The sequence below is a fragment of the Pseudomonas tremae genome (assembly GCF_023278125.1).
Lineage (GTDB): Bacteria > Pseudomonadota > Gammaproteobacteria > Pseudomonadales > Pseudomonadaceae > Aquipseudomonas > Aquipseudomonas tremae.
Map to the genome: position 1 here is coordinate 2265000 of NZ_CP066270.1, position 57017 is coordinate 2322016.

The window sequence follows — 57017 nt, forward strand, 5'->3', positions numbered from 1 at the left end:
ACATTCTTGGCAACGTTGCACAGATCGAAAGGTTGCTGGACAGCGGCTATTCAGGACATCTGTCGTTTGAACCGTTCGCCGAAAGCGTTCATGCGCTGGACGATATTCCCCAGGCGATCTCGGTAAGCATGGCGCATTTGTCACAAGCCGTTTCCCAGCGCCATTGATTTTCTGCCTATTCAGGCCACCTCAAACAAGAACAAGGTGCCAACATGAGTACAACCCGACTGACCATGGCCCAGGCCCTGGTGAAGTTTCTCGATAATCAGTATGTCGAAGTTGACGGCGTACAGAGCAAGTTCGTAGCGGGCATTTTTACCATCTTCGGCCACGGCAATGTGTTGGGCCTCGGCCAGGCGCTGGAGCAGGACAGCGGTGAGCTGGTGGTGCATCAAGGCCGGAACGAGCAGGGCATGTGCCACGCTGCCATCGGTTTTGCCAAACAGCATCTGCGTCGCAAAATCTACGCCTGCAGCTCTTCGGTAGGGCCGGGGGCGGCCAACATGATCACTGCGGCTGCAACGGCGTCTGCCAACCGGATTCCGCTGCTGCTGTTGCCCGGCGATGTCTACGCCAGCCGCCAGCCTGACCCGGTGCTGCAACAGATCGAGCAATTTCACGACCTGAGCATCAGCACCAACGATGCCTTCAAGGCCGTGAGCAAGTACTGGGACCGTATCAACCGCCCCGAGCAGCTGATGAGCGCCGCGCTCAACGCCATGCGCGTGCTGACCGACCCGGCCGAGACAGGTGCAGTGACCCTGGCACTGCCCCAGGACGTTCAGGCCGAAGCCTACGATTACCCGGACAGCTTTCTGCAAAAACGCGTACACCGTATTGATCGTCGTCCGCCAAGCAAGGCGATGCTCGACGATGCGCTGGCCTTGCTCGGCAGCAAGCGCAAGCCCTTGCTGATCTGCGGTGGCGGGGTGCGTTATTCAGGCGCAGCTGCAGCGTTGCAAGCCTTTGCAGAGCGCTTCGACATCCCGTTTGCGGAAACCCAGGCAGGTAAAAGCGCCATCGTCTCGGCGCACCCGTTGAACATGGGTGGGATCGGCGAAACCGGCACGGTGGCCGCCAATCAACTGGCAAAGGAAGCCGATCTGATCATCGGCGTCGGCACCCGCTACAGCGATTTCACCACCGCGTCGAAATGGTTGTTTCAGAACCCGGATGTACAGTTTCTCAACCTCAATGTCGGCGCTTTCGATGTACAGAAACTGGACGGCGTGCAGTTGTTGGCCGATGCGCAGGTGGCCTTGCAGGCACTGACCGAAAGCCTGCAGGCCAGCGGTTATCGTGCCGCGTGGGGCGATGCGCCGCGGACCGCGCGTGCGCAACTGGATGCCGAAGTGGATCGGCTGTATGCGGTGGAGTACCAGAGCGAAGGCTTCGTGCCTGAAATCAACGACCACATGGACCCGGCCGTGCTGCGCGATTTCATTGAACTGACCGGTTCGTGCCTGACCCAGAGCGGCGTGCTGGGCATTCTCAACCGCAACCTGCCGGCCGACGCGGTAATCGTTGCCGCCGCGGGCAGCCTGCCGGGCGACTTGCAACGCGCCTGGCGCAGCACCGGGGTCGATACCTATCACGTTGAATACGGCTACTCGTGCATGGGCTATGAGGTCAATGCTGCGCTCGGCGTCAAGCTCGCCGAGCCGCACCGGGAAGTCTTCGCACTGGTCGGCGATGGTTCTTACATGATGCTCCATTCGGAGCTGGCGACCTCGATTCAGGAGCGCCGAAAGATCAACGTTGTGTTGCTCGACAACATGACCTTCGGTTGCATCAACAATTTGCAGATGGAACACGGAATGAACAGTTTCGGCACCGAGTTCCGTTTCCGCAACCCGGAGACCGGCAAGCTCGATGGCGACTTCGTACCGGTGGATTTTGCCATGAGCGCGGCGGCTTATGGCTGCAAGACCTACAAGGTGAGCACTGCCGAGCAGTTGCATCAGGCGCTCGCCGATGCCCGGCTCCAGACGGTCTCGACGCTGATCGATATCAAGGTGCTGCCCAAGACCATGATTCACAAGTACCTGTCGTGGTGGCGGGTCGGTGTCGCCGAAGTATCCACCACAGGTACCACCGCTCAGGTGTACGAAAAACTCAACCGCGAGCTGGCCAAGGCGCGCCAGTACTGATCACTTTTTAGCGTTCATGGCCCGTGACCTGCTCACGGCAACATCCAATAACAAAAAGGAATACGAACATGGCATTGAAACTCGGCGTGATTGGTACAGGCGCAATCGGTCAGGATCATATCCGCCGTTGCAGCAAGACATTGGTCGGCAGTCAGGTGGTGGCCGTCACCGACATCAATCTGGAGCAGGCTGCAAAAGTTGTGCGCGACCTCGACATCAGCGCCGAAGTGTATGCCGACGGGCACGCTTTGATCGCGGCGCCCGATGTCGAGGCAGTGCTGGTTTGCTCGTGGGGGCCTAGCCATGAAGAGTACGTGCTGGCGGCCATCGCTGCAGGTAAGCCGGTGTTCTGCGAAAAGCCGCTGGCAGTGACGGCTCAAGGCTGCCGGCATATTGTCGAAGCCGAGATCGCCAGTGGCAGGCGTCTGGTGCAAGTGGGTTTCATGCGGCCTTATGATCAGGGCTATCGCGCCCTCAAGGCGGTGATCGACAGCGGCCAGATCGGCGAGCCGCTGATGCTCCATTGCGCCCACCGCAACCCGCGCGTAGGCGAGAATTACAAGACCGATATGGCCATCACCGACACCCTTATTCACGAACTCAATGTGCTGCGCTGGCTGCTCGACGATGATTATGTGTCTGCACAGGTGGTTTTTCCGCGCAAGACCGGCAAGGCCCTGGCGCACATGAAAGACCCGCAGATCGTGATGCTGGAGACCGCCAGAGGCACGCGCATCGACGTCGAGGTCTTCGTCAACTGCCAGTATGGCTACGACATCCAGTGCGAGGTGGTCGGCGAGAGCGGCATCGCCAGACTGCCCGAGCCTTCTCAGGTGCAGATGCGCAGCGAAGCCAAATTGTCCAACGCGATTCTGATGGACTGGAAAGACCGTTTCATTGCCGCCTATGACGTCGAGCTGCAGGACTTCATCGACGGCGTCAAGGCAGGAACGATCTACGGCCCTTCTGCCTGGGACGGCTATGCGGCTGCCGTAGCGGCCGATGCCTGCGTGCTGGCGCAGAACAACGGCGCAGTTGTGCCGATTGCCCTGGAAGTGCGTCCGGCGTTCTACGCCTGACAGATTTCTCAGCCACCGGAACATCTCTCGGCAAAAATAACAGGGAGGCATCATGCGGATCGCACTGGACCCATACATGTACCGCCATCTGCCCTTGGGGGCGATGGTCGATAAAACCGCGGAGCTGGGTTACGACTATATAGAACTGTCGCCGCATGAAGATTTCATGCCGTTTTACAAGTATCCCCGCGTGGATCGCGCACGCATCAGGGAGTTTCGCAAAGCCCTTAGCGATGCAGGTGTGAAACTTTCTTCGCTGTTGCCGCTGTATCACTGGGCAGCGCCCGACGAAGACTTGCGTATTGCTGCAGTGCGCAACTGGAAACGCGCCATTCAGGTTGCGGTGGAAATGGACTGTGACCTTATGAATACCGAGTTCAGCGGGCAGTCGGATCATGCGCTGGTCTGCGAGAACCAGTTCATGAAGTCGATGGACGAGCTGATGCCGCATTTCGAGCGCGAAGGCATCAAGCTCGATATTCAGGCGCATCCTTATGACTTCTGTGAGCGCAACAACGAGTCGGTGGACATCATTCGCGGGCTCGATCGTGACTGGATCAACTACCTGTATGCCGCGCCCCATACGTTTTTCTACGATGACGGCGTGGGAGATATCGCCTCCATGCTGCGCTATGCCGGCGACAGGCTCACCCACCTGATCATTGCCGACACCTATAATCACCGCGCCTCTTCCAGCCTGCGTTATATCGTCAACCCGCCCGGCGTGACGGCGACGGTGCATCAGCATCTTGATATCGGTCAGGGCGAGGTGAACTGGGAGGCGTTTTTCTCGACGTTGAGAGACATGAAGTTCGACGGCATCGCCACGGTGGCTGTATTTGCCTGGGAAGAGCGCGCCGACGAGTCGAGCCGATTCATGCTTGAGCGGGTCAAAAGCGAGTTGCTGCGCTGATACAGTTGCACCGATCACACAACCGATGGCTGCGGCCTGAGGATCATGGACCACAGGAGATATCCATGCGAGCAGGGCTGGTGGGCTACGGCAAAGGGGGGCGTTACTTTCACGCGACGCTGATTTCAAGTGTGCCCGGTGCCACGTTTGCAGGCGTCGTTACCCGTTCGCCTGAACGAAAGCAGGGCGTGGCCAAGGATCATCCCGGCGTGGCGACGTTCGACACGCTGGCCGAACTGGTGACCGCCGGGGTCGATGTGGTGGTTATTTCAACACCGCTGGCATCGCGGCGAGCGCTGATTCTGGAGGCTATAGAGCTGGGCGTGGCGGTGGTCAGCGATAAGCCTTTCGCCGCCGATGCTGCGCAGGCGCGTGAGCTGGTGGAGGCTGCCGAAAGGCGTGGAGTATTGCTCAGCGTTTATCAGAACCGGCGTTGGGATTCCGACTTCCTCACGGTGCGCAAATTGATCGACAGCGGCGCGCTGGGCGAGATCAGCCGGTTCGAGTCAAGTATCGAGCGCTATTCGCCGCGCTCCGTCGGCAAGGCCAGCGGTGGTGGCATGTTGCGCGACCTGGGCAGTCATCTGGTGGATCAGGCGCTTGTGCTGTTCGGGCCGGTCGAGCGGGTATATGGCGAATTGCGCTTCGCCAGCGCGGACGACGAGCTGGATCACACGTTTTTCGTCGTACTGACCCATGCCAACGGCGTGGTTTCGCACCTGTCCGGGAGTTGCCTGCAAAGCAGCCCGAAGCCGCGTTTTCGAGTCAGCGGATCGAAAGGCTGCTACAGCGTCGACGGCCTTGACGGTCAGGAGGAGGCGGCGTTTGCCGGTCTGACGCCGCGCTCCGAGGGCGAACGCTGGGGCGTTGAAGAGCACAGGCGTTGGGGCTGGTTCGAACACGGTGATCATCGTGAACGAGTGCCCTCGGAGCGCGGCTGCTGGCTCGAGTTCTACCAGCAATTGCAGCGTGCAATAGACGAGCAGGGTGCCAACCCGGTCGATCCTCATGACGCGATAGCATCAGCGCGGGTAATGGACGCCGCACGCCTGAGCGCAAAGGAGGGACGGATTGTGGCGCTGTAGCAACTGCGACGGTAATAGCTATGGACTCGCCTGCTGTCGCGCAATCCCGCCACTGAAATTTCCGCTCACGAAAGCCTGACGCCTGATACCCGTCAGGCTTTGTCATTTTCGGCCCGACAATAAATGAAATGGAATAAAATTCTAAAATTTGTTGAATTGGAAAATATTTTCCAATAGAGTCTTTTTCAGGTTACCGACTATCGAATCACCCGGGTCTGAAATCATTTTCAGGCCATGGGAAACACGCCAACAAAAACAAAACAAAAGATAGGTACTGTCGATGAAAACCCCTGCCTCTGGCCTCACCGCCAAGCGTTCTGCCACCCCGTCATTCTGGATTCGGACCATGGAGCACTTTCTTACGATCGTTGCCCGTGGGATGTGCGTGCAGCACAAGGACGCGCAATTGTTCTGCATTCCCGGTGCGACCGGAGTTCGCCTGCCCCGTTGACGGGTTGCACCGTTCTACGTCTTTGCCAAGCCCCGATAACAACAAGAATTTGGAGACAGACCCTTATGAATACCAAGGTTCGCTTTACCTCCCTCGCGCTGGTCCTGATGCTCGGCAGCAGTGCGGCACTGGCTGATATCAAGGTCGGGGTTGCCATGTCGCAGTTTGACGACACCTGGCTGACCTACCTGCGCGAGGACATGGGCGCCAAGGCCAAAACCATGCCCGGAGGCGTGACGCTGCAATTTGTCGATGCCCGTGCGGACGTCAATAAGCAGCTCGATCAGGTCAAGGAACTCATCAACAAGAAGGTCGATGCCCTGATCGTCAACCCGGTGGACACGGCAGCGACCGCCAGCATCACCAAGGCTGCAGTCGCTGCCGGTATTCCGCTGGTCTACGTTAACCGCCGCCCTGATCAGGTGAAACTGCCTGAAGGCGTCGCAACGGTCACCTCGGACGATACCGAGGCTGGCCGACTGCAAGCGCAGTTCATCGCCGAAAAAATGGGTGGCAAGGGTAGCGTCGTGATTCTGTTGGGTGATCTGGCCAACAATTCCACGCTGAACCGTACCAAAGGCGTTAAGGAAGTGCTGGCGAAATACCCGGATATCAAGATAGATCAGGAGCAGACCGGCACCTGGCTGCGTCAGAAGGGTATGGACCTGACCAATGACTGGCTCACTCAAGGCCGCAAGTTCAATGCGGTACTGGCCAACAACGACGAAATGGCCATTGGTGCCGCGCTGGCGCTGAAGCAGGCGGGTGTCAAGAAGGGCACTGTATTTGTCGCCGGAGTCGACGGTACGCCAGACGGGATCAGCGCCATCGAAAAAGGCGACCTGACAGCGTCCGTTTTTCAGGACGCCAAGGGCCAGGCCGATGGTGCAATCGATGCAGCGGTGAAAATGGCCAGGAAGGAAAAGGTCGAGCCCCAGGCGATTGTCATTCCTTATCGCCTGATTACGCCTGAAAACGTCGCCACCTTCAAATAACAACAGTCGGCAGGCCAGGGAGGTGCTTGAAATGCCCTCCCGCAGGCTGCCGCTTGAGGAGTTGTGATCATGTTCGGTTCTGCCACTGTCAGTCCGCCCGCGTCCGGCGACCTGTCGTCCATCGATGTGCATGGCGCCACGCCGGATACCCAGCACCCTTATCTGCTGGAAATCAGCCATATCAGCAAAGCTTTCCCCGGCGTCATTGCGCTCGATGACGTGCAATTGCGAGTGCGCCCTGGCAGCGTGCTGGCGCTGATGGGCGAGAACGGAGCCGGAAAGTCGACGCTGATGAAAATCATCGCTGGCATCTACCAGCCGGACTCGGGCGAGATCCGCTTGCGTGGCAAGCGGGTTAGCTTTGAAACGCCACTTTCGGCCCTGCAGGCCGGCATTGCCATGATCCATCAGGAGCTCAACCTGATGCCGTTCATGAGTATTGCCGAGAATATCTGGATAGGCCGCGAGCAGCTCAACAGCCTGCACATGGTCGATCACCGGGAGATGCACCGCTGCACTGCCCAATTGCTGGAGCGCCTGCGCATCAAGCTTGATCCCGAAGAGCTGGTTGGCAACTTGAGCATCGCCGAGCGGCAGATGGTGGAGATTGCCAAGGCGGTTTCCTACAACTCGGACGTGCTGATCATGGACGAGCCGACCTCGGCCATTACTGAAACCGAAGTGGCTCACCTTTTTTCGATCATTGCCGACCTGCGCTCGCAGGGTAAAGGCATCATCTATATCACTCACAAGATGAGCGAAGTGTTCAAGATCGCCGATGAGGTTGCCGTGTTTCGCGACGGGGCCTACATCGGACTGCAGCGCGCCGACAGCATGGACGGCGACAGCCTGATCTCGATGATGGTCGGTCGTGAATTGACCCAACTGTTCCCCCAGCGTGACCAGCCGGCAGGCGATGTAAGGCTTTCTGTCAAGGGCCTGGGTTTGAAAGGCATCTTCCAGGGCGTAAGTTTCGACCTGCGCGCCGGTGAAATCCTTGGCATTGCCGGCCTGATGGGGTCGGGACGAACCAATGTGGCCGAGACCTTGTTCGGTATAACCCCCGCCGACAGCGGCGAGATTCTCTTCGAGGGCAAGACCGTGCGAATTGGCGATCCGCACCAGGCCATCGAACTGGGGTTTGCCCTGCTGACAGAGGATCGCAAGTTGACTGGCCTGTTTCCGTGCCTGTCGGTGATGGAAAACATGGAGATGGCGGTGCTGGCCAACTACGCAGGCAATGGCTTCGTGCAGCAAAAGGCCTTGCGTACCCTGTGCGAAGAGATGTGCAGGAAGCTGCGGGTAAAAACCCCTTCGCTGGAGCAGTGCATCGACACGCTCTCCGGCGGCAACCAGCAGAAAGCGTTGCTGGCGCGCTGGCTGATGACCAATCCCAAAGTCTTGATTCTCGACGAGCCCACACGCGGCATCGACGTAGGAGCCAAGGCGGAAATCTATCGGCTGATCTCGCTGCTGGCCAGCGAGGGGATGGCGGTGATCATGATCTCTTCGGAGCTGCCAGAAGTGCTGGGCATGAGTGACCGGGTCATGGTTATGCATGAGGGAGAGATGATGGGGATCCTTGATCGCAATGAGGCAACCCAGGAAAAAGTCATGCACCTGGCCTCTGGGCATCGGGTTCATTGAGTTCGCGATATGGCGCTCGGTAAAAGAAGAACAAGAGGGTAACGAACATGAGCAACGCGATTCTGCAAAATAAACCAGCTCTGGCGCCTGCCAGAGGCAAACGACGTCTGCCGACGGAGCTCAGTATCTTTCTGGTATTGATCGGCATCGGGCTGGTTTTCGAGATGTTTGGCTGGATCGTCCGCGACCAGAGTTTTCTGCTCAATTCCCAGCGCCTGGTACTGATGATTCTTCAGGTGTCGATCATCGGGTTGCTGGCCATCGGCGTGACCCAAGTGATCATCACGACAGGCATCGATCTGTCTTCCGGCTCGGTGCTGGCGCTGTCGGCGATGATTGCCGCGAGCCTGGCACAAACCTCGGACTATACCCGCGCAGTCTTTCCGTCGCTGACCGACCTGCCAGTGTGGATACCGGTGGTGGTCGGGCTGGGGGTGGGGCTGTTGGCTGGCGCGATCAACGGCAGCATCATTGCGATTACCGGGATCCCGCCATTCATCGCCACGCTGGGCATGATGGTCTCCGCGCGCGGCCTGGCGCGCTTCTATACCGAAGGCCAGCCGGTGAGCATGCTCTCTGATTCCTACACGGCCATCGGGCAGGGCGCGATGCCGGTGCTTATCTTTCTGGTGGTCGCCGTGATCTTTCACATTGCCCTGCGCTACACCAAGTACGGCAAATACACCTATGCCATCGGCGGCAACATGCAGGCGGCTCGGACTTCCGGAATTAACGTCAAGCGACACCTGATCATTGTCTACAGCATCGCCGGGCTTCTGGCCGGACTGGCGGGAGTCGTTGCTTCTGCGCGTGCTGCCACAGGACAGGCGGGGATGGGGATGTCCTATGAGCTGGATGCGATCGCCGCAGCGGTCATCGGCGGCACCAGCCTCGCTGGCGGGGTGGGCAGAATCACTGGCACGGTGATTGGCGCACTGATTCTGGGAGTGATGGCCAGCGGTTTCACTTTTGTTGGCGTGGACGCCTATGTTCAGGACATTATCAAAGGCCTGATCATTGTAGCGGCGGTAGTAATCGATCAATATCGCAACAAGCGCAAGACCAAGCGCTGAGCTCCGATCCTGTATGAAAAGGCCTGTTTCAGGCCTTTTTTTGCTTTGAATATTGCCGGAACCGATGAGTCGTCCACGGGTCAGAGCCTCGTCAGGGCGCGTGCGCGGCAAGGTTTTTACCCGCATTTAAAGGGGGGTTCGTACGATTGTTGTACGAAAACCCTTCAATTGTGTTGCCGAGCCCGCTAGCCGGCCTTAGACTGCCGCCCCTCGTAAATTGAGTGCCAGGTGGCGCTTGGAGATTATTGGCTTGCACGGCAACGTCGAGCCGCTCCTCAATGCACGTTTTTTTATAGAGAAATAAATGACAAAGGAAAAGTTGCTGGCCATGCCGGCCGATGACTACATGAACGCCGAGCAGCACGCTTTCTTCGTCGAGCTGTTGCAGGGCATGAAGGTCGAGATCCACGAGCGAATCGAGCAGAGCCGTATTGCCATCGAGAGCCTGGACACGCCTGCGGATCCGGCTGACGCTGCTTCTGTCGAAGAAGAGCGCCACTGGCTGGTCAATGTAATTGACCGCGATCAGCGCATGCTGCCTCAGCTGGAAATGGCCCTCTCGCGCATTGCCGATGACACATTCGGCTGGTGCGATGACAGCGGCGAGCCTATTGGCCTCAAGCGTCTGCTGATCAGCCCGACCACCAAGTACTGCATCGAGGCGCAAGAGCGCCACGAGCAGATCGACAAGCACCAGCGCCAGGCCTGATACGCAGGCGACCGCAGCTGAGTGAAAACACCGGGAGGCAAGAAATTGCCTCCCGGTTTTGTTGTGCCCGCAATTTGTCGAAAGCCTCACGCTGTTCGCTACGACCAACAGCGCATAGCACTTAGCCGTTATCTAGCGTTTAATGGATCCCATAACGATAAATAGCGATGGGGTGACGAAGTATGGCCGAGAACTTTTCAATGGCAGCCGGACTGCCGCTGTCCGATGCACCTGATGCACAATCGGGGTTGTGGGTGCCGGCGACGCAGACCGTTGCACTGTGTCTGCTACTGACCGCCATGAGCGCTACTGGTCTGTCTCTCTATATTGTGGTTCCGATAACGCTGCTGGTGGTTTGGCTGCCCCGACTGATGCGCGGGCGGAGGCCGGTTTTGCAAGCCGAAGCAGGGGCCAGCGATATTGTGTCTCTGGCTCGCGATCTGTCTCGCACCACCAGTCACAACGCGCTGTCGGCTGCTCAGGTAGCGTTTTCCGTCGGCCAACTGGCAGGCAAGGTGCAGTCGCAGTTGAGTGCTGCCGAGCAGATCGTCAGCAGCGCCGATCAGATGATCGCGACCGAACAGCAGACTGCGCAGTTGAGCCAGCAAGCCCTGGTGGCTGCCAGCGAGGCGCGTCAGCGCAGTGAGTCGGGCAGCAGCGTTCTGAACGAGTCCATCGAGCGCATGCACCAGTTGAGCACCCGTGCCATTAACAGCCGCCAGTTGATCGAGGCCCTCAGCCAGCGCAGTGAAGAGATCCAGCGGGTGACGCTGGTCATTCAGTCGATTGCCAGCCAGACCAACCTGCTGGCGCTCAATGCCGCTATCGAAGCCGCTCGTGCTGGCGAGTACGGGCGCGGCTTTGCGGTGGTGGCTGATGAGGTTCGCGGGCTTGCGGGGCGCACGGCCAGCGCTACGGGGGAAGTCGGTCAGATGGTGGCCGATATCCAGCAGCGTACTGCGCAGGTGGTCGAGCAGATTCGTGAATTGTCGTCCGGGCTGGACGCCGGGGTCGGGCAGGTCGAGCTGGCTGGTCAGCATCTGGGCAACATTGCACGTCTGGCCGTCGAAGTGGAGAGTCAGGTCAGCGAAATCGCTCAGGGTGCCCGAAGCAATCAGGATCAATTGGCGAGCCTGTTCGATGCCGTCGAAAACATGCGCAGCGATCTGGCGGTCAGTGATGAGCAGACTCGGCAACTGGCGAAGTCCGCGGTGCAGATGGAAGGCCAGGCAGAGACCATCAGTCAGCGCCTGGCCCAGATCGGCCTGGATGACTATCACCAGCGTGTCTACGATCTGGCGCGCGAAGGTGCACGGCTCATTGGCGAAAAGTTCGAAGCTGATATCGACCAGGGACGGGTCAGTCTGGATGACTTGTTCGATCGCACCTACAAGCCGGTTCCCGATACCTCGCCCACCCGCTTCACGACGCGGTTTGATCGCTACACCGATCAGATATTGCCGGGGCTGCAGGAACCTTTGCTGCCCCGCCATGAAGGCCTGGTGTTTGCCATCGCCTGTACGCAACAGGGCTATGTGCCGACTCACAACAACGCCTTCAGCCTGCCGTTGACTGGCGACCGGGCGGTGGACAACGCGCGCAATCGCAGCAAGCGCAAGTTTGATGATCGAACCGGCATTCGTTGCGGCAGCCATCAGCAGCCCGTATTGCTGCAGACCTACACCCGAGACACCGGCGAACTGATGCATGATCTTTCGGTGCCAATCATGGTCAAGGGACGGCATTGGGGTGGCCTGCGTCTGGGCTACAAACCGCAAGGGCGTTCATGACTGTAAGGGCGTATATATGACGCGTTTCGGCCGGCTGATCAAGATGTTTATCAAAGCGTGTACAACTATAAGATACTGAACGCCAACTGTCGGTACTTATTGATCGTTTGCTGGTTTATAGCGACTGGGCGTGTAGGGGGTTTCTGAAAAGATCGTGTATGACTTGACTGTTCGGTGCCGTTGAGCAAGCTGTTTAAATCAACTTTATTTAAAGCTGGTTTAAATGCAGCCTTTTTGATGGGCTGCCTCTACGGACGGAAAAGTTATGAACCATGAATGGAATGTTCAATCCGCAACGCCAACGCCCTACGCAGTTTCCCGCCGGCTGACCGCCCGCATAGGGGTTTTCTTTGATGGCACGGGAAACAATCGCGTCAACAGTCAGATCGGGGCTGATTGCCAGGCGTTGATTGAAGTCAATAATGGGCAGCACATAAAAGAGTGTGCAGGGCGTCATGTTCATCCTGGCAGTAGTTACAGTAACGAGTTGAGCAATATAGCCAGGCTGGTCGGTTTATATCGACAACAAGCGTTGGCCGACAATGACGGCACGGGTCTGATGGTGTACTGCCCGATCTATATCAGCGGTGCTGGCACGACCTCTGGCGGGCGCGATTCGGTATGGCCCGGACAGAGTTTTGGCCGAGGGACGACCGGTGTTATATCCAAAGTCGAAAACGCATTCAGGAAACTGGAATCGGCGTTAAAGAAACTCCCTCGGGACAATCCGGATTGCGTGTTGGAAACGCTCGAACTGGATGTATTCGGCTTTAGTCGCGGCGCAGCTTCTGCCAGGCATTTTGCCAATGAAATCCTGAAGCAGGGCGCGGGTATGCTCGCCCCGATACTTGAAAGCCGCAAAGTACGTCTTGGAGAGGGGTTCGCGTGGAAGAACGACAGCGTGCGGCTCAAGGTGATCGGCCTGTTCGACACGGTCGCAGCAATCGGCAGCTTCAAGGACTTGGGTAATACCAGAGATGCGAGTAACCGGCGGGTGAACCTGTACCTGCCGCCCGGATGCGCCCAGCAGGTGTTGCATCTGGTGGCGCGTGACGAGTCCCGGCGCAATTTTGCGCTCAACAGTGTGCAGCCGGCATGGCCCAGGGAGATTATTCTGCCTGGCGCGCATTCCGACATTGGCGGTGGTTACCCACCGCAGATGGAAGAAAGCGTGATGCTGACCCGGCCTCGCATCAGCACCATAAGCCGCTGCAGTCCGCCTGAAACAGCGGCGAGCTGGCTGGAGGCGCAACTCGAGTTGGACAACCTGGACCCTGAGCGGTGGATCGATCCGTTTGACACTCAGGCATCACTGCAGGTCCAGGCACGCGAAAGCGGAGGGTGTCCGCGTGCGCATTCGATGAAAGGCATGAGGGCGATTACCGCAGCCGTCTGCATGAACCGCCAGGTGTTCGGGCATCTGGCGTGCGTGTCGCTGAGGATCATGCACATTCTGGCGTGTGACGAAGGCGTGCCGTTCGATGCAATACCGCCAGGCCCTGAATTCCAGATTCCTCCCGAGCTTGAAGGCATTGCCCTCAAGCTGATCGATTATGCAAGAGGTGGCCCTTACAGGCTGAACACGCAGGAAGAACAGATATTGCGCTGGCGCTACATACATCAGTCAGCACACTGGAGCGCGGTGGTGGGCAGACTGGGCACCTTCGGCGACGCTGTCTTCGTTCACGCTCCGCAACCGGGTGGTCGCATACTGCATCCCAACGTTGGTCAGCCCGGTTATCCGCAGTAATGCCCGACGCCCGAGTGGCTTACTCGGGCTTTTTGTGCAACCGCACATTGAGTTCGTCCACCACGATTGCCCATTCGGCGTCCTCATGCAGCTGTTCTTTGAGAAAGTCAGCCTGACGCGGTGTCCAGAAATCCGCATCGATCAGCTTCACGTCGTCAGGCAGCTGGTGGCTGATGATGAACGTTTCGATGCTCTCATCGTCCGAATCCAGCGCCAGTTGAGCAAACAGGTCGTTGATGGTCGTTGTAGTCTGTTCCATGTCATCTCCTCAACGAGGGATATCCCCGTTTTCATCAGTTCTTTATGGGAGTGACCGAGGGACACAAGAGTTCGATGCATTTGGACCGGTAGAAAAGATGGCCTTTTGTACCATGACGACAAGTGATATGTTTCAAGCATCGCTCGATGCGCACTGATCGTCAGGGCCGAAGCCCGTCCGGCGTCTTATTCGTGTTCTGGCTGCCGGTTTACCGGCAGCGACGCCTCTGTGACACTGCAGTGTACAAAAGGTATATATCCCGTGGCCGCCCTGTACCGGTAGAATCCGCCACCCGCCTGCACACGATTTGCGGCAGCGCTGCCCAGCGCTCTTGCGTGCAGCGTGCCGGAAGCTTTCCGGTCGCTCCGCGCGGTCTATGGGTTAATCACTTTCTTGACTGCTCTGATATCGGGCAGTCTCGTTTTCATGTTTGAGGGTTTGTACTTTGGCTGTAAGTAATCTGGATACCCATGCTTTATTCGTGCTCGGCGACCTCCGCGCACAGTTGGTCAAGCAGTTTCAATCCCGTTTTGTCTACATCACCGAACAATCAGCCGAAGGCATTTATATCGCTGAAATCGACACCGAAAGCGCATTGGTGGTCGACGACAAGCCGCGTCTTGAACTCAAGGTCGGCGATCACTTCCGGGCGTCTGTTCTGCCCAGCCGTGAAGGCGGCAAGCTTGAATTGAAATTTCGCGACATCAAGACGACCGTGTATGGACTGGGCGAATATGCGTTCGTCGACGTCCCTGAAGGCCACGGCATCGTGTTCAAGGAAGGTCAGGCCGTGTTCATGGTCTTTGCTGCGAAAGAGCAGTTGCAGACCGGCATGAGCAAGCTTCTGAAGGGCGCCGTCGGCAAGGCCGCCAAATGGCGCAAAGGCGAACTGAGTTTCAAGGCCAGCGAGTAACACTGGCCTGGCACTTGGGTCAGCCTCCGCTCGACTCTCCGTCGGCGAGGCCGCTGCTGACCTCCGCAGGAACATCGTCACCGGCCATGCGCTTGCGAAACAATGCCGTGCGCGCCAGCAGCAGGGTGGTTACGGGCACGGTGATCGCCAGCAGCACCGGAATCAGCCATGCGTGAATCACTGGCTCTGATTTCAGTGCAGAGAAGTAAATGATAGAGGCCAGCGCCACGCACCAGGCGCCCAGTGTCGAAGCCAGGGCCGGTGGATGCATACGCTGGAAAAAGTCTTTCAGGCGCAGCAGCCCGAGCGCCCCGGTCAAGGCAAACAGGCTGCTGGCGATCAGCAGCCCGGCGGTGAGTATTTCAGCCCAGAAGGGCACAGTGTTCGGCAGTCCGGTCATTCGATCACCTCTCCGCGCAGCAGGAATTTTGCCAGTGCAAACGAGCCGACGAAGCCGAACAGTGCAATCAGCATTGCCGCTTCGAAATACGTGTCACTGGCATAACGGATACCCAGTACCAGCATCATCAGCATGGCGATGATGTACAGGTAGTCCAGCGCCAGTACCCGATCCTGAGCTGACGGCCCCTTGATCAGGCGCAGGAGGGTGATCACCATTGCCAGGGCAAAGATCAGCAGGCTGATCAGAATCGCGTTGTCGAGCAATGCACTCATTGGAAAATCTCCATCAACGGCCGCTCATAGGTGGTCTTGAAGTGCTCGATGAACTGCGCTTCGTCCTCCAGATCGAAGACGTGCATCAGCAGTACGCTGCGATCCAGCGCCAGCTCTGACCAGACCGTGCCGGGCACAACCGTTGTAACCATCGCCAGCGCGGCGAGGCCGTGGGCGTCGTGCAGTTCCAGCGGGATGAGTACAAATGCCGAACGTGGCGGGCGGCCTTCGAGTCGCCACACACTGAGGCCGACCTGAAAGTTGGAAATGACCACGTCCCGTCCTACCCGCCATAGAAACCTCAGGATGGTGCCTGGTTTGCGGATGCGCACCGGCAAGGGTCGCAATGGCGCCATTAGGATCGGTGCCAGGAAACCCAGTACTGCGCCCAGCAAGATATGGCCAGGGCTGATCGACAGGTTCAGCACCAGCCACAGCAGCCAGAGTGCCAGCGAGAGAATCGGGGCTGGAAGCAGACGCTTCATGGTTGCGCCTCCAAACTCACTTCCCGGCTGGTCGGGCCTGGTATCGGCCGTGTGGCGAGTACCGATTGCACGTACTGTTTGGGCTCATGCAGCGCAGCAGCGGTATCCTGGGTATAGCGCAGCAATGGCTCGGCCTTGAAGGTCAGCGCGATGCACAAGCCCAGCAGAATGATGATCGGCAGGCATTCATTGCGCCTCAGCAGTGGCGAAGGGCGCTCGTGAGGCGTCCAGAAACGCTGGGTGCCCAGTCGGGAAAATGCAATCAGTGACGCCAGTCCGGAAAAGATCAGCAGGCCGATGAGCATCCAGGATTTGGTCGACAGCGCTTCATCCTGCGCGACATCCAGCCCCAGCGGATTCATGAGGGCACTCAGCAGGGTGAGCTTGCCGATGAACCCTGACAAGGGCGGCATGCCGATAATCAGCAGGGCGCAAGCGATGAAGCTCAGGCCCAGGAACGCCATTGTCATGGGGATCACCTGACCTATCACGGCTTTCTGCTCGTCATCCAGGTTGGTGCCGGGCGGTGGATGCAGTGATTCGAGAGTGCGTGGCAGCTGATCCAGGTCATCTTCCAGCGGGATCTCGTTGGCCGAACGAGAACGTTCGATCAGTTCGCCCAGCAAAAACATCGCGCTCAGCGCCAAGGTCGAGCTGACCAGATAGAACAGGGCGCCCGATGTCAGGCTTGGCTGCGCAAAACCGATGGCCGACAAAAGTATGCCTGCCGATACCAGAATGCTCAGGCTGGCGAGCCGCTCCAGGCGCTGGGCTGCAATGATCGCGATGGCTGCGGTGAAAATCGTCGCCATGCCGCCGTATATCAGCCACTCGCCACCAAAGAATGCAGATGCGCCCGCCTGGCCGGAAAACAGCAGCGTCCATAGTCGCAGCAGGGTGTAGATGCCTACTTTTGTCATGATCGCAAACATCGCCGCTACCGGCGCGCTGGCGGCAGAGTAGGCCGGGACCAGCCAGAAGTTCAGTGGCCACATGCCCGCCTTGGCGAGAAAGGCCGTGGCCAGAATGGCGGCGCCTGCGTGCAGCAGTCCCAGATCGGCTTTCGATACCTGCGGAATCTTGATCGCAAGGTCGGCGAAGTTGAGCGTACCGGTTACCCCGTAGATCAGCGCGGCACCGATCAGGAATAGCGACGAAGCCAGCAGGTTGATCGAAATGTAGTGCAGGCCGGTGGACACTCTCGCCCGACCGGAGCCGTGCAGCATCAGGCCATAGGAGGCTGCGAGCAGCACCTCGAAAAACACGAACAGATTGAACAGGTCGGCTGTCAGGAATGCGCCGTACAGGCCCATTAGCTGAATCTGGAACAGTGCATGAAAGCTGGCACCGGCCCGGTCCCAGCGTGCCAGCGCGAACAGCAGGGCGCAGACGCCGACGATGCCGGTCAGTACCAGCATCAAGGCCGACAGGTGATCGACTACCAGCACTATGCCGAAGGGAACGCCCCAGTTGCCCGGCAGGTAGACGCCGATGGAACCGCTGCTGCCGGTCTGTTGCACCCAGAAAAACAGCACCACCGAGATGCCCAGCCCGAGCATGCTGGAAAACAGATTGATGCGTCCCTTGAGCGGCCGATGCTTTTCGCCCAGCCAGAGCATCAATCCGGCCGTCAGCAGCGGCAGCAGAATCGGCGCGATGATCAGTTGATTGATCCAGCTCATGCCTTGGGCTCCCGGCCATCTACATGGTCGGTGCCGGTCAGGCCCCTGGAGGCCAGCAATACCACCAGAAACAAAGCCGTCATGGCGAAACTGATCACGATGGCCGTCAATACCAGCGCTTGCGGCAGTGGGTCAGTGTAATTGAGCAGGTCCTGCGGAATGCCGTCCTTGATGATCGGCTCTCTGCCAATGAACAGGCTGCCCATGCTGAAGATGAACAGATTGACGCCGTAGGACAGCAGACACAGCCCCATGACCACCTGAAAGGTCCGCGGGCGCAGAATCAGCCAGACACCCGAGGCGGCCAGCACGCCGATGGCGGTTGCAATGACTTCTTCCATCAGAGGACTCCTTGCGGGTTGGCAACAGGCTTGGGCAGTTGAGTCGGACGATGGCTGCGCACCGACTGGTGGGCCAGCGCGGTGAGAATCAGCAGCGTCGACCCGACCACCACGGCATATACGCCGACGTCGAAGAACAGCGCGCTGGCGATGTGGATGTCACCCAGAATCGATAAATCGACATGCGCGGTATGGGTGGTCATGAAGGGATAGCCCAGCACCATCGAACCGGCCCCGGTCAATACGGCACAGAGCAGACCGGTGCCCATCCAGCGTAACGGTCGCAGGCTCATCTGCGCCTCGACCCACTGAGTACCGGCGACCATGTATTGCAGAATGAATGCCACCGACATCACCAGACCTGCCACAAAACCGCCGCCCGGCTGATTATGACCGCGAATGAACAGGTACATCGAAATGATGAAAGCAATCGGCAACAGCAACCTTACCAGGGCTGCCGGAACCATCATGAAGCCAAGCGCGGTGTCACTGGCACCACGCGGGTTGACCAGATCAGTCACCACGTCGCGAGCCAGCAGGCGCTGCTGTGCAGGCAGCAGAATGCTTTCCTTCGGTGGACGGAAGCGTCGCAGCAGAGCGAATACGGTCAGCGCGACCGCCCCCAGCACGGTTATTTCGCCGAACGTGTCGAAGCCACGGAAGTCCACCAGCATGACGTTGACGACGTTGCTACCGCCGCCCTGGGGCAGCGCGCGGCTCAGGTAAAAGGACGAGATGGCGTTGGGCGTCTGACGGGTCAGCATGGCATAGGAAAGCGTCGCCATCCCCAGGCCGACCAGAACCGCCAGCCCGAAGTCGCGGAACCGCCTTGTGCGAGCACGCAGACGGGCGCTGAGGGGGGCGACATCTTCATTGCGGCGCGGCAGCCAGCGCAGGCCGAGCAGAATCAGCACGGTGGTCACCACTTCTACCGCCAATTGGGTCAGCGCCAGGTCAGGGGCCGAGAACCAGACGAAGGTGATGCAGGTCATCAGCCCGCAGACGCTGACCATGACCAATGCCGCCAGGCGGTGATATTTACCTTGCCATGCAGCGCCTATCGCGCAGGCAATTGCGATCAGCCATAAGGTGACAAACACCCCGGAGCCCGGAATTTTCGGTCGGTCGCCCCAGGTCAGGCCACTGAAGTACATCGGAATGAAGCCGCCCAGTACTGCGGCCAGCACCAGTAGAAACAGCTGAGGCTGCAAGCGGCGAGTGCTGACTTTGCGCTCGAAGCGCCTTGCCCAGTGCATCATCACCACCTGGCTGCGCTCGAAGAAACGCTTGCCGTTGAGTCGTCCCACCAGCGGCGGGGCAGTGATGCGCTCCTGTTTTAGTGGCTTGCGCAGCAATAGATACAGAATGATACCGCCAGCCATCGCGACCAGACTCATCACCATCGGCAGGTTCCAGCCATGCCATATCGCCAGGCTGTACTCGGGCAACGTCCCGCCGACCACCGGGCGCGCAGCCGCTGCCAGCAATGGGGCAACCGACTGCGCGGGGAAAATACCCACCACCAGACACGTCAGCACCAACAACTCGACGGGCGCGCGCATCCAGCGCGGCGGTTCATGCGGCAAGTGCGGCAGATCCTTGGCTGCCGGTCCGAAAAACACGTCGACGGTGAAACGCAACGAATAGGCCACACTGAATATCCCGGCGATGGTCGCGATCACGGGGAGCGCGATTTCTACCCAGGCGGTGGCCGAGATGAATACGGTTTCGGCGAAGAACATTTCCTTGGACAGGAACCCGTTGAGCAATGGCACGCCAGCCATCGACGCGCTGGCGACCATCGCCAGGGTCGCGGTATAGGGCAGCAGCTTCACCAGCCCGCTGAGACGGCGGATATCCCGGGTTCCGCTTTCATGATCGATGATGCCGGCGGCCATGAACAACGAGGCCTTGAAGGTGGCGTGATTGAGAATGTGAAATACCGCGGCGACTGCCGCCAGCGGGCTATTCAGGCCCAACAGCAGGGTGATCAGGCCGAGGTGGCTGATGGTCGAGTAGGCCAGCAAGCCTTTAAGGTCATTCTGAAAAATCGCGGCGTAGGCGCCCAGTATCAGTGTGCAGGCACCCGCACCGCTGACAATCCAGAACCACTGCTCGGTGCCGGACAGCGCGGGCCACATCCGCGCCATGAGAAAGACCCCTGCCTTGACCATGGTCGCCGAGTGCAGATAGGCCGAAACCGGCGTCGGCGCGGCCATGGCGTGCGGCAGCCAGAAATGGAACGGGAACTGAGCGCTTTTAGTCAGCGCGCCAATCAGGATCAGGGTCAGCAACACAGGGTAAAGGGCGTGGGCGCGGATCACCTCACCGGAGGCCAATACGCGGTCCAGGTCATAGCTGCCCGCCACATGCCCGAGAATCATCATGCCTGCCAGCAGCGCAAGGCCGCCCGCGCCTGTGACCATCAGTGCCATGTAGGCGCCGCGTCGAGCGTCGGCGCGATGGTGCCAGTAGCCGATCAGCAGGAACGAGAACAGGCTGGTCAGCTCCCAGAAAAATACGATCTGAATCAGGTTGCCGGACATCACCAGGCCGAGCATGGCGCCCATGAATGCCAGGAAAAATGCGAAGAAGCGCGGTACCGGGTCGTCGGGCGACATGTAATAGCGTGCGTAAAGCGAGACCAGTGCACCGATGCCCAGCACCAGCATCGAGAACAGCCAGGCGAAGCCGTCGATGCGTAAAACAAAGTTCATTCCCAGACTTGGCAGCCAAAAATACTCCTCGCGTATAACGCCGCCGTCGGCAATCTGCGGGAACCACAACGCCATCTGAACAGCGCCGATCAAGGCAACTGCGCCGGCCAGGAGAGATTCTGCGTTACGCGCGTTATGCGGCAAAAAGGCCGCCAGACAGCTGCCGATAAAAGGCAGAAGCAGTAGAACTATCAGGGACATAGGCTTCTAATCTGCAGGGGAATGTCAAGCATCATACGTGCCAGACATCCCGATACCAAAGAAAGGGTTTCCGAAATTTCCTACAAAAAGTGTCTGCTGATTTCACGTCTTCACCGGGCTGCTGCAACCAGTGTGCGTGGCAGCAAGCATTACGTACCAGTCATTCGGCGGCCCGTGCGCCTTTTTCGTTGAGGCCTGCCTGCTCATCGGAGACGGGGCGACGTTTCATTTCGCTGACGATCACCCCGATCACGATCAGTGCCGCCCCCAGCAGGGCAATGCCTGGCAGGCGCTCACCAGCCAGTCTTCCGACAATACCGGCCCACACCGGTTCACCTGCATAGATGACCGTTGCGCGCGTGGGCGAGACGCTCTTCTGTGCCCAGTTCATGGCGATCTGGATGGCCGCGCTCATTGCGCCCAGCCCGACCGCGCTGGCTGTCAGTAACCATGAGAACTCCGGCAGAGGTTCCTGGGTAGGCACGATCATCAGAAACGCCAGGATAGAAGCCGTTGCCAGTTGCACGACGGTGACCCTGCGCACGTCGACTTTGCCAGCATAGGCGCTGATCATGATGATTTCGGCGGCGATGGCCACGGTGCTGATCAGCGTCACAATCTCGCCGGTGCTCAGATTCAGGGAAGCACCTTGCGGTCCTGACACCAGCATCAGGCCAAGGAAGGCGAGGATGATGCCCAAAGTTGGCATCAGCCCAGGCCGTTGCCCCAGCACCAGCCATTGCAACAGCGGCACGCACGGCACGTACAGTGCCGTGATGAATGCGGACTGGCTGCTGGGGATGGTCTGCAGTCCTACAGTTTGCAGGCCATAACCGAGCATGATCGCGGTGCCGATGAAAACACCGGCCCTGAGCTCAAGAAAGGTCAATCCGCGCAGCACCTTGATTGAAAACAGCGCTACGATGAGCGCCGCAGCGGCAAAGCGAAGCCCGACGAAAAACATCGGCCCGCTGACCGTCATGGCATGCTGCACTAGCAGAAACGTGCCTCCCCAGAGCATGGTGATCAGGATCAGAACGGCCTCTGCCTTGCTGATACGGGGTATGCGACTGATAGACTTCATGTCAGCTCCGGGCTCCTGTGAATTGCGCTGTGGCGACGATGAATGCGACGTAAAGATGAGTACGCCAGGAGCGTCCTCGAAGTGGGCAGTATAATGCGCAACGGTTTGATGTGAGCACTACCATGCACAAAGAAAATTCCGGGCGCCCGCCCGTGCTGCAGCACGTGAGCCAGAATGTACGGCGTTTGCGTAACGCCGCAGACCTCAGTCAGACGGCTCTGGCCGACAAGTCGGGGGTCAGCCGCCGCATGCTGGTGGCGATCGAGGCGGGCGAGAAAAATGTCAGCCTGGCGACCCTGGACCGAGTGGCCGAGGCGCTGGAAGTGGCGTTCAGCGACCTGATTCAGGCCCCTGAAAACCGCGATCACAGCCGTATCAACGAACTCGCCTGGGCGGGTGCGATTGTCGGCAGCAAGGCGGTGCTGCTTGCCAAGGCGGTGGCACGTCGCGAGGTCGAACTATGGGAATTCTGCCTGGAACCCGGCGACGCCTACGCTTCTGAAGCCGATCCCGATGGCTGGAGCGAGCAGGTCTATGTCGTGGAAGGGCATTTGACGCTGCGTTTTTCCGAGCCTGTTGCCGAACAGCAAATCGGCCCGGGCGAGTTCTTCATGTTTCCCAGCAATCAGCCGCATCGTTACTGCAATGAAGCAGGCATGACCCTGCGCTTTGTGCGTAACGTGGTGCTCTGAGATTTTTTATTACCCCCTTTCTGCAACCTGCCGAGGCGCTGTTCGATGACTGACAACCCTGACCGGAGCGCTGACATTCTTATCATTGGTGGCGGTTTGAGCGGCACCCTGCTGGCCGCGCAGTTAGTGCGCAGGCCGGGCCGGCGGCGCATCCGGATCATCGAAACCCGCAGCGAGCTGGGCAGGGGCGAGGCTTACAGCGCTACAGAGCAAGGGCATACGCTCAATGGCAACGCGGCACGCATGAGTGTCGACCCTGACAACCCGGATGACCTGACCCAGTGGCTGACGGGTTATCTGGCCGAAGGCGGCTGGCCTGAAGCGGCAGAGCAAAAAGTACCGGTTGCCGAACTGTTCCCGCCGCGCGGTGTGTTCGGGCTCTATGCACAGCAGCGCTTGCGCGAAGCTTGTGCCGCTGGCAAAGCCGTTGGCTCGACGGTCGAGCACGTACAGGTGGAGGCGGTGGACATCCAGATCAATGAGCAAGGCGCGCGCGTTACGCTGGCCGACGGTCGTGAGCTGCTTGGCAACCAGGCTGTGCTGGCGACCGGCATGTACGCCGCATCACGTACACCGCAGCGCGAGTCGGACGGGCTGAATGCTGCAGCGCTGGACCCTTGGGATGTGAGCGTCATGCGTCAGCTCGAGCCTCATGCCAGGGTCTTGATCATCGGCTCCGGGCTGACGATGGTCGATGCGGTGGTTTCTCTGGAGAAGTCCGGGCATCGCGGGCCGATTCAGGTATTTTCCCGTCACGGCTTGTTGCCGCACGTGCGTCGTCAACCCCCGGAGTGGGCTGACTTTCTGGCGCAAAACCCGGGCATTCGCAGCCCGTTGCAACTGTTGCGCAAGGTACGCGAGCAATGTGAACTGGCCATCGAAAGCGCTATTGACTGGCAGGCCCCGCTGGACACCGTGCGCGCCAACGTCGGCAGGCTGTGGAGTCAAGCCACCGACAGGCAGCGACGTCAGTTTGTGCGCCATGTGCGACCGTGGTGGGAAAGCCACCACCATCGTTCACCACCGCTGGGTGCAGCCTTGCTGGCGCGACTGGTCAAGCAGGGGCGGCTGAGTATCGCTGCAGCTTCGTTGCAAGGTGTTGAACGCCTGGTTTCAGATGAGGTGCAGATCAGCGTACGTCGGCGTGGCTACAGTGAGACTACCCATATCGTGGGGGATGCCTTGATCAACTCCACCGGCATTCAGTACGACTGGCGCCGTGTTGACCGCCCGTTGCCCCGCCAGTTGCTGGCCCGCGGGCTGATCCAGCCCGGACCATTGGCGTTGGGTATCGCCGCCGACGTCGATGGCGCGGTGCTCGACGCACAAGGCCAACGCTCCCCATGCCTGTTCGCCATGGGGCCGCCGTTGCGCGGCATGTGGTGGGAAAGCACCGCAGTGACCGACGTGGCTATTCAGGCCAAGGCGCTGGCGCTGCGTCTGGCCTAGCTGAAACGCTGAGGCCACAAGGCCGGACAAGCAGCGAACACGAGCGCTAGACGCCGTTTCACACCGACAAATGCAACATCCTGTCACCCTGTACGTTCTCGCCCGGTCTGCGTTTGTTGACCGCCAGTTCGCCGATTCTGATCAGCCGGGTGCGAGTGACGTTGCGTGTCAGGCCCAGCAGGCTGGCAGTGTGAACCTGATTGTGATGGCAGAAGCGGTAAGCCGCTCTCAGCAATGTGTCCTCGACCTTCTCGTGCAGTGCCCCGGCCTGTTCCTCGAACAGCTTTTGAAATGCGCGGTTGAGCAACTGCTCGGCGGACTCGTCCGATGGGTTCTGTTCGTCAGACCGCTCGATCCGCAGGTTGGACATGCGCAGGTCATCACGCTGGATGACGCCATCACGGCAGACCAGCAGCGTGTGGTGAATGACGTTCTCCAGTTCACGGATATTGCCTGGCCAACTGTAGGTCTTGAGCTTGTGCTCGGCTTCGGCGCTGACCCGCACCGGGGCGTGCCGCAGTCGCTGGCTGTAGACGTCGATGAAATGCCGGACCAGCGGCAGGATGTCGCCGGGACGTTCGCGCAGCGGGCTCAATTCCAGGTTGACCACGTCCAGTCGGTAATAAAGGTCTTCGCGGAAATGCCCGGCGTTGATGGCCTTTTCCAACTGCACATTGGTGGCTGCCAGAACCCGCACATCGATCGCAATACTCTTGCGCGAGCCCAGTCGGACCACTTCGCGCTCCTGAAGCACGCGCAGCAGTTTGACCTGCAAGGTCATGGGCAGGTCGCCGATTTCATCGAGAAACAGCGTGCCGCCGTTAGCCTCTTCGAACCAGCCAGCCTTGGCGCTGATCGCTCCGGTGAAAGCGCCTTTCTCATGGCCGAACAACTCGGCCTCGATCAGGTTCTCGGAGAACGCACCGCAGTTGACTGCCACAAACGGCTTGTCGCGGCGGGCGCTCAACTCATGCACATGCCTTGCAACCAATTCCTTGCCTGTACCGGTTTCTCCGATGATCAGTACGCTCGCGTCACTGGGCGCAACCTGACGCACGTGGGCCAGCAAGGCTTTGGACCTGGGGTCTTCGAAAACCTGCGCGGTGGCTCTGATCGATGTCGCCAGTGCAGGCGAGTGGGGTAGGGTCAGCAGTTGCCCTGACATCACTTGGCCTGCGGGGGCAGATCGTTGGCGATCATTTCGCCGAACGGCCCTGTCAGATTGGTGATGCCGCGCCCGGCCAGGCTGGCGTAAGGTTCAGGCAGCAGCGGGAAGACCAGTTCGGCAAAGCGGTAGGCTTCTTCCAGATGCGGATAGCCCGAAAAAATGAAGCTTTCGATGCCCAGGTCTGCGTATTCCTTGATGCGTTCAGCCACTTCCTGCGGGTTGCCGACCAGCGCTGTGCCTGCGCCACCGCGAACCAGGCCGACGCCTGCCCACAGGTTGGGGGCGATTTCCAGATTGTCGCGACGCCCGTCGTGCAGGGCGGCCATGCGCCGCTGGCCTTCTGAATCGAAGCGCGAGAAAGATTTCTGCGCAGCGGCGATGGTGTCATCGCTGATGTGTTCTATCAGGGTACTGGCGGCTTTCCAGGCCTCTTCGCTGGTTTCGCGCACGATGACATGCAGGCGAATGCCGAACTTCACGATACGACCCTTGCGCGCTGCACGCTCACGTATATCGGCCAGCTTTTGGGCAACGGCTGCGGGAGGCTCGCCCCAGGTCAGGTAGACGTCCACCTGATCGGCAGCCAGATCGTGTGCCGCGTTAGAAGAGCCTCCGAAATACAGCGGTGGGTAGGGCTTCTGAATGGGCGGATAAAGCGCTTTGGCGTTTTGCACGCGCAAATGCTTGCCTTCAAAGTCGACAGCTTCGCCTTGCAGCACGCGACGCCAGATTTGCAGAAACTCATCAGTGACTTCATAGCGCTCGCTGTGGTCGAGAAAGCTGCCATCGCCACGATTTTCGTCGGGATCGCCACCAGTCACTACGTTGATCAACAGGCGGCCGCCGGAAAGCCGATCCAGCGTGGCAGCCATGCGTGCCGAGACGGTAGGGGAGATGATGCCGGGGCGGATCGCCACCAGGTACTTCAAACGCTCAGTCAATGGCACCAGTGCAGAAGCGATCACCCACGAGTCCTCGCAGGAGCGGCCGGTAGGGATCAATACCCCGTAATAGCCCAGATCGTCGGCGGCCTGTGCCACCTGCTTGAGGTAGTTGAGCGTGACCGGACGTGCGCCCTTCGTCGTGCCCAGATAATGGCCGTCGCCGTGAGTCGGAAGAAACCAGAAAACGTTCATGACAAATCCTTGGGAGTGATCAGCGATCAGCGCTGACGGGACCCGCTGTTGCGTCATAGACAACCCGCCAACAGCGTACGAGGTGAGCCATTTATAGAACGTCTGGTTTATTCCGTAAAAGAACGTTAAACCATATTTTTAGATCCTAAAAGAATATGTGTATTGTTCTGCTCTGCGTGTGTGGGGCAAAAGGTCTTCATATGCGGTTGCAAAAGCGCTCGTCAGGCTGTCGAAACTTTTACTCGGCCTGCCCGGTCACCTGTTGACGATCATCAGGAGTCAGACCATGGCAAGGGCAATCTGGAAAGGCGCGATCAGCTTCGGGCTGGTACACATCCCCGTGGCACTGGTTTCCGCGACCACGTCAAACAGCGTTGACTTTGACTGGCTCGACAAGCGCAGCATGGAGCCGGTCGGCTACAAACGGATCAACAAGGTCACGGGTAAGGAAGTCACCAAGGAAAATATCGTCAAGGGCGTGCTGTACGAGAAGGACCGTTACGTGGTGCTCAGCGAGCAGGAAATTCGTTCCTCGCACCCCAAGTCGACCCAGACCATCGATATCTTCGCTTTTGTCGACAGCCAGCAGATTCCGTTACAAAACATCGACACGCCCTATTTTCTGACCCCTGACAAGCGCGGCGAGAAGGTCTACGCGCTGTTACGCGAAACCCTGATCGATACCAAAAAAGTCGCACTGGCCAACGTCGTGCTGCACACCCGCGAGCACCTGGCAGCGGTGGTGCCGCTGGAGTCGGCACTGGTCATGGTTATCCTGCGCTGGCCCGCCGATGTGCGTGAGCTTGACGCACTGGAACTGGGCGAGGCGGTAACTGACGCGCAGTTGAACAAGAGTGAACGTGACATGGCCAAGCGACTGGTCAAGGACATGAGTGCCGACTGGGAACCTGAAAAGTACCGTGACACGTTCCAGGACAAGATCATGAAACTGGTTGAGACCAAGGCCAGTGAAGGCAAGATCGAGGATGTCGAGACTGATCCGGCCGAAGAAGAGCGCAAGAGTGCTGACGTGATCGATCTCACCGACCTGCTGCGCCGCAGCCTGGCGGGCAAGGGCGGGGCAGGCAAGGCCAGAACAGGCAAGCCTTCGACGAAAGCCGCTGACAAGCCTGCTGCCAAGGATGAACCCAGACCCAAGCGGCCCGCTGCGCGCAAAAAGACCAGCAAAGCCTCTTGAGTCAAAAGCCTCTTGATCCATAGGGAGAACACCGGCCATGGCCAAGCCAGCCAGTGAGTACACGCGCAAGCGCAATTTTGACGTTACCTCTGAACCCGCCGAGAGCCAGCGCAAAGGCAAGACCAAGTCCGGCGCGCTGAGTTTCGTGATTCAAAAACATGACGCGCGCAACCTGCACTATGACTTTCGACTGGAGCTGGATGGCACGCTCAAAAGCTGGGCGGTGCCTAAAGGTCCGAGTCTGGATCCGAAGCAAAAGCGTCTGGCTGTGCATGTCGAAGATCACCCGCTGGATTACGCAGGTTTCGAGGGCAGCATTCCAAAAGGTCAATATGGCGGAGGTGACGTCATCGTCTGGGACAGGGGCATCTGGCAGCCCCATGGCGATCCGCAAAAGACCTATTCGGAAGGCAAACTCAAATTCACGCTGGTCGGTGAAAAGCTCACTGGCGAATGGGCCTTGGTGCGCACTCGCCTCAAGGGCAGCGGCAGCAAGGAGCAATGGCTACTGATCAAGGAAAAGGACGCGATCGCCCGCCCTGCTGACGAGTACGACATTACACAGGAGCAACCGCAAAGCGTGATCAGCGGCGCGCATGTCGGGGCAGCCCGTTCAACGCCTGACCCTGCGAAAGGTAAAGCCAAGGCTGCTGCACCGAAGGCCGCAACGAAGAAGAAACCAGTCAAATCGAAAACGGTTTTCCCGGACGCGCTTTCTCCCCAGCTTGCGACATTGGTGGACGCCCCGCCTGCAGGTGAATGGCTGTACGAGATCAAGTTCGACGGCTACCGCATGTTGACGCGAATCCAGAAGGGTGAAGTGCATTTGTTCACCCGTAACGGCAACGACTGGACCGAGCGTCTGCCAGAGCTGGTCAAGGCGCTCGGTGCCTTAAAGTTGCAGGACAGCTGGTTCGATGGTGAGGCTGTGGTTCTGGACGAGGAAGGGCTGCCTGACTTTCAAGGCCTGCAGAATGCCTTCGACGAAGGGCATAGTAAAAAGATCCTGTATTACCTTTTCGACATGCCGTTTCTGAGTGGCGAAGACTTGCGCGAGTTGCCGCTGGAGCAGCGTCGTGATGCGCTGAAACAAGTGCTCGATAGCCAGCGCAGCCGCTTGTTGCGTTACTCGGATGACTTTCAGGCCGGGCATCAGGACATTGTGGCCAGCGCCGCCGCGATGGGGCTTGAGGGCGTGATTGGCAAGCGTGCCGGCAGTGCGTATGTCGGCAAGCGCAATGCCGACTGGATCAAGCTCAAATGCCGCTTGCGTCAGGAGTTCGTGATCGTTGGCTATACCGCGCCACAGGGCAGTCGCTCGGCGTTCGGCGCTTTGCTGCTGGCAGTCAACGACGATAAACAGGGTATGGTATACGCCGGGCGTGTAGGCACCGGTTTTACTGAGCAAACCCTGAAGCAGTTGCAGAAAAAGCTGCAACCGCTGCAGCGCGAAGGTTCGCCACTGGGCAGCAAGCTGAGCTCGGCGCAGGCGCGCGGGGTGCAATGGGTGGAGCCGCAGCAGGTCTGTGAAGTTGAATTCGCTCAGTGGACGCGTGAGGGTATATTGCGTCAGGCCGCTTTTATCGGTTTGCGCAGTGACAAGCCAGCCAGCGACGTGGTGCGCGAAGAGGCGCAGCCGGCGAAGGTCGCCGATCACACCAAGGCTGCATCCACTGCGCCACGCATCGGAAAAAAAGCTGCCAAGGGCAGGGTGGACGTGGCGGGCACAGGTATCAGCCATCCGGATCGTGTTATCGACAGCAAGACCGGCACGAAGAAGGTTGAGCTTGCGCAGTTTTACCAGTCCATTGCCGAGTGGATTCTGCCGCACCTGAACAAGCGTCCGGTGGCCCTGTTGCGTTGTCCGGAAGGCATCGACGGCGAGCAGTTTTTTCAAAAACACGCCGAACACCTGGCCATCCCGCACATCCGGCAACTGGATCGCACCCTCGACCCCGGCCACGCTGCCCTGATGGAAATCGATTCGCCCGAGGCGCTGGTCGGTGCAGTGCAAATGGGCACCATCGAGCTGCACACGTGGGCCGCGACACACAACAGGATCGAGACCCCCGATCATTTCGTGCTGGACCTTGACCCTGACCCTGCGTTGCCTTGGCGCAGCATGATCGAAGCCACGCAGATGGTTCTGGCGGTGCTGGAAGAGCTCGGGCTCGAGGCCTTCCTCAAGACCAGCGGTGGCAAAGGCATGCACATCATCGTGCCATTGGCACGCCAGGCTGACTGGGACACTGTCAAAGCGTTCTCAAAAGCTATCGCCGAGTTTGTCAGCCGCCAGTTGCCCGAGCGCTTTACTGCCACGATGGGGCCGAAGAACCGGGTTGGGAAAATCTTCATCGACTACCTGCGCAACAGTCGAGGCGGCAGCACGGTCACCGCCTATTCGGTACGCGCCCGGCCAGGCTTGCCGGTTTCGGTGCCGATTGCGCTGGATGAGCTGGCCGGGCTGACGTCGTCTGCGCAGTGGGACATCAACAATCTTGAAGCGCGTCTGAATCAGCTCAAGGACGACCCGTGGGCGGGTTACAGCAACCGCCGCAAGATCACCCAGAAGATGTGGAAACAACTGGGTGCCAAGCTGCCTTGAGGGCGATTGACGAGCAAAACTAGAGAATCCGGTACAACAAGCGCTCGACCCTGACGCGACTCACCCTGCGCAAGAATTTGCGTACGCCCTCGGGGTAATTGGCCAGCGTATCGAGTTCATCGTATTGATTGACTCGTTGCGTATTGCGCATCAGATGGGCGATTTCGGCTTCCCGCGGATCGCTCCACTGCGCCTGCGGATCATCGATCAACAGACCGTTTTCCAGGTCCAGATTGAAGGCGCGCGGGTTCAGATTGTTGCCGGTCAGCAAGGTGTAGCGCTGATCGACCCAGATGCCCTTGAGGTGGAACGTGTTGTCCCCATGCTTCCACAAGTGCACGTTCAGACGATGCTGGGCGATTGCCTTCTGGTGTTTCTGGGCGAAGCGCCGAAGGCTGATCTCATACAGATAGGGCAGGGCCGATATCACCTTGAATGGCTCGTCGGGGTCGATGAAGAAGTCATTGGCGGTCTTGTCGCCAATGATGATGTCGACATGCACGCCACGCTTGAGTGCCCGGTTGATCTCGCGAGTCACTGCCACCGGCAGGTTGAAATACGGCGTGCAGATGGTCAACTGGATCTTGCTCGAGGCAATGAGGTCGCAGATCACCCGATTGAGCCTGTTGCGCGGGCCGACGCCCAGCAGCGGGATCACTCGCAGCTGGCCGTTTTCCTTGTCGCCCGCGGATGTATCGTAGGCAGCACGCTTCAGATCACCGCGAAAGGCGCGAATTTCACTGCGCAAGCTGCGAGAGGTCGGCGGTGACTGCAGGTCCAGACGATGCACGGCAGGGGACGGCAGGATTTCCTGCTGCACCAGTTGCTGGAAGGAGTCGGCCAGCGGCGCGCTTTCTATCAGGTGGTAGCGGTCAAGGCGGTACTTGTCGAGCTTGTGCAGGTAAACGTTGTTGATGCTTGCGCCGGAATAGATCACGCAGTCGTCGATAACGCTGCCTTTGAGGTGCAATACACCGAACAGCTCACGGGTCTGCACCGGCACGCCGTAGATCGGCACCTCTTCGTCGTATTCCAGGTTCTGCGCCTGATACCAGGTCGAGTTGCCCGGCTGGCGTCCGGCACCGATCAGGCCACGCTGCGCGCGAAACCAGTCGACCAGCACTACTACATCCAGCTCTGGACGGGCTTTCTTGGCAGCATACAAGGCGTCAAGAATTTCCTGGCCGGCCTCATCCTGCTGCAGGTACAGAGCGATTATATAGATGCGGCGAGTGGCCGAAGCGATCTTCTCCAGCAGACAGCGCCGGTAGTCGGCGGCAGAAGGAACGATGGAGATTGCATCGCTCGGCAAGGCAAAACCGTGAAGCGCTGCCAGGGTCGAGCGTCTGAAAGTGGACTGCATAGGCCTCTCGATGGGAAAACCAACAGGGTACGAGCTTACACGAGAGTCGCCTGCAGGTGGCTGTCGTCAACCTGTTTCAAGGCATTGCAGTGCGATGGGGGGGGCTGGTCGTTGTCTGCGACCCCTGTAATGCCAGCGATGGAAAAGCTCCATCGCATGGAGGCCTATGGCCAGGCTTGCAACTTCCTGTATGAAATGAACGATAACCATTCCCAGTAACATCTGATAGCATTTCGCATTCCCTTGAGTCGGTCATTTCCAGGAAGGTTTCTTCCGATCTCGCTCATCTCGTCAGCAGGACCTTTTAATGCACACCCCATCGTTCCCGATGCGCCTTACTTTGCTCGCGTTTTGCTGTTCAGTTGGTTCTCCGGCCTGGGCAGCCTCGGCCACGGCTAGCCCACAAAGTGGTCCAATGGTGCTTGGAGAAACCGACATCAGCGCCCACAAGACTGCCCCGCATGACCTTCCGCCAGTATACGCAGGCGGTCAGGTTGCCCGTGGCGGGCAGCTTGGGGTGCTGGGTAATGCCGACCTGATGGACGTGCCGTTCACCATGTCGAGCTACACCGAGCAACTGATCGAAGACCAGCAGGCCGAGGACGTCGGGGACGTGCTGTTCAATGATGCGTCGGTGCGCCAGTCAAGCGGCTACGCCAACGCTTCGAAGATATTTGTCATTCGTGGCCTGAAACTGGCCACCGATGATATTTCCTACAACGGCCTCTATGGCGTACTGCCGCGCCAGATCATATCGACCGATGCGCTGGAGCGGGTTGAGGTCTTCAAAGGGCCGAACGCCTTCATCAACGGCGTTACGCCAACCGGCTCGGGCATCGGCGGCGGCGTCAACCTGCAACCCAAGCGCGCGAAGGACACACCGACGCGCCGGTTTACCACCGACATCAGCAGCGACGGCCGGGTCGGCGAGCATCTCGACCTCGGCCAGCGCTTCGGCGAAGGCAATCAATTCGGCGCACGCCTGAACCTGTCTCAACGCGAAGGTGAAACCGGGGTCGAAGATGAAGAGCATCGCAGCAAGCTGTTCGCCCTTGGGCTTGATTATCGGGGTGACGACTTCCGCATTTCCGGCGACTTCGCGTATCAGAAACAGCGTATTAACCAGAGCCGCAACGCGGTGTTCGTCGCCAGCGGGCTGACCCGCGTACCGCATGCGCCAGACTCCGACACCAACTACGCGCCGAACTGGACCTGGACCGAAATCGAAGACACTTTCGGCATGACTCGGGCCGAGTACGACCTGAACGATGACTGGACGCTGTACGCCGCAGCTGGCGCCAAGCACACCCGTGAAAACGGTATCTACGGCTCGCCGACCATCATTGACGCAGCTGGCAACACCACAGCTTCGCCATCTTCGATACCGCACGACGAAGACAACAAAACCGCTATGGCCGGGATCAACGGCAAGCTGCAGACCGGCTCGGTCAGCCACAAGGTCAACTTCGGCCTGTCCGGTATCTGGACCGAGCAGCGCGGTGCGTACCTGTTCGGCAGCACGTCCGGCAACAACCTTTACGACCCCGTTTCCCAGGAGCGCCCGGCACTCGACAGTTTCACCGCAGGCGATATGAACGATCCCGGTATCACGGGCAAGAGCCGGATGCGCAGCGTAGCGTTCTCCGACACGCTGGGCTTTTTCGACGATCGCCTGCTGCTCACGGCAGGCTTGCGTCGCCAGCAACTGCAGGTTCAGGGCTATGACTACAACAGTGGCTCGCGCAATGCTCTGTATGACCAGGCAATCACCACGCCAGTCTACGGCGTGGTGTTCAAGCCCTGGGAGTACGTGTCGTTCTACGCCAACCGCATCGAAGGTCTTGCTCAGGGGCCGACTGCGCCGAGCACTGTGACGATCAACCCCGGCCAGGTTTTCGCACCTGCACGTTCCAAGCAGATAGAGGCAGGTGTGAAACTGGATATGGGCACGTTTGGCACTAGCCTGGGCGTGTATCGCATCGAGCAACCGACTGACGGGTATCAGATTCAGGACGGTCTCGGCACGCGCTATGTCCGCGACGGTGACCAGCGTAACCGCGGCGTCGAAATGAACGTCTTCGGCGAGCCGGTCGTCGGCTTGCGTTTGCTGGCTGGCCTGACTCTGATGCACACCGAGGTGAGTGGTACTTCAGGTGGCAGCGATGACGGAAACAGGGCGATCGGCGTGCCGACCTTCCAGTTTAATGCTGGCGCCGACTGGGACGTGCCGGGTATCGAGGGCGCGGCCATCAGTGCGCGCATGCTGCGCACCGGTGGGCAGTATGTAGATGCGGCAAACACCCTGAGCATTCCGACCTGGAACCGCTTCGATCTGGGCGCACGCTACACCTTCAACGTCGCACAGAAGGATGTCACCCTGCGTGCCAACGTCGAAAACCTGATGGACAAGGATTACTGGGCGTCGGCCAACGGCGGCTATCTGACTCAGGGTGAACCACGCACCTTGAAACTCTCGGGTACTATCGATTTCTGATGACTGACTGAACGGCCGCATCGTCGGATGCGGCCTGCCGTCGGTCAATAGCCGTTGCGCTTCAGAATCGCATCAATGCTTTCTTTCGCTGGCCGCCCGTAGAACTTCAACAGTTCGGCGGTGCGGTTAGTGAAAAAGCCGTCTGCGCCATCGTTGCGGATCCGCTTGAAGTCCTCTGCATCGTCCACCGTGTAAGGGTGAATGACCATGCCTTTCTCGTGGGTCAGGTTGTTCATCCAGGGTTTGACCAAGTCCATGTAGCTCTGGTCACCACCCTTGGCCAACTGCGACGAAGGGCCTGTGCCGATGGCACCGTGGGCTTTGGCCCAGTCAATCCAGTTTTCGAATTCCTGCGGCGATTTGACTTCCTGTGCAGCGTAATAGCTGGCCTTGTCCTTGAACCCCGAGTCCTTGAAGGCAACGTTGGATTTCGGTTCTATCGAGCCTTCGCCAATCCACAGCAACAGTACCTTGGGGACGTTCGGCATTTCTTTTTGCAGCAGTTCCAGGCTCTGTTTCTCGAACGTCTGCAGGACCACACGGCCCGGCATATGCGCGACGTTGACCTGGCCGGCGGCGGCAGCAGGTCGCTCGCTTAGCCAGCCACGCTTGGTCAGGACCTTTTTCAGGTCGGCTTCGACACCGGGAAATTTGTTCGGCACCTTGGTCTCGATATACAGCCCTGGCTTGTTGGCGCCGCCCTCGGCGATATCGATCACTTCGTCCAGCGTGAGGATTTGCAACCCGGCGTAACTTGCGCGAGCGCGGTCAGGGTAAGCCTTGTTGAACCATGAACCTGCGTCCAGTTGCTTGAGTTCCGCCAGCGTGAAGGTGCTGACCGGGTCCTTGACCCGCGTCGGAAACACTTCGGCAACGTTGGTGGTGCGTTCCAGCACGTCATCGTGCAGGGCAATCAGCACGCCATCCTTGGTGCGCTGGATGTCCATCTCCAGGTAGTCCGCGCCCAGGTCGCGGGCCAGGGTATAGGCCGGAATGGTTTCTTCGGGTGCGTCGAACGAGGCACCGCGATGGGCGATCGCTGCGGGCCAGGGCAGGCCGTATTTTTCGCTCAACACTTTGCCCGGAGCATCCCCCGCCGCTGCCATCCCGGATGACAACATCAGGCTCGACATGACAGCCGCAGCCAGGAGTGTGCGTGTTGACAGCGTGATGGAAAATCCTTGCATGGGCGTATGGTTCCTAGTCTGGAGAGGGCGTCCGAGTGCGTCAGTCGATGGTGCCGCTGGCACGTCGCTGCGAGCAACGATAGCGCACAATCGGATTGCCGAGGTCGGTTGTCACTCAGTCTGTCCGGCAAATGCGTCCGCTTCATGAACGTGTGGCCTTATCGCGAACGCTTTTTCAAACGAACCTCATTGACGCTGCACAAATGCGTCGAGTCGCGTTACTGTCAGCGTTTTACAGATCGAGCGAGAGCGTACATGACAACGGTATTGGTGCTGGTCGAGAACCTGGACACGTATTTGCCGATTCTGGAAAACAGTGGCTTTCAGCTGATTCGTGCTCCTACGCCGGAGAAGCGTGCCGAGGCGATAGCCACCCATGGTCAAGCGATCAGCGCTGTTGTGACACGCGGGCCATTGGGTTTCTTTGCCGAGGAAATGGATGCGTTGCCACACCTGCGCATTATTTGCGTGAGCGGGGCAGGTTACGAGAAGGTCGACCTGCCTGCCGCCAAAGAGCGCGGTATTGCCGTCACCAACGGCGCCGGCGTCAACGCTGACACGGTGGCCGATCATGCGTTGGCACTGCTGTTGTCGCTGGTACGCGATATTCCTCAGGCGGACGCCTCCGTAAGGCGCAGCGAGTGGCGCAAGGCCGTGCGACCATCAATGGCAGGCAAGCGCTTGGGCATCATCGGGCTCGGGGCCGTGGGGCTGGCCATCGCCAAACGTGCGGCGGCTTTCGACATCGTCATCGGCTACCACAACCGCAAGCCGCGCAACGAATGCCCTTACACCTGGCATGCTACTGCGCAGGCGCTGGCTGCCGAGTCGGATTTTCTGGTGGTTGCCACGCCCGGTGGCAACAGCACCCTGCATCTGGTCGATGCTCAGGTGCTGGAAGCGCTGGGCGCCGAAGGTTTTCTGGTGAACATTGCCCGGGCCAGCGTTGTAGATACTCACGCGCTGGTCAATGCGCTTCAGACCGAGCAGATCGCCGGGGCTGCGCTGGATGTTTTCGACGATGAGCCCAACGTGCCGGATGTCTTCAAAACGCTGAACAACGTCGTGCTGACGCCTCATGTGGGAGGTTTGTCGCCCGAGGCTTCGAGAGACAGCGTGCAAAAGGTAAACGATAACCTGTTGGCGTTCTTTTCCGGGCAGCCGGTGCTCACGCCGGTCAGCGAATGAGACCTTGCAGCGCTGCATGCAGTGTCTTGCCGAGCCGCCCATTCTGATTGCACTTTTGCCTGTTTATAGTCCGTTCCGATTGCACATAAATGGACAGGGAGCAGGGCATGGGCGTTGCGGCTAAAGCGGTCAGAAGCATACACATCGGGCTGGTGGGGGATTTTATCGCCGAGGTGCCAGCGCATCGGGCGATCCCTCTGGCTTTGCAGATGGCGGCCGATGTATTGCAGGTTCAGGTTGATATTGAGTGTCTGCCGACGCCACAGATCGGCGACGGTTCGGGTCTTGGCCGGTTCGACGGTTTGTGGTGCGTGCCCGGCAGCCCGTATCTGCAGATGCAGGGTGCGCTGACTGCCATTCGCTTTGCCCGGGAGAGGCGGGTGCCGTTCCTGGGGTCCTGCGGCGGTTTTCAGCATGCATTGGTCGAGTACGCAAGAAATGGCCTGGGCTGGGCAGACGCCGAGCATGGCGAAACCTCGCCTGGTGCCGCAAACGTCATCATCGAGCCGCTCGACTGCTCGCTGGTCGATGCGCTGGCACCGATTCATCTGCAACCCGACACGCTGATTGCTCAGGCTTACCGCACGCTCGATATCGAAGAGCGTTATCACTGTCGCTACGGTCTGCGTCGCGAGTTGGAATCGTCGCTGTTCGGCGCTGCCCTCAAGGTCAGCGGGCGAGGGCCGGAGGGCGATGTGCGCTGCATGGAATTGCAAGGCCACCCATTCTTTGTGGCCACGCTGTTCCAGCCGGAGCGGGCTGCGTTGTCGGGCAGGAATGCACCTCTGGTCGATGCATTTCTTCGCGCCTGCCTCACGGCTGCACAGAGCAATGAATCGTGATTGCGGCACGGTTCCCCACACCATACTTTGCGGTGGTGTTCACCTCGCTGCGTAAATCTGATGAGCATCAGGCATATGCGTCGGCTGCGCTACGAATGGTCGAACTGGCCAGCCGGCAGCCCGGTTTTCTTGGCGTGGAATCGGCATGCGGTGAAGACGGGCTGGGAGTGACGGTGTCCTACTGGACCGACGAAGCAGCGATTCTGGCCTGGAAACAACAGGCCGAACATACCGAGGTTCGCGAGCGGGGTCGCGCGCAGTGGTATCAGGCCTTTACCACGCGTGTCTGCAAGGTCGAGCGTGACTACTCGTTCGGTCAGCTTTGACGTCAGGGCATGACCGGTGGCGTGTACGTCAATGTCGTGCCCAACGCCCATAGCAGAAACAGTACCAGCGGCGCATGGACCAGCAACTGTACGAACGAAAAGCCGATAAGGTCCCGCGCTTTCAAGCCCAGGACACCCAACAGAGGCAGCATGTAGAACGGGTTGATCAGGTTTGGCAGGGCTTCGGCAGCGTTGTAGATCTGCACCGCCCAACCAAGGTGGTACTGAAGGTCGTTGGCCACTTGCATGACATAAGGGGCTTCGATGATCCACTTGCCGCCCCCTGACGGGATGAAGAACCCCAATATGGCCGAGTAGATGCCCATCAGGATCGCATAGGTGTCGTGAGAGGCAATGCTGGTGAAGAAAGTCGAGATGTAATGCGCAAGGGTTTGCGCATCGCTACCTTTGACGGTCGTCAGCAGAGCGGCGATCGAGCCGTACAACGGGAACTGGATCAGCACGCCGGTAGTGGTGGGTACGGCTCGCGCCACTGCATCGAGGAAGCTGCGTGGCCGCCAGTGCAACAGCGCGCCGAGCATGATGAACAAGAAGTTATAGGTGTTCAGGCCGGAGATCGCGGTGATCGCCGGTTTGCTGGAAAACTCGCTGAACAGCCAGCCTGCGCCCAGCAGGACCATCAGGATAATCAACAGCGGGCTGTATTCGAGCCACTCGCCTGGTCGGGTTCTGGCAGGTAGAGGTGGCAGATTGAACGCCGGGTCTATGCCACATGCCTTGGCGTCGCGAGCACTGTTCGGGCCCGGGGCGGTGGCGTAGGCGACGATCAGCGAGACCACCACCAGTGCTGCAAGCATGATGCCGGATTGCCAGAGAAAGATGGTTTCAGTGAAGGGAATGACGCCGGTGATCGAAAGGATCGACGGCGGCAGGCTGGCAGGGTTGGCCTGCAACTGCGCGGCAGAAGATGACAGCCCCAACGCCCACACGGCGCCCAGCCCCAGGTAAGCGGCTGCACCGGCAGCGCGATAGTCCATGCGCAGGTCGGTGCGACGGGCGAGGGCGCGAACCAGCAAACCCCCGAATACCAGTGACAGCCCCCAGTTGAGCAGCGAGGCCAGCATGGAAATCAGCGCCACCCATGCCACCGCAGAGCGGCCGTTGCCGGGTACTCGTGCCAGACGGTCGATCAGGCGCACGGCGGGCGGCGAGCTGGCGACCACATAACCGCCGATAACCACGAAAGCCATTTGCATGGTGAACGGAATCAAGCTCCAGAACCCGTCTCCGAATGCCTTCGCGGCCTCTGCCGGTCTTGCCCCGATGGCGAGCGTCGCCAGCGTGACGATGACCACCGCCAGTGCGGCGAATACCCATGAGTCGGGAAACCAGCGTTCAGCCCAGGCGGCGCATCGCAGGGCAAATCGGGCGGAACGGCTTTCTTCGATGTTGGCGGCCATCAGAGGCACCTCTTTTTGTAATTATTATCAGGGAATATCTAAACACCCGAAGTGGACGCAGAGCGTCCAGAACGGCGCTCCCACGCCGGAGCGTGGGAGCGATAGTGTCTCTCGGCCACCCCTTAAAAGCTCATCTCGATCACGTCATCCGGCACGATCAATTTGCCTGCGGTTCTGGCAATGATTTCTTCCACGCTGACCCCGGGGGCGCGTTCGCGCAGGATAAAGGCGCCATTTTCTATTTCCAGATACGCCAGGTCGGTCAGCACCTTGCGTATGCAGCCCGCGCCGGTCAGCGGCAAGTTGCAGCGCGGCAGCAGTTTGGATTCGCCGTCCTTTGAAGCATGGGTCATGGTCACGATGATGTTGTCGGCTCCCGCCACCAGGTCCATCGCGCCGCCCATGCCCTTGATCAGCTTGCCGGGGATCATCCACGAGGCGATATTGCCCTCGACGTCCACCTCGAAGGCGCCCAGCACGGTCAGGTCAACATGCCCGCCACGGATCATGGCAAAGGATTCGGCTGAAGAGAAAATCGATGCACCGATACGTGCGGTTACGGTCTGCTTGCCAGCGTTGATCATGTCGGCGTCGATGGTTTCCTCAGTCGGAAATGCGCCCATGCCCAGCAGACCGTTCTCTGATTGCAGCATGACGTCGATGTCGTCCGGCACGTAGTTGGCAACCAGCGTTGGAATGCCGATGCCGAGGTTCACGTAATAGCCGTCCTTGAGTTCGCGGGCGACGCGTTGCGCCATTTGTTCGCGGGAAAGTGCCATGGTCTGAAATCTCTTTGTTGTTGTATGTCGAAGAAGCCGCGCAATCAGGATTTTCTGACGGTGCGCTGCTCGATACGTTTCTCGAATGTGCCCTGTATGATGCGGTCGACGTAGATCCCCGGGGTGTGGATCTGAGTCGGCAGCAGTACACCAGGCTCGACAATTTCTTCGACTTCGACCACCGTGATCCGGCCTGCCGTGGCCACCACCGGATTGAAGTTCTGCGCGGTATGACGATAGATCACGTTACCGAAGTGGTCGGCTTTCCAGCCTTTGACCAATGCGAAATCGCCCGTGATGGCTTCTTCCAGAATCACGTTGCGACCATTGAACTGACGGGTTTCCTTGCCTTCTGCCACCGGTGTCCCGTACCCAGTCGCGGTGTAGAACGCAGGAATACCGGCGCCCCCTGCACGCATTTTTTCAGCAAGCGTGCCTTGTGGGGTCAGCTCCACTTCCAGCTCGCCGCTGAGCAGTTGCCGTTCAAACAAGGCGTTCTCGCCCACGTAAGAGGAAATCATCTTTCGGATCTGCCGGTCTTCCAGCAGGATGCCGAGCCCGAAGCCGTCGACACCGCAATTGTTGGAAACAACCGTAAGGCCCTTGATGCCCATGCGTTTGATCTGTGCGATCAGGTTTTCCGGGATGCCGCAGAGGCCGAAGCCTCCACAGAGTACCGTCATGTTATCGGTCAGCCCGGCAAGGGCCTCTTCGTAGGTTGCTACCCGTTTATCGAGTCCAGCCATGATTGATCCGCCTTTTATAGTTGTTGACCATCAGTCGCGCTGTTTGAAGATCTAATGGCTTGCATCTTCTCCCTGTAGCACTGATTTGTTAATTTTGTTTTTATGATCAATTGATAAGAAAAATAAATATATGAACGTCAAACAACTCCGGGCTTTCGTGGCGGTGGCGCAGTACCTCAGTTTTGCTCAGGCCGGTGAGCGGCTGAATGTCTCGCAACCGGCGCTGAGTCTGACCATCAAGGGGCTGGAGGAGGATCTTGGCGGGCAATTGTTGACGCGCACCACGCGCAGTGTCGGTTTGACGCCTGAAGGCGAAACCCTGCTGCCACTGGCTCGCCAGCTATTGGCAGACTGGGACAACACCGAAGAACTACTGCGCCAGCGGTTTACGCTGCAAATGGGGCGGGTTTCGATTGCCGCCATGCCATCGTTCGCGGGCAATCTGCTGCCTGGAGCGCTGAAGGTGTTCCGCGGTCGCTACCCGAGGGTCAATGTCGCGGTGCATGACGTGATCAACGAGCAAGTGCTGGAAATGGTCCGCCATCGCCGCGTTGAACTGGGTATCGGTTTCGAACCGGAATCGAGCAGCGCCTTGTTGTTCACGCCATTTTATGTAGATCGCTTCGTGGCGGTGGTCGCCAGCGACTCGTTGTTGGCCGAGCGCGCCGAGGTGTCTTGGGCCGAACTGCTGCGTGAAGATTTCATTGCGCTGCAACGGCCCTCCGCCGTGCGCTTGTTGCTGGAGCAGGCCATAGAACCTGGGCACGGCAAACTTTCGGTGGCGTTCGAAAGCCATCAGTTGTCCACTATCGGTCGGATGGTGGCCAACGGCTTGGGCGTCAGTGCGGTGCCATCGCTGTGTATCGGGCAGATGCAGGAACTGGGCGCGCGCTGCATTGCGCTGGTCGAACCGCGAATCGAGCGGCGTATCGGGCTGCTGATGCTGGCCGACCACAAGCTGTCAGCCGCTGCGCAGGCCTTGCGCGAGGTGCTGATAGAGAATGCTCGGGAAAGTCGATAGACACTATCACGGCGGTTGATTTTTGCTGCAGCAGGGGCAGGCGTAACCTTGCTTCATCGCCGAAATGACGCCCGACCGGAGGCTCCCAGATGAACCATAAAATTGCCCTTGCGCTTGCCCTGACATTTACCGTTGCGCTGGTTTCCGGCTGCTCCACTCATCATGCCACCGAGCAGCGTCTATTCAGCACTGAGGAAAGCCATCAGCTCGCGCTGGAAGATTTGAACCGTCGCGGTTTGTCATTTGACGAATACCAGGCGCGCAAGGCGCAATTGCTTGCAGACCCTCAGATCCAGCAAGCGCGTGAGTTCGATGACGACGGCGAAACCAGCGTTGATCTGGGTGCCATCACTCAACCCCCGCAAGGCTGACAGCCTGCTTGATAAGCGTGCTGCGTGAAACTGTACGGTAATAATGATCAGCCAACTGTCCGTTTGTTTCTGACAACGTCTCCGATAGGGTGAGCGCCTGACTCACTGCTACGGACAGGCTTCATGGTGCTCTCTTTCGATTTACTCCTCGCTTTTGCACTGTTCGCCTTCGTGACATCGGTGACCCCCGGGCCGAATAACATGATGCTGCTGGCTTCCGGCGTTAATTTCGGTTTCAGCCGAACCCTCCCTCATATGCTGGGCATAACCATCGGCTTTTTTGTTTTGGTGCTGGCCGTGGGCTTTGGACTGGGCGGTGTGTTCAGGGCCTGGCCGATGCTTTACACGATCCTGCGCTATGTGGGCGCTGCCTACCTGGTGTATCTCGCCTGGAAGATTGCGACATCGGGGCCTGCTTCCGAAAACGTCGAAAGCAAAGGCAAACCGTTCAGCTTCATTAACGCCGCGCTGTTCCAGTGGGTCAATCCCAAGGCGTGGATCATGGCGATCGGGGCAATCAGCACGTACACGCCCATGCAGGGCTACTTTTATAACGTGGTGGTGATCTCGGCGGTTTTCGCGTTGATCAACCTGCCCAGTGTCGGGATTTGGGCAGGCTTTGGCAGCCTGCTGCGCAATGTGCTTCGCGACCCCCTTGGGCTGAGGATTTTCAACGGTGTGATGGCCGCCTTGCTGGTGGCCTCACTGTACCCGTTGTTCGTCGAGCACTGAGCCTGTCGTTACAACGCCAGTTGCAGATGCCCGCCTGCCTGTTTGTGACGCGCCTGCAGCCTGCGCTGCAGGCCATGGTAGAAGTGTTCCAGCCCTTCATGCAGCCGTTCGGTGAGCGTGTCGTCGAGCGTGCCGCCTTGTTCGTTGTCGCCGTAGGTTATCTGAGTATCGATGGCGAAGATGCCGTGCAGCACTTCCTGTGATTTGAGGGTCGAGAGCACCGGTTTGAGGGCGTAATCGACGGCCAGCATGTGTGCAATGCTTCCACCCGTTGCCAGTGGCAAGACCACCTTGCCGTGCAGGGCACGTTCCGGGAGCAGGTCGAGCAGGGTTTTCAGTGCGCCTGAAAACGACGCCTTGTAGACCGGCGTGCCGATCAGAACACCATCAGCCTGGCTGACCGCTTCTATGAAAGCCAGCACTTGAGGACTGTCGAAACGGGCGAACAGCAGGTCCTCGGCATTGAAGTCGCGAATGCGCAATGTGGTGACTTCAACGCCTTGTTCTTGCAACCAACTGCTTGCGTGGGCCAGGACTACCCCGGAGCGGGATTTGGGAGACGGACTGCCTGAGAGTGAAACGACGAGCATGCGGGAATTCCTTGCGATAAGCGTCCCTCTGCAAAGCAGCTTGTGTGCCAGTCCCGTAAAATCGTCTCGCAGCCTCCGAAATACAGGGGTTTCCCAACGCCCGCAGTGTGGCTGGAATGGCCGATTGCTGACGCTTTTGCAAACAACTGTTGCAAGGCTGTTGCTTCAGCAACAGTCAGGCTTCGCTGACTAAGACAAAAAAATCCCCGCAACGCGGGTTGCAGGGACAGTAAGCGACGTCGGCGAGAGGTCAGCGGCGAAAGGCGGCACCGGTCTGCACGACGCTGGCCGAACCCAGCAGCTGACTGATGAAGCGACTCCAGCGAGTAATGTCAGCCGGGCCCACGAAAACTACGTCCTGGGCCTTGAGCTCGAATTGCCCGGCCAGCAGGTACGCAGTGGGTTTTTTGGCATTGAGGTGGTAGACGGTCGAGGCGGCATCGGCGAAGTTTTCCGCACCGCGTATCACGTACACCGCATTACCGTCTGCACTGTCCGGGCTCAAGCCACCCGAGTTGCCCAGTGCCTCCAGCAGCGTCAGGCGTGTTGTGCCGAAAGAGATGACCTGAGGGTTGCGGACTTCGCCCAGCACGTAAATCTTGTTTCTCGAGTTGCTGTTCAAATGCAGGTAATCGCCATCCTTGAGAAATATCCTGCTCAACTGCGAGCCTTCGCGGTTCAGCGAGTCAATGTCGATCAGGTAGTCCCGACCATCACGCCGCAGGGTCAACCCGGCCAGATTCGCGTCGGTCAGATCGACCCCTGCCACGCTGACTGCCTGCACCAGGCTCAATGGAATATTGGTGATCGGTTGCGGGCCGGGCACCTTGAATGAGCCTGACAGCAATATGCGCTGGCTGTTGTAGCGCAGCACCTTGGCGTCGACCTTGACCTCGGTGTACTGAGGCGCCAGGCCCATGCGCAGTTGCTCGCGGACCTCGCTGACGGTTTTGCCACTGGCGCGAATCCGCCCGATATAGGGGAAATAGAGTGTGCCGTCGTTCAGCACCTCACGGGTGTTCGCATCCAGTTGGTCCTGCGATCCCGGCGCTGTCAGCTCCGGGTGCTCGAACACGGTAACCAGCAGGGTATCGCCAGCCCCTATCACGTATTCCGGGGTCTTGTAGTCAAGCAGTTCCTGCGGCAGAGCCCTGGCGTCTGCGATGGCGCGTTGCTGTTGGTGTCGCAAACTGTTCGGGGTCATTTCGACCAACTGCGCCCTGGGCTCTTCAGGGTCGTTGAGGGTGACGTCGTCCTGCGTCATATGCTGACCGGGGGCAAAGGCACAGCCCTGTAGCGTCAAGCTGGCGAGCAGTAAAGCAACTAACGTCCGATTCATATCCGGGTTCCTTTCATCATGGGGTGTGGCTCCTTGTGCGTACGAGGTCCGAGATTGATCGGGGGAGAAGGGAATAGTCAGAAGGCGTTCTTGTTGACGAACCCTCTGAGCAGCGTCAGCAGAATGATTTTGAGGTCCAGCCAGATCGACCAGTGCTCGATGTAGTCCAGATCGAATTCGACCCGCTTGCGCATCTTGTCCAGCGTGTCGGTTTCGCCACGCCAGCCGTTGATCTGTGCCCAGCCGGTAATGCCGGGTTTGACCTTGTGGCGCAACATGTAGCCGCTGACCTGCTTGCGATACTGTTCGTTATGCGCAACGGCATGAGGACGGGGGCCGACGATGGACATTTCACCGAGCAGCACGTTGAAGAACTGCGGCAGTTCATCCAGTGAAGTGCGCCGCAGAAAGGCGCCCAATGGTGTGATTCGTAAATCGTTGCGGGTGGCTTGAGTCACCACGTCACCGTTTTCCAGCACGCTCATGCTGCGAAACTTCCAGACCATGATCGACCTGCCGTCCAGCCCGTAACGCCGCTGGCGAAACAGTACCGGGCCGGACGAAGTGAGTTTGATAGCCGTGGCGATAAGCAGCAGCGGCAGGGCGATTATTGCCAGAATCAGACTGGACAGCAGAATGTCTTCGAAACGTTTGGCCAGGCTCCAGGCTCCGTCCATGGGTGAATCGAAAATACTGATGCTGGTCAGGCCGTTGATGCTTTCACTGCGCGCGTGCAGCAGGTCGAACATGAACACGTCCGGGACGAGATACACCGATGCGGTGGTATCGCTCAGTCCGGTTATCAACTCGCGCAACTGCGGTTCGGCACTGAAGGCGAGGGTGATGTACACCTTGTCGATCCGATTGGCGCGGGCGTCTAAGATCAACTGTTCCAGGTCACCCAGTACCGGCAGGCGGCGTGTGCCGGCGTCCGGGTGCATTTGCTGCGGATGGGCGTCATAGAAACCCAGAAGTTTCAGGCCCATCCACGGTGCGAGAGAGATCGAGCGCGCCAGCCGTTCGCCCACCTGACCGGTCCCGACGATCGCCACCCGACGTGTATTGAAACCATTTCGCCGCAGGGTGTGCAGTGCAAGGCGAATCAACAGTCGATAGCCGCACAGCGCGCCAAGGACCAAGGCAAACCAGCTCATCTGCTCGTTATCCGGCATCTGCAGACGCTTTAGCAGCAGGTAGTTCAACGAGAGCAGAATGACAAAGCTCAGTGCCCAGTAATTGAAGACCTTGGTCAGTTCGCGCAGGATACGTTCGCCGCGCCAGGAGCCATACAACTGGTGATATTCGCTGAACCAGTGGAACAACAGCACTGCCAGGAGGATGCGAAACCAGGTCTCGGTGATGTTGATCGTCGTCAGCCCGGTTTGCCAGTAACCGATCGATACAATAACTGTCAGGTCCAGCAGACGATGGGCGAGTGACAGTGCCGATTGATGGGCATGCAGAATGCCGCGAACGGACGTAGCCATCGACGGTTCCCTCACACGGATTTGATGGGAACGACGCGGCCCGGCAGGTCGCTGCCTACTGGCCCGGTATAGGCGGTCCAATCTGGCTGAGGCAGGCGCGCCAGATGAAGCAGGTGGGCCGTCACCAGGCGGCTTTCGACGAACGCCTGGATTTCCTGCTCGAAGCGCAGCACCGAAAATCGCTCGGCATTGGCCTGGCAGGCCTCTGGTGTGATGCGTGCCTGCTCTGCTTCGAACTCGGTAACAGCGGCGATCAGTGAGGCGACGGTTTGTTGTCGATAAAACACGCCGGTCGGGTGCGGGTGATCGAGCCCGCGGACTGTTTCCAGCACGCCGCCCTTGCCGAACGCAATCACCGGTGTACCGCAGGCCTGAGCCTCGACCGGGCTGATACCGAAATCCTCCTCGGCGGCAAACACAAAAGCCTTGGCGCTGCGCATGTGTTGCAGCAGCACGGCAGCCGGCTGAAAGCCCAGCAGCGTGATGTTGGGCGAGTGGCAGGCAATGGCGCGGGCCTTGGCCAGGTCAGGCCCTTCGCCGATCATGATCAGGCGCTTCTCCGGCATAGCGGCGAACGCTTCGACGATCATCGGCATGCGTTTGTAAGGCACCATGCGTGAAGCGCTGAGGTAGAAATCCTGACGAGCGCCATGCGCGGTGAAGCCGAGCGTGTCCACTGGTGGATAGATGACCGTGGACTCTCGCCGGTAAGCCTTTTCGATGCGGGCGCTGACAAACCCGGAATTGGCAATGAACGCGTCTACACCGGTCGAGGTGCGCTGGTCCCACAGCCGGATGTAGTGCAGGACAATGCGTGCCAGCCGGCTTTTGATGCCTTTGACCATCCCTGATTCCCGGAGGTACTGGTGCTGAAGGTCCCAGGCATAGCGGATGGGTGAATGCACATAACTTATATGCAGCTGCCCCGGACCGCTGAGCACGCCTTTGGCCACAGCATGGCTGCTGCTGATGATCAGGTCATAAGCGGACAGGTCCAGTTGTTCTATGGCCAGCGGCATCAACGGCAGGTAGCGTTGGTAGTGTTTTCGGGCACCAGGCAGATTCTGGATAAACGTCGTTTTCGGCCTTTTGCCGCGCAGGTGCAGGCGGTCCTGATCGTTGAGAAAATCGATCACGGCAAACAGGTCCGCGTCAGGCCAGATATTGATCAGTGACGCGAGTACGCGTTCGGCGCCGGCATAAGTCACCAGCCAGTCATGGACGATAGCAATTTTCATGGGCGTTCCTTGCTCAATGTGCTCACGCTGTCGCAGACGCGGCAATGTGTCCGGCAATACAGGTGTCGACTCAGGGCTCGTCTGAAGATGTGCGATGGTCATGCGATGTCTCGCCGTGCGCATCGACCACGGGTTCCAGCAGCGTGTCGATATGCCGGGAAAGGTGCTTCGCGGAAAGCTCCCAGGAAAAACGTTGTACGTTTTTCAGCCCCCGCAGACGCAGCGATTGACGTAACGGGGCGTCGACCAGCACGCGGCGCATTGCCGCCGCCATGTGGCTGACGTCCAGAGGATCGAAATACAGCGCGCTGTTCTGCAGCACTTCAGGAATCGAGGCGGCATTGGCAGCCAGCACCGGACAGCCGCAGGCCTGCGCTTCCAGCGGCGGAATGCCGAAACCCTCGTACAGCGACGGGAAGACGAAGGCGATTGCCCCCTGATACTGCTCGATCAGTTCGGCATCACTGAGCCGACCCAGAAAGCGGATGCGAGGGTCACGACAGGCCAGGCGCTGCAGGTCCGGATCGGCGAACACGCCGCTTGCCGCACCGACGATATGCAGTTGCAGATCCGCGTGACCACGCAGGCTCAGAAACGCCTCGATCAGTCGATTGAAGTTTTTGTGCGCAGCGGGCGATGAGACTGCCAGTAAATATTTCGGCCGGTCAGGCACGACCGGACGCGCTATGAATTGATCGCTGACCGCTGCGGGTACGACCAGCACCTTGTCTTCGGCATATCCGTAGAAAGAGCTGATCTCTGTTTTGGAAAAAACGCTGCCGGTCAGCAGGGTTCTGGCCCGCGACAGCAGGACTGGGGTAATGGTCCGGTAGACCAGGCGAAACAGCCGGGTATAACTTTGCGGATAACGCACATAGTTGATGTCGTGATGAGTGGCTATCTGGTTGCCGTAGAACATAGGGCCGGTGTTGCTGATCGAGATCAGCAGCGGGCTGCCCCGGCGCTTCAGGTACAGCGGCAAATCGATCTGCTCCCATAAATGACCGGTGGTATAGCCGACACGCTGCGCATCCAGCGCACGGGCACACTCATGCAGTCTGATCGCGCGCGGGGCAACAAAAACCAGATCGTGGCGCAGGCGTTTCAACGCCCGGCACATCTGTTCTGCATAGCGCTGCACACCACTGATGTCCTGGGTGAGAAACCGTGAATTGATGAAAATCATCTCAAGCTTCCTGCTGGTGAGGGTGATTTGGCTGGAGTACGAGCGCCTTGCCCGGTGCCCATGAGGTCGAAGATGTCCATTGAGCAGGACTGAAACTACGTGCGTACGCTGCGCCAGGTGATGCGGTCCTGAAGCGTCTGAGCAAAAATGCTTTCGTATTGATCCAGCATGAGGTCCAGGTTCAATAGGGACGCGACACTGTTACGCGCCTGACTGCCCAGGCGTGCGAGAAGCTCGGGTTGCTGATGCAGTTTGAGCATCGCCAGGCCCAGCGAGTCAGGATCATCGGGGCTGCACAGCAGGCCGTTGAGAGGGTCCTGAATGATTTCCGTCAGCCCGCCCATGCGGCTGGCAATCACTGGGCGGGAGTGCGCACAGGCTTCCACAGCCACCAGGCCGAATGGCTCGTTCCACATCGAAGGGACGACCGCGACATCGATCTGACGGTAGAAAATATCGGGCTGCTGAAAGCCGACGAAACTGATCCGGGGTGATGTGACCCTGGCCCGCAAGCGTATCTCGTCAGCCAGTTGCCCACGCCCGGCGATCTTCAGGGTGGCGTCGAAGGGCAAATGCTGGAACTGATCGATCAGCCATCCCACCCCTTTGTTTTCCGACAGCGTGCCCAGATAGCCAAAGCGCAGTGGGGCTTTATCCGCCGGTGGTGTGCGCAACTCGTGCAGCGGGGGTGAAAACGGACTGGCGTTATGCACCACATAGCCTCGTGCGCCCTTGAAATAGCCCTGCGCTTGAAGGGTGTCGAGCATGAAACGGCTCACCCCCACGACTGTACTGACTTGCTCCGATTGTCGAGCGTGATGTTTGCGAAACTGCGAGCACACCCGGCACTGCCGCTGACAGCTCTGACCGTTTTTGAACATGGTGCTGCCCGGACACAGCAAGTAAAAATCGTGCAGGACCTGCACGACAGGGCAATCGGCTGCGCTGATTTCGTCCCATGCCGACACCGACCAGCCGGTCAGGTTATGGCAGACCACGAGCTCGGGCTGTTCAGCTGCCATCACTTGACCGACGTAGTCGCGCATGCCGCTGTTGTAGCGATCACGCCAATGCCAGCCCAACCGCGCCAGACGGCCAGGTCGTTGAGCGCTGAAATGCCAGTAACTGTTCAGCAGTCCGGCCCGATAGACCTTGACACGATTGACCTTCGCCAGTTGCAGGCCAGGCTTATCGGAGGTGGCCAGCACCGCCACCGTATGACCGCGCTGCTGCAACCCCTCGACGGTGCGCTGCAGGATGATTTCCGCTCCGCCGCCGATATCGGGCGCGTAAAGGCTACTGACAAAGAGGATTTTCATAGCGGGTATGACCTGTTCAGGCCCAATACGCCAGCTTCGCCCTCGCGTATGGCCTTTCTCAGCAGGTGCAGGCGCTGCATGGCGTTATGACGACGTGCGCACAGGCTCAGCATGCAGAGAAAGACCAGCCGGTTGAGTCGATGGCTCGGCGCGGAGGATGCCCAGACATACTTGTCGAACCATGCCTGATTGCGCGCTGCGTAATAAGCGCGTAGATCCGATCCGCCCAGCAGGTAGTTTTCATAGACGTTGCGGGTGCGGGCCTTGATGTTCCACGAGTCCTCCAGGTCATCAAGCCGTGCGCCGGTTATCAGAAACAGCTTTCCGCCGCCTTGGGTAATCCGCCAAGTGTATTCACTGTCATCCACGTACAGTTTGAGCGCATCCAGTGGCTGGCCGATCTTCATGTAGAGGCTGCGATGGGCCAGCAACCCGCCGTAAGTCGCGAAGGGAATTTGCACCATTTCTGGCAAGGGGCTGGCCGCCCTGGACCGCCTGAAAGGCAAGCGGCGCCATATCTTGTAGGGCAACTGGGCAATGTGAAAACCGAAGAAGCTCGAGCGACGCTGAATGGCGTAACGCAGCGGAACTCCGGCGGCAACGTCGGCCTGGTGAGTCGGACGAAATCCGAGCACTGCGGTGTTGTCATTCCCGCCGCTTTGCGTCTTTTCGTGCAGGGCTCTGTGCAGTACTTCAATGGCATCAAGGGTCGGCGCGTTGTCATCGTCCATCAGCCAGATGTAGTCGTCCCCGGCGTCGAGCGCTGCCTTTATGCCAACCGAATAACCGTTGGCCGAACCGGTATTGTGCGCAAGCCGGATCACCTGAACCTTGTCCGGCCATTCTTCGCACAGCGTCTGTAACGGTGCGACAGAAGCATTGCTGACGATGATGACCCGACTGATCAACGTGCTCTGAAGCGAGCGGCTGATCAGCGTGTGCAGATAGTCGAAACGGTCACCATAGGTGAGCGTCACCAGGGTGGTCTGACAGGGCATGGTGCGGTTCCGGTGCGGAGGGCGGATGATGAGCGCGTGAAGGCGGCAGTGTCTGTTGGCGTGGTGAGCCTCAGGCCCTGGCTTGTACCCGTGACAGACTGCTGATGGGCAGCACCACCTGATGCTGGCGTTGCAACATGCTGAGCAGAATGACCGCGCGTTCGCTGCCGTCCGCTGTCAGGAAAATCGCCTCGACTGCACTCAGGCTGCCGGTGTTGATCAGCACTATGTCGCCCCGGGTAAACCGGGTGTCCGCCGATGGCGCAGAAAGACGCTGGCGGATCTGCTCGATCAGCGCGTCCCGAACCGGCACGGGCTGACCGCCAAAGGTCACGATGCGTGAGACGCCACGTGTGGAACGGATCGGGTACCAGTTGTCATGCACCTGGTCCATGCGAATGAACAGGTAGCCGGGGAACAGCGCTTCTTCATTCTGCAGCCTGGCGACGGACCTTTTTGCAGTCGCCTGTAGTGGCCGGTAACACTCGAAGTGCTGGCGTTGCAGATGCTCTGCGGCGCGCGCTTCCTGACGTGGTTTGGTCTGGATCAGATACCAGCGAGCATCCTGATCAGCGAGAAGCATGGTCAATTCCTTTTATATGAAGCGGCTCGGGTGTCTGGGGGCGTTTCTGGCTAGCGGGGGGCGGGGTGGTAGTTGTAACCATAGGCGGCACAGTCGTAGTCGGAGGTCATGGCGTTGCGCACCACCGCATTGAAAATGGCCCCTTTGATCAACACTCCGTTCTGGCCCAGGCGACGCTTGCAGGCTTCGATCTCCTTAATCGTGGTCATGCCAAAACGCGCGACCAGCAGGCAGGTGCCTGCCTGACGCCCCACCAGTGTCGCGTCGGTCACTGCCAGGATGGGCGGTGTGTCGATCAGGATCAGGTCATAGCGTGGCGACAGCTCGGCCAGCATCTTGTGGAAATTGTCATGCATCAGCAGTTCCGAGGGGTTGGGCGCCGCGAACCCGCAGGAGATGAGATCCAGGTGGTGAATGCGCGTCGGGTTGATGACCTCGCTGCAGGGCAATCGGGCGGCCAGCGTGTCGGACAGGCCGTGCCTGGGTTGCAGACCGAAGATACGGTGCAGGTAACCCTTGCGCATGTCAGCATCGATAAGCAACACCCGCTTGCCGGTCTGGGCAATGATCGCCGCCAGATTGGCCGACACAAAAGATTTGCCGGCGCCCGGCGTCGGGCTCGATATCATCAGCACGTTATTGCGCGCTTCAAGCATCGCGAAATGCAGGCTGGTACGCAGGCTGCGCAATGATTCGACAGCCAGCTCGTCGGGCGCCGCGATGCTCAACAGTTTCGGCTCAAGCGTTGCCCGACTGTTCTTGCCGGGCTTCTCCAGTCGATCCTGATGGCGCGAAAAGGCCAGCGACGCATAGACCGGCATGCCGAGGCTTTCGATGACTTCTGCGCTTTCAACACCACGATAGAACGCCTGACGTATGAAAATGATGGTCACCGCAACCAGGACACCGAACAGAGAGGCAATCAGTACGATCAGCTTCTTCATCGGCCTGACGGGCCTTTCTATGTTGCTGTCGGCATTGTCGATGATCCTTACGTTACCGATGCTGCCCGCTCGCAGAATGTCCTGCTCCTGGCTCTTGTTGAGCATCAGCGTGTAGGTCTGGCTGGTGACCTGCATGTCGCGCGTCAGACGCAGCAATTCCTGCTGGGTCATGGGCAGCGCTTCGATCTTTTTCAGCAGGGCCTGCCTCTGTTGTTCAAGCTGATTGATCTGGCTCATCAAACTGCGGTAGGTCGGGTGCTCGCGGGTGTACAGACGCTCCAGTTCGACGCGTTTGAGTTTCAGCTCGGAAAGCGTCGCGTCGAGACTGACCACCTGATCAAGCACTCCCTTGGTTTCGATGCTCAGGTCCACAGACTTGGCGCTGGTCTGAAAATTGTTCAGCGCGACCTCCGACTCTTCCAGTTGTTTGCGCACCGCAGGCAGTTGCGAGCGCAGAAACTCCAGACGCTGGGCCGCCTCGGCAGAACTGCGCTCGACGTTCTGGCGTACGTACAGATGGCTCACCTCTTCGAGAATTCGATTGGCCTTCTGCGCATCCGGGTCTTCGATGGACAGGTAAATGATCCCTGAGTCTCTGCCGGCCTCAGTGATCTTCAAACGGTTCTGATAGCTCAACGCGGTGCTGAAGGTGCGTTGTCTTGAGACCGTGAAATCAGTCCCGGGACGTGCTTGCAGCGCGGCGACCTGGATCGTGACCCCGCTGCCCTCGACGACGCGATTGGTCGCGCCGCGAAGCAGCAGACGGTGCTCATCGTCGTAGAGCGAGAACTGGCCGGGCTGGCCTGCAGTCAGAGTCAGGTTTTCGCCGAGCAGAGACTCCGGCACGTCGAGTTGAAAAACGTCGATTTTCTCGCCGCCCCACGCATAGCGGTTCAGGCCGAACAAGGGCTCTGCCAGCGTGCGCTGGCTTCCAGGGGTAAAGGTGCGATGCAGGTAAGGACCGATCACCGGAAAGAAGTCCGGGGTCTGCAGCACATTGAGTTTGAGGTCATCGACCACCTTGCCTAGCAATGCACGTGATTTGATCAGCTCGATCTCGGTGGTCGCCTGGGACACTGACGTCGGCCTGCCGCTGGCCTCTGGCGTGCCCTCAATGCCGATTTTTCTGGGCTCTATCTGGATCATGGCATTGGCTTGGTAGTAAGGCGTCGCCAGAATCGCGTAGGCCAGCCCGATCAGGAAGAACAGCCCGACGGTCCAGAGAATCAAGGCTTTGTGATCGAACAACATCCGCAGAACGGTTGCCAGATCGACCCGTGAATCCTGGTAGTGATCCAAAAGAGCATGGTTCATGACGGTCATTTATCGTGTCTCTTCTGACTGAAAATGAGGAAGCCAGTCGTCGATGCACCGCGAGAGCTGCGCATAGGTCTGTTCGAAGGCTGAAAGGGGTCGCCGATAGGGGTCGGCTATATCGGGATCGAGCGGGCCTTGCCACTGGCCAATCGAGAAAGTTCTGCCACGTACTGCGGGCGCGAACCTGAGCAGGTCGGGCATGTGCCGCCGTTCCATCACCAGGATCAGCTCTGCCTGGTGCAGCAGCTCGTGGTTGACCTGGCGTGCGGCATGGGGCTGCAGCGGCACACAATGGGCATCCAGCACGGCGCGGGCCGACGGGTCTATAGGTGAGCCTGACAGCGCGGCGATGCCTGCCGAATCAACACACACTGTGGTGGACCCCAGGCGCTGGCGCATCATGGCCACCGCCATCGGGCTGCGGCAGACGTTGCCGACGCACAGCACCAGTACGCTACTGAACATGGCTGTCAGTCGGTGTCGGCAACAGACGCTTGAACAGGTTGCCGACGAGGTTGCCCGCCACTTTCCACAGGGTCTGAAGTTTGCGGCGAGGAGCAAGCGCTGCCAGCGCGAGGCAAACCGTCTGGACCAGAAAGTGCTCGTACAGTGGTTGATTGCCGATACGGTTGTAGTAGTTGGCCAGGCTGAAGCAGGTCATCAGGTTCATGTGGATCTTGCGCTTGTCGCTGCGCATGGAAAACACTCCGCCAGGGTGCAGTCGATACGCTGCGGGCTTGATCTCTCCCAGGAACTTGCCGCTGCCATAAGCGCCCAGCAGCGACCACCAACACATGTCGTTAAGCGGTGCGCTGCGGACATTCAGCTCCGCAGGCAATGTGCTGAAGACATTGCGAAAACACGTGGTAAGGGTCGACAGCCGCCGTGCTTTCTGTAATTCCAGAGGCGTGGCGTCGGCGCGCAGGCGGCCTTTCAACTGCACGCCATACTGACCGTTCTCGTCGAAGGCGAACGCATCGTGGTAAGTGATGACGCAGCCAGGATGGCTTTCGAGAAAGTCCACTTGAGTTTGCAGTTTGAGCGGATCCGTCCAGTAGTCGTCTGCTTCGCAATAGGCTATATAGCGGCCGCGTGCGCTGGCAAAAAGCGCCGGAACACAGGGCTGGCCCAGGCTGTATTGGTTGGCTTTTTGGTAGAACGCTCGAATGATCGTCGGGTACCGCTCGGCGTATTGCGCGATGATGCGTGCGGTACTGTCGGTGGAGGCGTCGTCGTTGATCAGAATTTCGTAATCGAAGCGTGTCTGCTGCGAAAGGAAGCTGTCCAGCGCCTGAGCGATGAAGGCTTCCTGGTTGTAAGCCGGGCAGACAATGCTTAATAGCGGTGGCTGCGCAGTAGTTTTTTTAACGATGGTATCCATTGTTCAAGTACTCGGTTTGCTGAACAGAACATGGATTTTCGACCTTAGTGGCCTGTGACTGCCCGCCACTAGCGCGAGTGTGATCAGACCGCTGACGGCCATTGCCAAAAGCAGGCTGCCTCGACTCTGGCCTGCGATCAGGCGAAACACAGGCTCACTGATCGCCAACCCGACAGCGGTCATGATGGTGATGCGCACGATATCGCTCAGCCACTGCCGATGAATGCCTGGCGCCAGACATTGATGCACGATCAACGGCCAGATGGCGAAAGACGTCATGCGCAGAAAAAACCAGGCCAGCGCAGCGCCGTACACGCCCTGATAATGAATGGCCAGGCACATGACGGGCACCGTGATGGCGGTCGATATCAGGCTGTACCAGAGGTGCAGCCGCATCCGGCCATAGGCGTACTGCAGATAGAACTGAAAGGCGCTGGCGGCCATGATCGCGCTGCCCAGTGCATACCAGCCCAGCACCGGACGACTCCAGCGGGCGGCCATTTCGTCGCCGCTCCACGCGAAGATCAACGGCTCGGCATGCAAGGCAATGACGGCGGCCAGTGGAAAGAGAACGCTGCAGGCCATGCGATTAGCGCCGAGAAACAACGCGTGCATGTCGTCGCGTTTGCCTTCGGCCATCAACACTGTCATGCGCGGCAGCAGCGTCTGAATCAGTGGATTGGCCAGCATCAGAATGCCGGTGGTAATCAACGCAACCAGGGAAAAGTAGCCGTACTGGTCCAGCGGCAGCACGTTCGACAGTAGCGCCTTGTCCATCTGGGTCAGCACGACCCACAGCACCGCGCTCAGCGACAGACTGCCGGCGAACGGCAGAATCGGTTTGACGAGTGGCCAGTCCAGACCGCTCAGCCAGCGTGGCGCGGGCATCTGGTGCCAGGCTTTGCAGGCGAAGACCAGTGTCTCGATCAATCCCACTGCTGCCTGAAACTCAAAGAAGTGCCTTGGGTCCTGGGAGAACTGGCTGACCAGCAGCAGCCCGCCCAGATAGCGCAGCGTGGCGATCGACACATTGGCAGCGTTGAGCCAGCCATGCTGTTCGAGCCCCTGAAGACCACTTTTATACAGTGTCGAATACAGGCGCAGGGCAATGATCAACCCCATCAAGCCGATACAGTAGGACAGCGTGTCGGGCTGTAGCGTGTCTGCATTGAGCCAGCGCGTGGCGATCCATGTGCTGGCTGCAACGATGAGCAAACCACTGAGCACCGCCAGCGGCAGAAACAGCAGCTCAAACGAGCGCAACAGTAGACCAAGCTTTTGCTCGAGCGCGGGAATGCCCCGTTGATGAGCCACTGCGCGTACCAGACTTGGAGACAACCCGGCGTCCAGCAGTTGCAACCAGGCTTGCAGCAGTGTGAAGAAACCGATCAGGCCATAGGCTTCGGCGCCCAGATGGTTCAGGTAGAACGGCATGATCAGAATCCCGATCAGCAGCACATAAGCCTGACCACCGTAATTCAGTAACGTGTTACGAAAGATGGAGACATGAAGCGAGGAGGGGCCGTGGGTCATGATCAACTTGCCCGCGCAATGGCAGGCGCGCCATAACCGGAACCTTCCAGGCTGCAGGCTTCGATCAGCGTGCGAATGACCAGGTCCTGATCGCTTTTCTGCAGGCCCGGGTAGATAGGCAGGCACAGCACCCGTTCGCTCAACGCCCGCGAGACGACCTGTGCCGGTTGCGGTTGCAGATATTCAAGCGTGTCCAGCGATGGATAAAAGTAACGACGGGGGTTGATCTCGCGCAGGTTCAGCGCAGTGCGTACTTGCAACAGCTGTTGCTCGTCGCGCAAGGCCACGGGGTAGTAGCTGTTGTTCAGGCTGCTGTCCGTCTGGGGTTGCTGCAGATCGAGGTAGCTTTCCAGTGATGAGGTGTAGCGGCACGCGATCTCTGCGC

The 57017-nt window shown here is 59.1% G+C and carries 52 protein-coding genes (2 of these 52 cut by a window edge); 23 read left to right on the plus strand and 29 right to left on the minus strand.

The window, feature by feature from the left end; genetic code table 11:
• The 10 genes from I9H09_RS10375 to I9H09_RS10420 all read left to right on the plus strand — a co-directional run.
• Positions 1–167, plus strand: partial view of a TIM barrel protein gene (locus I9H09_RS10375; protein ID WP_122324744.1) — the final stretch only. Its footprint begins 664 nt before the window's first position; 167 of the gene's 831 nt are visible here — the last part of the coding sequence; its start codon lies beyond the left edge, outside the window; its stop codon occupies positions 165–167.
• A gap of 45 nt (positions 168–212) precedes the next feature.
• Positions 213–2150: a 3D-(3,5/4)-trihydroxycyclohexane-1,2-dione acylhydrolase (decyclizing) gene (gene iolD / locus I9H09_RS10380; protein ID WP_024671013.1), complete on the plus strand. Its 1938-nt coding sequence runs from the start codon at positions 213–215 to the stop codon at positions 2148–2150.
• A gap of 68 nt (positions 2151–2218) precedes the next feature.
• Complete coding sequence (gene iolG / locus I9H09_RS10385) at positions 2219–3229, plus strand: bifunctional inositol 2-dehydrogenase/D-chiro-inositol 1-dehydrogenase (protein ID WP_024671012.1); 1011 nt, start codon at positions 2219–2221, stop codon at positions 3227–3229.
• 52 nt (positions 3230–3281) lie between these two features.
• Complete coding sequence (locus I9H09_RS10390; RefSeq protein WP_122347070.1) at positions 3282–4142, plus strand: sugar phosphate isomerase/epimerase family protein; 861 nt, start codon at positions 3282–3284, stop codon at positions 4140–4142.
• A 65-nt stretch (positions 4143–4207) separates the two neighbouring features.
• Entirely contained in the window at positions 4208–5227 is a 1020-nt protein-coding gene (locus tag I9H09_RS10395; RefSeq protein ID WP_024689745.1) for a Gfo/Idh/MocA family protein, read from the plus strand.
• A gap of 516 nt (positions 5228–5743) precedes the next feature.
• A complete protein-coding gene (locus I9H09_RS10400; RefSeq protein WP_122324746.1) occupies positions 5744–6673 on the plus strand; it encodes a sugar ABC transporter substrate-binding protein in 930 nt (309 codons plus the stop codon).
• A 69-nt stretch (positions 6674–6742) separates the two neighbouring features.
• A complete protein-coding gene (locus tag I9H09_RS10405; RefSeq protein WP_122312857.1) occupies positions 6743–8320 on the plus strand; it encodes a sugar ABC transporter ATP-binding protein in 1578 nt (525 codons plus the stop codon).
• Positions 8321–8367: 47 nt separating this feature from the next.
• Complete coding sequence (locus I9H09_RS10410; protein ID WP_024671008.1) at positions 8368–9393, plus strand: ABC transporter permease; 1026 nt, start codon at positions 8368–8370, stop codon at positions 9391–9393.
• Between the two features lie 304 nt (positions 9394–9697).
• Positions 9698–10102, plus strand: a complete 405-nt coding sequence (locus I9H09_RS10415; protein WP_002554078.1) for a TraR/DksA family transcriptional regulator — start codon at positions 9698–9700, stop codon at positions 10100–10102.
• 566 nt (positions 10103–10668) lie between these two features.
• The gene (locus I9H09_RS10420) at positions 10669–11892 is read left to right on the plus strand and encodes a methyl-accepting chemotaxis protein (protein ID WP_413038552.1); all 1224 of its coding nucleotides are present in this window, start codon (positions 10669–10671) and stop codon (positions 11890–11892) included.
• A 208-nt stretch (positions 11893–12100) separates the two neighbouring features.
• On the opposite strand, the gene I9H09_RS10425 is transcribed toward I9H09_RS10420, so the two are convergent.
• Positions 12101–12349, minus strand: a complete 249-nt coding sequence (locus I9H09_RS10425) for a hypothetical protein (protein WP_248972612.1) — start codon at positions 12347–12349, stop codon at positions 12101–12103.
• Here I9H09_RS10425 and I9H09_RS10430 point away from each other — a divergent pair.
• Positions 12278–13642, plus strand: coding sequence for a phospholipase effector Tle1 domain-containing protein (locus I9H09_RS10430; protein ID WP_248972610.1), 1365 nt, complete (start codon positions 12278–12280; stop codon positions 13640–13642). The two genes, I9H09_RS10425 and I9H09_RS10430, sit on opposite strands and share 72 nt — an antisense overlap.
• A 19-nt stretch (positions 13643–13661) precedes the next feature.
• Here the strand turns inward: I9H09_RS10430 and I9H09_RS10435 are convergent, their stop codons facing one another.
• Entirely contained in the window at positions 13662–13901 is a 240-nt protein-coding gene (locus tag I9H09_RS10435; RefSeq protein WP_005890525.1) for a DUF2789 domain-containing protein, read from the minus strand.
• A 445-nt stretch (positions 13902–14346) separates the two neighbouring features.
• Between I9H09_RS10435 and I9H09_RS10440 the strand changes: the two genes are divergently transcribed.
• Positions 14347–14814 carry a hypothetical protein gene (locus I9H09_RS10440; RefSeq protein WP_122312854.1) on the plus strand — a complete coding sequence of 156 codons (468 nt, stop codon included), beginning with the start codon at positions 14347–14349 and terminating at the stop codon, positions 14812–14814.
• A gap of 19 nt (positions 14815–14833) precedes the next feature.
• On the opposite strand, the gene I9H09_RS10445 is transcribed toward I9H09_RS10440, so the two are convergent.
• The 7 genes from I9H09_RS10445 to I9H09_RS10475 all read right to left on the minus strand — a co-directional run bounded on the left by I9H09_RS10445 (position 14834) and on the right by I9H09_RS10475 (position 21999).
• Complete coding sequence (locus I9H09_RS10445; protein WP_005890530.1) at positions 14834–15214, minus strand: Na+/H+ antiporter subunit G; 381 nt, start codon at positions 15212–15214, stop codon at positions 14834–14836.
• A complete protein-coding gene (locus I9H09_RS10450; protein ID WP_005890532.1) occupies positions 15211–15489 on the minus strand; it encodes a K+/H+ antiporter subunit F in 279 nt (92 codons plus the stop codon). Before I9H09_RS10450 ends, I9H09_RS10445 begins: the two co-directional genes overlap by 4 nt.
• Complete coding sequence (locus I9H09_RS10455) at positions 15486–15974, minus strand: Na+/H+ antiporter subunit E (protein WP_122347073.1); 489 nt, start codon at positions 15972–15974, stop codon at positions 15486–15488. The genes I9H09_RS10450 and I9H09_RS10455 overlap by 4 nt, the downstream gene beginning before the upstream one ends.
• Complete coding sequence (locus I9H09_RS10460) at positions 15971–17656, minus strand: monovalent cation/H+ antiporter subunit D (protein ID WP_122347074.1); 1686 nt, start codon at positions 17654–17656, stop codon at positions 15971–15973. The genes I9H09_RS10455 and I9H09_RS10460 overlap by 4 nt, the downstream gene beginning before the upstream one ends.
• Positions 17653–17997 (minus strand): Na+/H+ antiporter subunit C, encoded by a 345-nt coding sequence (locus tag I9H09_RS10465; protein WP_003380836.1) that lies wholly within the window; start codon positions 17995–17997, stop codon positions 17653–17655. Before I9H09_RS10465 ends, I9H09_RS10460 begins: the two co-directional genes overlap by 4 nt.
• Positions 17997–20915: a monovalent cation/H+ antiporter subunit A gene (locus I9H09_RS10470; protein WP_122347075.1), complete on the minus strand. Its 2919-nt coding sequence runs from the start codon at positions 20913–20915 to the stop codon at positions 17997–17999. Before I9H09_RS10470 ends, I9H09_RS10465 begins: the two co-directional genes overlap by 1 nt.
• A gap of 160 nt (positions 20916–21075) precedes the next feature.
• Positions 21076–21999: a DMT family transporter gene (locus tag I9H09_RS10475; RefSeq protein ID WP_122324750.1), complete on the minus strand. Its 924-nt coding sequence runs from the start codon at positions 21997–21999 to the stop codon at positions 21076–21078.
• A gap of 122 nt (positions 22000–22121) precedes the next feature.
• On the opposite strand from I9H09_RS10475, the gene I9H09_RS10480 reads away from it, so the two are divergent.
• Positions 22122–22691, plus strand: a complete 570-nt coding sequence (locus I9H09_RS10480; protein ID WP_024671002.1) for a helix-turn-helix domain-containing protein — start codon at positions 22122–22124, stop codon at positions 22689–22691.
• Positions 22692–22736: 45 nt separating this feature from the next.
• Positions 22737–24140: an FAD/NAD(P)-binding protein gene (locus I9H09_RS10485; RefSeq protein WP_122347076.1), complete on the plus strand. Its 1404-nt coding sequence runs from the start codon at positions 22737–22739 to the stop codon at positions 24138–24140.
• A 58-nt stretch (positions 24141–24198) separates the two neighbouring features.
• On the opposite strand, the gene I9H09_RS10490 is transcribed toward I9H09_RS10485, so the two are convergent.
• Both I9H09_RS10490 and ssuD read right to left on the minus strand, forming a co-directional pair.
• Positions 24199–25305, minus strand: coding sequence for a sigma-54 interaction domain-containing protein (locus I9H09_RS10490; protein ID WP_122324751.1), 1107 nt, complete (start codon positions 25303–25305; stop codon positions 24199–24201).
• Positions 25305–26444 carry an FMNH2-dependent alkanesulfonate monooxygenase gene (gene ssuD / locus I9H09_RS10495; protein WP_024689740.1) on the minus strand — a complete coding sequence of 380 codons (1140 nt, stop codon included), beginning with the start codon at positions 26442–26444 and terminating at the stop codon, positions 25305–25307. Before ssuD ends, I9H09_RS10490 begins: the two co-directional genes overlap by 1 nt.
• Positions 26445–26730: 286 nt before the next feature.
• On the opposite strand from ssuD, the gene ku reads away from it, so the two are divergent.
• Together ku and ligD are read left to right on the plus strand one after the other, a co-directional pair.
• A complete protein-coding gene (gene ku, locus I9H09_RS10500) occupies positions 26731–27642 on the plus strand; it encodes a non-homologous end joining protein Ku (RefSeq protein WP_024670998.1) in 912 nt (303 codons plus the stop codon).
• 37 nt (positions 27643–27679) lie between these two features.
• The gene (ligD, locus tag I9H09_RS10505) at positions 27680–30247 is read left to right on the plus strand and encodes a DNA ligase D (RefSeq protein ID WP_236502289.1); all 2568 of its coding nucleotides are present in this window, start codon (positions 27680–27682) and stop codon (positions 30245–30247) included.
• A gap of 19 nt (positions 30248–30266) precedes the next feature.
• Here ligD and pssA read toward each other — a convergent pair whose 3' ends face one another.
• Positions 30267–31610, minus strand: a complete 1344-nt coding sequence (gene pssA, locus I9H09_RS10510; protein ID WP_024689737.1) for a CDP-diacylglycerol--serine O-phosphatidyltransferase — start codon at positions 31608–31610, stop codon at positions 30267–30269.
• A 307-nt stretch (positions 31611–31917) separates the two neighbouring features.
• Here pssA and I9H09_RS10515 point away from each other — a divergent pair, with 307 nt between their 5' ends.
• Positions 31918–34104: a TonB-dependent receptor gene (locus tag I9H09_RS10515; RefSeq protein ID WP_122347278.1), complete on the plus strand. Its 2187-nt coding sequence runs from the start codon at positions 31918–31920 to the stop codon at positions 34102–34104.
• Positions 34105–34148: 44 nt separating this feature from the next.
• On the opposite strand, the gene I9H09_RS10520 is transcribed toward I9H09_RS10515, so the two are convergent.
• Positions 34149–35291 (minus strand): glycerophosphodiester phosphodiesterase, encoded by a 1143-nt coding sequence (locus tag I9H09_RS10520; protein ID WP_122347277.1) that lies wholly within the window; start codon positions 35289–35291, stop codon positions 34149–34151.
• Between the two features lie 255 nt (positions 35292–35546).
• Between I9H09_RS10520 and I9H09_RS10525 the strand changes: the two genes are divergently transcribed.
• The 3 genes from I9H09_RS10525 (at position 35547) to I9H09_RS10535 (ending at position 37647) form a co-directional block, all read left to right on the plus strand.
• The gene (locus I9H09_RS10525) at positions 35547–36479 is read left to right on the plus strand and encodes a 2-hydroxyacid dehydrogenase (RefSeq protein ID WP_055003064.1); all 933 of its coding nucleotides are present in this window, start codon (positions 35547–35549) and stop codon (positions 36477–36479) included.
• A 107-nt stretch (positions 36480–36586) separates the two neighbouring features.
• The gene (locus I9H09_RS10530) at positions 36587–37321 is read left to right on the plus strand and encodes a CTP synthase C-terminal region-related (seleno)protein (protein ID WP_122347276.1); all 735 of its coding nucleotides are present in this window, start codon (positions 36587–36589) and stop codon (positions 37319–37321) included.
• Positions 37318–37647, plus strand: coding sequence for an antibiotic biosynthesis monooxygenase family protein (locus tag I9H09_RS10535; RefSeq protein ID WP_122347275.1), 330 nt, complete (start codon positions 37318–37320; stop codon positions 37645–37647). The genes I9H09_RS10530 and I9H09_RS10535 overlap by 4 nt, the downstream gene beginning before the upstream one ends.
• A gap of 2 nt (positions 37648–37649) precedes the next feature.
• Here the strand turns inward: I9H09_RS10535 and I9H09_RS10540 are convergent, their stop codons facing one another.
• The 3 genes from I9H09_RS10540 to I9H09_RS10550 all read right to left on the minus strand — a co-directional run bounded on the left by I9H09_RS10540 (position 37650) and on the right by I9H09_RS10550 (position 40593).
• Positions 37650–39068: a short-chain fatty acid transporter gene (locus I9H09_RS10540; RefSeq protein WP_122347274.1), complete on the minus strand. Its 1419-nt coding sequence runs from the start codon at positions 39066–39068 to the stop codon at positions 37650–37652.
• A 122-nt stretch (positions 39069–39190) separates the two neighbouring features.
• Entirely contained in the window at positions 39191–39847 is a 657-nt protein-coding gene (locus I9H09_RS10545) for a CoA transferase subunit B (protein ID WP_005890568.1), read from the minus strand.
• A gap of 44 nt (positions 39848–39891) precedes the next feature.
• The gene (locus tag I9H09_RS10550) at positions 39892–40593 is read right to left on the minus strand and encodes a CoA transferase subunit A (protein ID WP_005890569.1); all 702 of its coding nucleotides are present in this window, start codon (positions 40591–40593) and stop codon (positions 39892–39894) included.
• A gap of 130 nt (positions 40594–40723) precedes the next feature.
• Between I9H09_RS10550 and I9H09_RS10555 the strand changes: the two genes are divergently transcribed.
• The 3 genes from I9H09_RS10555 to I9H09_RS10565 all read left to right on the plus strand — a co-directional run bounded on the left by I9H09_RS10555 (position 40724) and on the right by I9H09_RS10565 (position 42717).
• Positions 40724–41614 (plus strand): LysR family transcriptional regulator, encoded by an 891-nt coding sequence (locus I9H09_RS10555; protein WP_024691419.1) that lies wholly within the window; start codon positions 40724–40726, stop codon positions 41612–41614.
• Between the two features lie 89 nt (positions 41615–41703).
• Entirely contained in the window at positions 41704–41985 is a 282-nt protein-coding gene (locus I9H09_RS10560) for a hypothetical protein (protein ID WP_122347273.1), read from the plus strand.
• Positions 41986–42108: 123 nt separating this feature from the next.
• Positions 42109–42717, plus strand: coding sequence for a LysE family translocator (locus tag I9H09_RS10565; RefSeq protein WP_024691418.1), 609 nt, complete (start codon positions 42109–42111; stop codon positions 42715–42717).
• 8 nt (positions 42718–42725) lie between these two features.
• Here I9H09_RS10565 and ssuE read toward each other — a convergent pair whose 3' ends face one another.
• The 13 genes from ssuE to I9H09_RS10630 form a co-directional block, all read right to left on the minus strand.
• Positions 42726–43307 carry an NADPH-dependent FMN reductase gene (gene ssuE / locus I9H09_RS10570; protein WP_024691417.1) on the minus strand — a complete coding sequence of 194 codons (582 nt, stop codon included), beginning with the start codon at positions 43305–43307 and terminating at the stop codon, positions 42726–42728.
• Positions 43308–43557: 250 nt separating this feature from the next.
• Positions 43558–44646, minus strand: a complete 1089-nt coding sequence (locus I9H09_RS10575; RefSeq protein WP_122347272.1) for a polysaccharide biosynthesis/export family protein — start codon at positions 44644–44646, stop codon at positions 43558–43560.
• A gap of 77 nt (positions 44647–44723) precedes the next feature.
• The gene (locus I9H09_RS10580) at positions 44724–46133 is read right to left on the minus strand and encodes an undecaprenyl-phosphate glucose phosphotransferase (protein WP_122312840.1); all 1410 of its coding nucleotides are present in this window, start codon (positions 46131–46133) and stop codon (positions 44724–44726) included.
• Between the two features lie 11 nt (positions 46134–46144).
• Positions 46145–47371, minus strand: coding sequence for a glycosyltransferase family 4 protein (locus I9H09_RS10585; protein ID WP_122312839.1), 1227 nt, complete (start codon positions 47369–47371; stop codon positions 46145–46147).
• A gap of 70 nt (positions 47372–47441) precedes the next feature.
• Positions 47442–48557 (minus strand): glycosyltransferase family 4 protein, encoded by a 1116-nt coding sequence (locus I9H09_RS10590; RefSeq protein ID WP_122312838.1) that lies wholly within the window; start codon positions 48555–48557, stop codon positions 47442–47444.
• Positions 48558–48652: 95 nt separating this feature from the next.
• Positions 48653–49876, minus strand: coding sequence for a glycosyltransferase family 4 protein (locus tag I9H09_RS10595; RefSeq protein ID WP_122347271.1), 1224 nt, complete (start codon positions 49874–49876; stop codon positions 48653–48655).
• The gene (locus tag I9H09_RS10600) at positions 49873–50874 is read right to left on the minus strand and encodes a glycosyltransferase (protein ID WP_122324760.1); all 1002 of its coding nucleotides are present in this window, start codon (positions 50872–50874) and stop codon (positions 49873–49875) included. Before I9H09_RS10600 ends, I9H09_RS10595 begins: the two co-directional genes overlap by 4 nt.
• A gap of 70 nt (positions 50875–50944) precedes the next feature.
• Positions 50945–51457: a transcription/translation regulatory transformer protein RfaH gene (rfaH, locus tag I9H09_RS10605; RefSeq protein WP_122312835.1), complete on the minus strand. Its 513-nt coding sequence runs from the start codon at positions 51455–51457 to the stop codon at positions 50945–50947.
• A gap of 50 nt (positions 51458–51507) precedes the next feature.
• Positions 51508–53724: a polysaccharide biosynthesis tyrosine autokinase gene (locus I9H09_RS10610; protein ID WP_236502288.1), complete on the minus strand. Its 2217-nt coding sequence runs from the start codon at positions 53722–53724 to the stop codon at positions 51508–51510.
• The gene (locus I9H09_RS10615; RefSeq protein ID WP_122312834.1) at positions 53725–54183 is read right to left on the minus strand and encodes a low molecular weight protein-tyrosine-phosphatase; all 459 of its coding nucleotides are present in this window, start codon (positions 54181–54183) and stop codon (positions 53725–53727) included.
• Positions 54173–55099: a glycosyltransferase family 2 protein gene (locus tag I9H09_RS10620; RefSeq protein WP_122312833.1), complete on the minus strand. Its 927-nt coding sequence runs from the start codon at positions 55097–55099 to the stop codon at positions 54173–54175. The genes I9H09_RS10615 and I9H09_RS10620 overlap by 11 nt, the downstream gene beginning before the upstream one ends.
• A gap of 3 nt (positions 55100–55102) precedes the next feature.
• Positions 55103–56632 (minus strand): lipopolysaccharide biosynthesis protein, encoded by a 1530-nt coding sequence (locus I9H09_RS10625; protein WP_122347270.1) that lies wholly within the window; start codon positions 56630–56632, stop codon positions 55103–55105.
• Positions 56633–56634: 2 nt separating this feature from the next.
• A protein-coding gene (locus I9H09_RS10630) for a DegT/DnrJ/EryC1/StrS family aminotransferase (RefSeq protein WP_122312831.1) crosses the window boundary here: on the minus strand, positions 56635–57017 show its end. It continues 739 nt past the right edge of the window; only the last 383 of its 1122 coding nucleotides appear in the window; its start codon lies beyond the right edge, outside the window; the stop codon is at positions 56635–56637.

What these genes read in the sequence shown, in the direction of transcription:
- I9H09_RS10620 (WP_122312833.1), bottom strand. Translation starts at nt 55,099, where the DNA reads ATGGATACCATCGTTAAAAAAACTACTGCGCAGCCACCGCTATTAAGC.
- I9H09_RS10475 (WP_122324750.1), bottom strand. Translation starts at nt 21,999, where the DNA reads ATGAAGTCTATCAGTCGCATACCCCGTATCAGCAAGGCAGAGGCCGTT.
- ssuE (WP_024691417.1), bottom strand. Translation starts at nt 43,307, where the DNA reads ATGCTCGTCGTTTCACTCTCAGGCAGTCCGTCTCCCAAATCCCGCTCC.
- I9H09_RS10390 (WP_122347070.1), top strand. Translation starts at nt 3,282, where the DNA reads ATGCGGATCGCACTGGACCCATACATGTACCGCCATCTGCCCTTGGGG.
- I9H09_RS10520 (WP_122347277.1), bottom strand. Translation starts at nt 35,291, where the DNA reads ATGCAAGGATTTTCCATCACGCTGTCAACACGCACACTCCTGGCTGCG.
- I9H09_RS10565 (WP_024691418.1), top strand. Translation starts at nt 42,109, where the DNA reads ATGGTGCTCTCTTTCGATTTACTCCTCGCTTTTGCACTGTTCGCCTTC.
- I9H09_RS10615 (WP_122312834.1), bottom strand. Translation starts at nt 54,183, where the DNA reads ATGTTCAGTAGCGTACTGGTGCTGTGCGTCGGCAACGTCTGCCGCAGC.
- pssA (WP_024689737.1), bottom strand. Translation starts at nt 31,610, where the DNA reads ATGCAGTCCACTTTCAGACGCTCGACCCTGGCAGCGCTTCACGGTTTT.
- I9H09_RS10455 (WP_122347073.1), bottom strand. Translation starts at nt 15,974, where the DNA reads ATGAAGCGTCTGCTTCCAGCCCCGATTCTCTCGCTGGCACTCTGGCTG.
- I9H09_RS10545 (WP_005890568.1), bottom strand. Translation starts at nt 39,847, where the DNA reads ATGGCACTTTCCCGCGAACAAATGGCGCAACGCGTCGCCCGCGAACTC.
- rfaH (WP_122312835.1), bottom strand. Translation starts at nt 51,457, where the DNA reads ATGCTTCTCGCTGATCAGGATGCTCGCTGGTATCTGATCCAGACCAAA.
- I9H09_RS10580 (WP_122312840.1), bottom strand. Translation starts at nt 46,133, where the DNA reads ATGGCTACGTCCGTTCGCGGCATTCTGCATGCCCATCAATCGGCACTG.
- I9H09_RS10480 (WP_024671002.1), top strand. Translation starts at nt 22,122, where the DNA reads ATGCACAAAGAAAATTCCGGGCGCCCGCCCGTGCTGCAGCACGTGAGC.
- I9H09_RS10470 (WP_122347075.1), bottom strand. Translation starts at nt 20,915, where the DNA reads ATGTCCCTGATAGTTCTACTGCTTCTGCCTTTTATCGGCAGCTGTCTG.
- I9H09_RS10450 (WP_005890532.1), bottom strand. Translation starts at nt 15,489, where the DNA reads ATGAGTGCATTGCTCGACAACGCGATTCTGATCAGCCTGCTGATCTTT.
- I9H09_RS10485 (WP_122347076.1), top strand. Translation starts at nt 22,737, where the DNA reads ATGACTGACAACCCTGACCGGAGCGCTGACATTCTTATCATTGGTGGC.
- I9H09_RS10420 (WP_413038552.1), top strand. Translation starts at nt 10,669, where the DNA reads ATGATCGCGACCGAACAGCAGACTGCGCAGTTGAGCCAGCAAGCCCTG.
- I9H09_RS10445 (WP_005890530.1), bottom strand. Translation starts at nt 15,214, where the DNA reads ATGACCGGACTGCCGAACACTGTGCCCTTCTGGGCTGAAATACTCACC.
- iolG (WP_024671012.1), top strand. Translation starts at nt 2,219, where the DNA reads ATGGCATTGAAACTCGGCGTGATTGGTACAGGCGCAATCGGTCAGGAT.
- I9H09_RS10555 (WP_024691419.1), top strand. Translation starts at nt 40,724, where the DNA reads ATGAACGTCAAACAACTCCGGGCTTTCGTGGCGGTGGCGCAGTACCTC.
- I9H09_RS10405 (WP_122312857.1), top strand. Translation starts at nt 6,743, where the DNA reads ATGTTCGGTTCTGCCACTGTCAGTCCGCCCGCGTCCGGCGACCTGTCG.
- I9H09_RS10460 (WP_122347074.1), bottom strand. Translation starts at nt 17,656, where the DNA reads ATGAGCTGGATCAATCAACTGATCATCGCGCCGATTCTGCTGCCGCTG.
- I9H09_RS10585 (WP_122312839.1), bottom strand. Translation starts at nt 47,371, where the DNA reads ATGAAAATTGCTATCGTCCATGACTGGCTGGTGACTTATGCCGGCGCC.
- I9H09_RS10600 (WP_122324760.1), bottom strand. Translation starts at nt 50,874, where the DNA reads ATGCCCTGTCAGACCACCCTGGTGACGCTCACCTATGGTGACCGTTTC.
- I9H09_RS10595 (WP_122347271.1), bottom strand. Translation starts at nt 49,876, where the DNA reads ATGAAAATCCTCTTTGTCAGTAGCCTTTACGCGCCCGATATCGGCGGC.
- I9H09_RS10625 (WP_122347270.1), bottom strand. Translation starts at nt 56,632, where the DNA reads ATGACCCACGGCCCCTCCTCGCTTCATGTCTCCATCTTTCGTAACACG.
- I9H09_RS10400 (WP_122324746.1), top strand. Translation starts at nt 5,744, where the DNA reads ATGAATACCAAGGTTCGCTTTACCTCCCTCGCGCTGGTCCTGATGCTC.
- I9H09_RS10415 (WP_002554078.1), top strand. Translation starts at nt 9,698, where the DNA reads ATGACAAAGGAAAAGTTGCTGGCCATGCCGGCCGATGACTACATGAAC.
- I9H09_RS10395 (WP_024689745.1), top strand. Translation starts at nt 4,208, where the DNA reads ATGCGAGCAGGGCTGGTGGGCTACGGCAAAGGGGGGCGTTACTTTCAC.
- ssuD (WP_024689740.1), bottom strand. Translation starts at nt 26,444, where the DNA reads ATGAACGTTTTCTGGTTTCTTCCGACTCACGGCGACGGCCATTATCTG.
- I9H09_RS10575 (WP_122347272.1), bottom strand. Translation starts at nt 44,646, where the DNA reads ATGAATCGGACGTTAGTTGCTTTACTGCTCGCCAGCTTGACGCTACAG.
- ligD (WP_236502289.1), top strand. Translation starts at nt 27,680, where the DNA reads ATGGCCAAGCCAGCCAGTGAGTACACGCGCAAGCGCAATTTTGACGTT.
- I9H09_RS10410 (WP_024671008.1), top strand. Translation starts at nt 8,368, where the DNA reads ATGAGCAACGCGATTCTGCAAAATAAACCAGCTCTGGCGCCTGCCAGA.
- I9H09_RS10515 (WP_122347278.1), top strand. Translation starts at nt 31,918, where the DNA reads ATGCACACCCCATCGTTCCCGATGCGCCTTACTTTGCTCGCGTTTTGC.
- I9H09_RS10465 (WP_003380836.1), bottom strand. Translation starts at nt 17,997, where the DNA reads ATGGAAGAAGTCATTGCAACCGCCATCGGCGTGCTGGCCGCCTCGGGT.
- I9H09_RS10435 (WP_005890525.1), bottom strand. Translation starts at nt 13,901, where the DNA reads ATGGAACAGACTACAACGACCATCAACGACCTGTTTGCTCAACTGGCG.
- I9H09_RS10560 (WP_122347273.1), top strand. Translation starts at nt 41,704, where the DNA reads ATGAACCATAAAATTGCCCTTGCGCTTGCCCTGACATTTACCGTTGCG.
- I9H09_RS10590 (WP_122312838.1), bottom strand. Translation starts at nt 48,557, where the DNA reads ATGATTTTCATCAATTCACGGTTTCTCACCCAGGACATCAGTGGTGTG.
- I9H09_RS10530 (WP_122347276.1), top strand. Translation starts at nt 36,587, where the DNA reads ATGGGCGTTGCGGCTAAAGCGGTCAGAAGCATACACATCGGGCTGGTG.
- I9H09_RS10540 (WP_122347274.1), bottom strand. Translation starts at nt 39,068, where the DNA reads ATGGCCGCCAACATCGAAGAAAGCCGTTCCGCCCGATTTGCCCTGCGA.
- I9H09_RS10610 (WP_236502288.1), bottom strand. Translation starts at nt 53,724, where the DNA reads ATGACCGTCATGAACCATGCTCTTTTGGATCACTACCAGGATTCACGG.
- I9H09_RS10490 (WP_122324751.1), bottom strand. Translation starts at nt 25,305, where the DNA reads ATGTCAGGGCAACTGCTGACCCTACCCCACTCGCCTGCACTGGCGACA.
- I9H09_RS10425 (WP_248972612.1), bottom strand. Translation starts at nt 12,349, where the DNA reads ATGACGCCCTGCACACTCTTTTATGTGCTGCCCATTATTGACTTCAAT.
- I9H09_RS10550 (WP_005890569.1), bottom strand. Translation starts at nt 40,593, where the DNA reads ATGGCTGGACTCGATAAACGGGTAGCAACCTACGAAGAGGCCCTTGCC.
- iolD (WP_024671013.1), top strand. Translation starts at nt 213, where the DNA reads ATGAGTACAACCCGACTGACCATGGCCCAGGCCCTGGTGAAGTTTCTC.
- I9H09_RS10525 (WP_055003064.1), top strand. Translation starts at nt 35,547, where the DNA reads ATGACAACGGTATTGGTGCTGGTCGAGAACCTGGACACGTATTTGCCG.
- ku (WP_024670998.1), top strand. Translation starts at nt 26,731, where the DNA reads ATGGCAAGGGCAATCTGGAAAGGCGCGATCAGCTTCGGGCTGGTACAC.